This is a genomic window from Stenotrophomonas sp. YJH_SMC_48-3 (genome assembly GCF_059369375.1).
Map to the genome: position 1 here is coordinate 112112 of NZ_JCAFSQ010000010.1, position 57296 is coordinate 169407.

Annotated in this window: 46 protein-coding genes and 1 pseudogene (1 of these 47 cut by a window edge); 30 read left to right on the top strand and 17 right to left on the bottom strand. The window is 66.9% G+C overall.

Translation table 11 applies throughout. The annotated features are described in order from the left end of the window. Positions 1-16 precede the first annotated feature (16 nt). The 5 genes from AC5P65_RS16035 to AC5P65_RS16055 all read left to right on the top strand — a co-directional run bounded on the left by AC5P65_RS16035 (position 17) and on the right by AC5P65_RS16055 (position 7386). On the top strand, positions 17-1066 hold the full coding sequence (locus AC5P65_RS16035) for a LacI family DNA-binding transcriptional regulator (RefSeq protein ID WP_057499695.1): 1050 nt from the start codon (positions 17-19) through the stop codon (positions 1064-1066). 60 nt (positions 1067-1126) lie between these two features. After that, positions 1127-2440, top strand: coding sequence for an L-fucose:H+ symporter permease (gene fucP / locus AC5P65_RS16040; protein WP_019661435.1), 1314 nt, complete (start codon positions 1127-1129; stop codon positions 2438-2440). Between the two features lie 7 nt (positions 2441-2447). Continuing rightward, positions 2448-3443 (top strand): carbohydrate kinase family protein, encoded by a 996-nt coding sequence (locus AC5P65_RS16045; RefSeq protein ID WP_111102921.1) that lies wholly within the window; start codon positions 2448-2450, stop codon positions 3441-3443. Next, on the top strand, positions 3440-4666 hold the full coding sequence (locus AC5P65_RS16050; protein WP_019661437.1) for an AGE family epimerase/isomerase: 1227 nt from the start codon (positions 3440-3442) through the stop codon (positions 4664-4666). The genes AC5P65_RS16045 and AC5P65_RS16050 overlap by 4 nt, the downstream gene beginning before the upstream one ends. 101 nt (positions 4667-4767) lie before the next feature. Continuing rightward, the gene (locus AC5P65_RS16055; protein WP_495215729.1) at positions 4768-7386 is read left to right on the top strand and encodes a beta-mannosidase; all 2619 of its coding nucleotides are present in this window, start codon (positions 4768-4770) and stop codon (positions 7384-7386) included. 129 nt (positions 7387-7515) lie between these two features. On the opposite strand, the gene mtnC is transcribed toward AC5P65_RS16055, so the two are convergent. The 5 genes from mtnC to AC5P65_RS16080 form a co-directional block, all read right to left on the bottom strand. Next, on the bottom strand, positions 7516-8211 hold the full coding sequence (gene mtnC / locus AC5P65_RS16060; RefSeq protein WP_495215730.1) for an acireductone synthase: 696 nt from the start codon (positions 8209-8211) through the stop codon (positions 7516-7518). Positions 8212-8214: 3 nt separating this feature from the next. Then, complete coding sequence (locus tag AC5P65_RS16065; protein ID WP_021204389.1) at positions 8215-8772, bottom strand: 1,2-dihydroxy-3-keto-5-methylthiopentene dioxygenase; 558 nt, start codon at positions 8770-8772, stop codon at positions 8215-8217. A gap of 91 nt (positions 8773-8863) precedes the next feature. After that, positions 8864-9505 (bottom strand): methylthioribulose 1-phosphate dehydratase, encoded by a 642-nt coding sequence (locus AC5P65_RS16070; RefSeq protein WP_026347187.1) that lies wholly within the window; start codon positions 9503-9505, stop codon positions 8864-8866. 574 nt (positions 9506-10079) lie between these two features. Next, positions 10080-11507 (bottom strand): amino acid permease, encoded by a 1428-nt coding sequence (locus AC5P65_RS16075; RefSeq protein WP_021204531.1) that lies wholly within the window; start codon positions 11505-11507, stop codon positions 10080-10082. Between the two features lie 82 nt (positions 11508-11589). After that, a complete protein-coding gene (locus AC5P65_RS16080; RefSeq protein ID WP_005416354.1) occupies positions 11590-13065 on the bottom strand; it encodes an amino acid permease in 1476 nt (491 codons plus the stop codon). A gap of 132 nt (positions 13066-13197) precedes the next feature. On the opposite strand from AC5P65_RS16080, the gene AC5P65_RS16085 reads away from it, so the two are divergent. After that, positions 13198-13812 carry an NUDIX hydrolase gene (locus AC5P65_RS16085; protein WP_495215731.1) on the top strand — a complete coding sequence of 205 codons (615 nt, stop codon included), beginning with the start codon at positions 13198-13200 and terminating at the stop codon, positions 13810-13812. Next, a complete protein-coding gene (locus AC5P65_RS16090) occupies positions 13812-14207 on the top strand; it encodes a hypothetical protein (RefSeq protein WP_495215732.1) in 396 nt (131 codons plus the stop codon). Before AC5P65_RS16085 ends, AC5P65_RS16090 begins: the two co-directional genes overlap by 1 nt. Before the next feature lie 76 nt (positions 14208-14283). Here the strand turns inward: AC5P65_RS16090 and serA are convergent, their stop codons facing one another. Beyond that, the gene (gene serA / locus AC5P65_RS16095; protein ID WP_019661444.1) at positions 14284-15525 is read right to left on the bottom strand and encodes a phosphoglycerate dehydrogenase; all 1242 of its coding nucleotides are present in this window, start codon (positions 15523-15525) and stop codon (positions 14284-14286) included. 169 nt (positions 15526-15694) lie between these two features. Between serA and AC5P65_RS16100 the strand changes: the two genes are divergently transcribed. The 3 genes from AC5P65_RS16100 to AC5P65_RS16110 all read left to right on the top strand — a co-directional run bounded on the left by AC5P65_RS16100 (position 15695) and on the right by AC5P65_RS16110 (position 19351). After that, complete coding sequence (locus AC5P65_RS16100; protein WP_021204534.1) at positions 15695-17083, top strand: FAD-binding oxidoreductase; 1389 nt, start codon at positions 15695-15697, stop codon at positions 17081-17083. Positions 17084-17145: 62 nt separating this feature from the next. Next, complete coding sequence (locus AC5P65_RS16105; protein ID WP_021204535.1) at positions 17146-17445, top strand: DUF2388 domain-containing protein; 300 nt, start codon at positions 17146-17148, stop codon at positions 17443-17445. A gap of 70 nt (positions 17446-17515) precedes the next feature. Next, complete coding sequence (locus AC5P65_RS16110) at positions 17516-19351, top strand: DUF7844 domain-containing protein (protein WP_495215733.1); 1836 nt, start codon at positions 17516-17518, stop codon at positions 19349-19351. On the opposite strand, the gene AC5P65_RS16115 is transcribed toward AC5P65_RS16110, so the two are convergent. Both AC5P65_RS16115 and AC5P65_RS16120 read right to left on the bottom strand, forming a co-directional pair. Next, positions 19329-20405, bottom strand: coding sequence for an ATP-binding protein (locus tag AC5P65_RS16115; protein ID WP_021204537.1), 1077 nt, complete (start codon positions 20403-20405; stop codon positions 19329-19331). The two genes, AC5P65_RS16110 and AC5P65_RS16115, sit on opposite strands and share 23 nt — an antisense overlap. Continuing rightward, positions 20405-21121 carry a response regulator gene (locus tag AC5P65_RS16120; RefSeq protein WP_010482545.1) on the bottom strand — a complete coding sequence of 239 codons (717 nt, stop codon included), beginning with the start codon at positions 21119-21121 and terminating at the stop codon, positions 20405-20407. Before AC5P65_RS16120 ends, AC5P65_RS16115 begins: the two co-directional genes overlap by 1 nt. A 129-nt stretch (positions 21122-21250) precedes the next feature. On the opposite strand from AC5P65_RS16120, the gene AC5P65_RS16125 reads away from it, so the two are divergent. The 4 genes from AC5P65_RS16125 to AC5P65_RS16140 all read left to right on the top strand — a co-directional run bounded on the left by AC5P65_RS16125 (position 21251) and on the right by AC5P65_RS16140 (position 26731). Next, positions 21251-22396: an efflux RND transporter periplasmic adaptor subunit gene (locus tag AC5P65_RS16125; RefSeq protein WP_111098926.1), complete on the top strand. Its 1146-nt coding sequence runs from the start codon at positions 21251-21253 to the stop codon at positions 22394-22396. A 36-nt stretch (positions 22397-22432) separates the two neighbouring features. Beyond that, positions 22433-25582 (top strand): multidrug efflux RND transporter permease subunit, encoded by a 3150-nt coding sequence (locus tag AC5P65_RS16130; protein ID WP_495215734.1) that lies wholly within the window; start codon positions 22433-22435, stop codon positions 25580-25582. Next, positions 25563-25955 carry a nuclear transport factor 2 family protein gene (locus AC5P65_RS16135; RefSeq protein ID WP_019661450.1) on the top strand — a complete coding sequence of 131 codons (393 nt, stop codon included), beginning with the start codon at positions 25563-25565 and terminating at the stop codon, positions 25953-25955. The genes AC5P65_RS16130 and AC5P65_RS16135 overlap by 20 nt, the downstream gene beginning before the upstream one ends. A gap of 83 nt (positions 25956-26038) precedes the next feature. After that, complete coding sequence (locus AC5P65_RS16140; protein ID WP_164145166.1) at positions 26039-26731, top strand: COG3650 family protein; 693 nt, start codon at positions 26039-26041, stop codon at positions 26729-26731. An 80-nt stretch (positions 26732-26811) separates the two neighbouring features. Here AC5P65_RS16140 and yeiP read toward each other — a convergent pair whose 3' ends face one another. The 5 genes from yeiP to AC5P65_RS16165 form a co-directional block, all read right to left on the bottom strand. Beyond that, positions 26812-27378: an elongation factor P-like protein YeiP gene (yeiP, locus tag AC5P65_RS16145; protein ID WP_005409468.1), complete on the bottom strand. Its 567-nt coding sequence runs from the start codon at positions 27376-27378 to the stop codon at positions 26812-26814. 48 nt (positions 27379-27426) lie between these two features. After that, on the bottom strand, positions 27427-28197 hold the full coding sequence (locus AC5P65_RS16150; RefSeq protein WP_111104148.1) for an SDR family oxidoreductase: 771 nt from the start codon (positions 28195-28197) through the stop codon (positions 27427-27429). A gap of 101 nt (positions 28198-28298) precedes the next feature. Continuing rightward, a complete protein-coding gene (locus AC5P65_RS16155) occupies positions 28299-29195 on the bottom strand; it encodes a hydroxymethylglutaryl-CoA lyase (RefSeq protein WP_111104150.1) in 897 nt (298 codons plus the stop codon). After that, positions 29192-29593 carry a VOC family protein gene (locus tag AC5P65_RS16160; RefSeq protein ID WP_111098923.1) on the bottom strand — a complete coding sequence of 134 codons (402 nt, stop codon included), beginning with the start codon at positions 29591-29593 and terminating at the stop codon, positions 29192-29194. Before AC5P65_RS16160 ends, AC5P65_RS16155 begins: the two co-directional genes overlap by 4 nt. Positions 29594-29595: 2 nt before the next feature. After that, positions 29596-30384: an enoyl-CoA hydratase-related protein gene (locus tag AC5P65_RS16165; RefSeq protein ID WP_019661454.1), complete on the bottom strand. Its 789-nt coding sequence runs from the start codon at positions 30382-30384 to the stop codon at positions 29596-29598. A 119-nt stretch (positions 30385-30503) separates the two neighbouring features. On the opposite strand from AC5P65_RS16165, the gene AC5P65_RS16170 reads away from it, so the two are divergent. From AC5P65_RS16170 to AC5P65_RS16180, 3 genes are read left to right on the top strand one after another with little or no spacing between them, the layout of a single operon-like run. Then, positions 30504-30758, top strand: a complete 255-nt coding sequence (locus tag AC5P65_RS16170) for a FeoA family protein (RefSeq protein WP_021204543.1) — start codon at positions 30504-30506, stop codon at positions 30756-30758. Beyond that, a complete protein-coding gene (gene feoB / locus AC5P65_RS16175) occupies positions 30755-32620 on the top strand; it encodes a ferrous iron transporter B (protein WP_111098922.1) in 1866 nt (621 codons plus the stop codon). The genes AC5P65_RS16170 and feoB overlap by 4 nt, the downstream gene beginning before the upstream one ends. Further along, a complete protein-coding gene (locus AC5P65_RS16180) occupies positions 32620-32868 on the top strand; it encodes a DUF6587 family protein (protein ID WP_021204545.1) in 249 nt (82 codons plus the stop codon). The genes feoB and AC5P65_RS16180 overlap by 1 nt, the downstream gene beginning before the upstream one ends. An 87-nt stretch (positions 32869-32955) precedes the next feature. On the opposite strand, the gene AC5P65_RS16185 is transcribed toward AC5P65_RS16180, so the two are convergent. Continuing rightward, positions 32956-33417 carry a DUF4304 domain-containing protein gene (locus tag AC5P65_RS16185; protein ID WP_111098921.1) on the bottom strand — a complete coding sequence of 154 codons (462 nt, stop codon included), beginning with the start codon at positions 33415-33417 and terminating at the stop codon, positions 32956-32958. 217 nt (positions 33418-33634) lie between these two features. Here AC5P65_RS16185 and dapB point away from each other — a divergent pair, with 217 nt between their 5' ends. From dapB to AC5P65_RS16210, 5 genes are all read left to right on the top strand, one after another. Continuing rightward, the gene (gene dapB / locus AC5P65_RS16190) at positions 33635-34363 is read left to right on the top strand and encodes a 4-hydroxy-tetrahydrodipicolinate reductase (protein WP_111098920.1); all 729 of its coding nucleotides are present in this window, start codon (positions 33635-33637) and stop codon (positions 34361-34363) included. A gap of 289 nt (positions 34364-34652) precedes the next feature. Beyond that, complete coding sequence (carA, locus tag AC5P65_RS16195; RefSeq protein WP_031270821.1) at positions 34653-35780, top strand: glutamine-hydrolyzing carbamoyl-phosphate synthase small subunit; 1128 nt, start codon at positions 34653-34655, stop codon at positions 35778-35780. 148 nt (positions 35781-35928) lie between these two features. Beyond that, positions 35929-39171: a carbamoyl-phosphate synthase large subunit gene (gene carB, locus AC5P65_RS16200; RefSeq protein WP_111098919.1), complete on the top strand. Its 3243-nt coding sequence runs from the start codon at positions 35929-35931 to the stop codon at positions 39169-39171. A gap of 8 nt (positions 39172-39179) precedes the next feature. Then, the gene (gene greA, locus AC5P65_RS16205) at positions 39180-39644 is read left to right on the top strand and encodes a transcription elongation factor GreA (RefSeq protein ID WP_026347191.1); all 465 of its coding nucleotides are present in this window, start codon (positions 39180-39182) and stop codon (positions 39642-39644) included. A 4-nt stretch (positions 39645-39648) separates the two neighbouring features. Continuing rightward, positions 39649-40566 (top strand): hypothetical protein, encoded by a 918-nt coding sequence (locus AC5P65_RS16210; protein WP_019661463.1) that lies wholly within the window; start codon positions 39649-39651, stop codon positions 40564-40566. A 112-nt stretch (positions 40567-40678) separates the two neighbouring features. On the opposite strand, the gene AC5P65_RS16215 is transcribed toward AC5P65_RS16210, so the two are convergent. Further along, the gene (locus AC5P65_RS16215) at positions 40679-41719 is read right to left on the bottom strand and encodes a DUF1176 domain-containing protein (protein ID WP_111098918.1); all 1041 of its coding nucleotides are present in this window, start codon (positions 41717-41719) and stop codon (positions 40679-40681) included. A 158-nt stretch (positions 41720-41877) separates the two neighbouring features. Here AC5P65_RS16215 and recJ point away from each other — a divergent pair, with 158 nt between their 5' ends. Both recJ and AC5P65_RS16225 read left to right on the top strand, forming a co-directional pair. Further along, positions 41878-43635, top strand: coding sequence for a single-stranded-DNA-specific exonuclease RecJ (gene recJ, locus AC5P65_RS16220; RefSeq protein WP_111098917.1), 1758 nt, complete (start codon positions 41878-41880; stop codon positions 43633-43635). Between the two features lie 144 nt (positions 43636-43779). Further along, positions 43780-46689 (top strand): DUF2135 domain-containing protein, encoded by a 2910-nt coding sequence (locus AC5P65_RS16225; RefSeq protein WP_495215735.1) that lies wholly within the window; start codon positions 43780-43782, stop codon positions 46687-46689. A 110-nt stretch (positions 46690-46799) separates the two neighbouring features. On the opposite strand, the gene AC5P65_RS16230 is transcribed toward AC5P65_RS16225, so the two are convergent. Next, positions 46800-47957 carry a hypothetical protein gene (locus tag AC5P65_RS16230; RefSeq protein ID WP_495215736.1) on the bottom strand — a complete coding sequence of 386 codons (1158 nt, stop codon included), beginning with the start codon at positions 47955-47957 and terminating at the stop codon, positions 46800-46802. A gap of 324 nt (positions 47958-48281) precedes the next feature. Then, positions 48282-49481 carry an acyltransferase family protein gene (locus tag AC5P65_RS16235; protein ID WP_111098914.1) on the bottom strand — a complete coding sequence of 400 codons (1200 nt, stop codon included), beginning with the start codon at positions 49479-49481 and terminating at the stop codon, positions 48282-48284. Between the two features lie 175 nt (positions 49482-49656). Here AC5P65_RS16235 and AC5P65_RS16240 point away from each other — a divergent pair, with 175 nt between their 5' ends. The 6 genes and pseudogenes from AC5P65_RS16240 to lysS all read left to right on the top strand — a co-directional run. Next, positions 49657-50517, top strand: a complete 861-nt coding sequence (locus AC5P65_RS16240) for a LytTR family DNA-binding domain-containing protein (protein WP_111098913.1) — start codon at positions 49657-49659, stop codon at positions 50515-50517. A gap of 70 nt (positions 50518-50587) precedes the next feature. Continuing rightward, a protein-coding gene (prfB, locus tag AC5P65_RS16245) for a peptide chain release factor 2 (RefSeq protein WP_014037064.1) occupies positions 50588-51713 on the top strand; the annotation gives its coding sequence in 2 pieces (ribosomal slippage) (positions 50588-50662 and positions 50664-51713; 1125 coding nt in all). Between the two features lie 153 nt (positions 51714-51866). After that, positions 51867-52645 (top strand): annotated as a pseudogene (locus AC5P65_RS16250) (helix-turn-helix transcriptional regulator). A 704-nt stretch (positions 52646-53349) separates the two neighbouring features. Continuing rightward, the gene (locus AC5P65_RS16255; RefSeq protein WP_111097835.1) at positions 53350-54735 is read left to right on the top strand and encodes an NAD-dependent succinate-semialdehyde dehydrogenase; all 1386 of its coding nucleotides are present in this window, start codon (positions 53350-53352) and stop codon (positions 54733-54735) included. Between the two features lie 62 nt (positions 54736-54797). Beyond that, positions 54798-56438, top strand: a complete 1641-nt coding sequence (locus AC5P65_RS16260; RefSeq protein WP_021202067.1) for an acetolactate synthase large subunit — start codon at positions 54798-54800, stop codon at positions 56436-56438. Between the two features lie 175 nt (positions 56439-56613). After that, positions 56614-57296 carry the 5' end (the start) of a lysine--tRNA ligase gene (lysS, locus tag AC5P65_RS16265; RefSeq protein ID WP_111097834.1) on the top strand. The gene runs 829 nt beyond the window's last position, so the window shows 683 of its 1512 coding nt (coding positions 1-683); the start codon lies at positions 56614-56616; its stop codon lies off the right edge, out of view.

Sequence of the window (57296 nt, forward strand, 5' to 3'; positions counted from 1 at the left end):
GGAGTCCGGGAAGACGATGAACGACAACGGCAGCAGTCCCAGCAAACGCGCCGGCAAGGCGGTGACGGTGACCGACATCGCGCGTGCCATCGGCGTGTCACGGGCAACGGTGTCGCTGGTGCTGCGCGGCAGCCCACTGGTCAACGTCGATACCCGCGCCAAGGTCGAGGCCGAACTGCGCCGCCAGCGTTATGTCTACAACCGCGCGGCGGCCAACCTGCGCCGGCGCACGTCATCAAGCATCGCGCTGGTGATCAACGATCTGTCCAACCCGTTCTTCGCCGAGTTCGCATCCGGTGTGGATGAGGCGCTGGGCGGGCGTGGTTATGTGACCCTGCTGGGCAGCACCGGCGAATCGCCGGAGCGCCAGCAGGCGGTGCTGTCCACGCTGATGGAGCACACCCCGGCCGGCCTGATCCTGTCGCCGGCCGAGGGCAGTGATACCACGCTGCTGCGGCAGGCGCTGGGTGCCAATGCCAACGTGCTGCTGTTCAACCGCGAGCTTGAAGGGGCTGACTGGGATTTCCTCACCCTCGACAACCAGCACGGCGCCTATCTCGCCACGCGCCACCTGATCGAGCGCGGCCATCGCCAGATCGCTTTCTTCGGCGGCCACGCCGCATCCAGTTCGTGCCACCAGCGCCGTGCCGGTTTCCAGCAGGCGCTGGCCGAGGCCGGTCTGTCGCTGCCGCCGGGCTGGATGATCGAATCTGCACCGAACCGCCTGGAAGCCGCCGCGCGCACCGATGAGTTGTTTGCCGACGGCCATCGCCCGAGTGCGGCGGTCTGCTACAACGACACCGTCGCGTTGGGCCTGATGCTGGGCCTGAATTCGCGTGGCATCCGTCCGGGCGGCGATTTTGCCGTTACCGGTTTCGATGATATTTCCGAGGCTGCGGTGGCAGTGCCGCCACTGACCACGTTGACCGCCGACCCGCGCGAGCGTGGCCGGCAAGCTGCGGCGCTGCTTCTGCAACGACTGGATGAACCGGATGCGCCGCCGCGGCGCACGGTCGCGCCGGTGCAGCTGCGCATCCGCGAAAGCAGTGCCGCGCGACCGAACTGATTCCTTTCATACATCCCTTCCACGCAACAACGACCTTCCGCGCATCGAGGCGCGTACCGCATGCCGATCTCCGCAACGCCCCGTCCATCGGGTTCTTCGGGCAACGCACCCGCCGTCACCAACGGCAAGGCGCTGGCCGTGGTCACCACGATCTTCTTCATGTGGGGCTTCCTGACCTGCCTCAATGACATCCTGATCCCGCACCTGAAGGCGGTGTTCGAGCTGAACTACGCCAAGGCGATGCTGGTGCAGTTCACCTTCTTCGGCACCTATTTCCTGATGTCGCTGCCGGCCGGACGCCTGGTGGCGGCGCTGGGCTACAAGAAGGGCATCGTGGCCGGCCTGCTGATCGCCGGTATCGGCGCACTGGGTTTCTGGCCCGCGGCCGAGCTGCGCGTCTACGGCGCCTTCCTCGGTGCACTGTTCGTGCTGGCGACCGGCATCACGGTGCTGCAGGTCGCCGCCAACCCGTACGTCGCACTGCTGGGACCGGAGCAGACCAGCTCAAGCCGCCTGACCCTGGCGCAGGCGTTGAACTCGCTGGGCACGGCCATCGCCCCGATCTTTGGCGGCATGTTGATCCTGTCCAACACGGTGAAGAGTGCCGATGACATCGCGGCGCTGCCGGCCGCCGAGCAGCTGGCCTACCGTGCCGCCGAGGCGCAGGCCGTGCAGGGTCCATACGTGGGCCTGGCGGTGGCGTTGGTACTGCTGGCGCTGTTCGTGTTCCTGTTCCGCCTGCCGGCGTTGAGCGACGCCACCGAGCAGGCTGATCAGGGTCACCACCACAGCTACCTGGATGCACTGCGCAAGCGCCACCTGCTGCTGGGCGTGCTGGGCATCTTCTTCTACGTCGGTGCCGAAGTGTCGATCGGCAGCTTCCTGGTCAATTACCTGTCGATGCCCAACATCGGCGGCTTCAGCGAACAGGAGGCCACCCATTACGTGTCGGCTTACTGGACGATGGCGATGATTGGCCGCTTCGCCGGCTCGGCGCTGCTGGCGCGCTTCTCGCCCAGCCGCCTGCTGGCGATCTTCGCGCTGGTCAACGTGGCCCTGCTGGTTACGACCATGCTGACCTCTGGCAGCATCGCGCTGTACTCGGTGGTGGCGATCGGCCTGTTCAACTCGATCATGTTCCCGACCATCTTCGCGCTGAGCATCGAGCGCCTGGGGCCGCTGACCAACAAGGGCTCCAGCCTGCTGATCATGGCCATCGTCGGCGGTGCCGTGGTGCCGTACCTGCAGGGCGTGCTGGCCGACCACATCGGTGTGCAGGCCAGCTTCATCCTGCCGCTGCTGTGCTACGGCTACATCATTTTCTACGGACTGGTCGGCGCACGTACGCCGGCTTCCGCAACGCAGGGAGGCTGAGTCCGGAATGGGTGCCATTGTCTGCTTCGGCGAAATTTTGATCGATCTACTAGCGCAGCCGCCGGCCTCGGCCGACACCCCGCGCGCATTCCTTCAGTACGCCGGCGGTGCGCCGGCCAACGTTGCGGTGGCGGCAGCGCGACTGGGGGCGAAGACCCAGTTCGTCGGCATGCTGGGCCGAGACATGTTCGGTGACTTCCTGGCGGACAGCCTGGCCGAGCACGGCGTGGGCACGGATTACATCGTGCGTACCGATGCGGCAAAGACCGCGCTGGCCTTCGTCGCGCTGGATGCCAGCGGCGAGCGCAGCTTCAGTTTCTACCGCCCACCGGCGGCCGACCTGCTGTTCAGTGACAGCGACTTCCAAGCCGCGTGCTTCGACAGCGCGCAGTGCTTCCATGTCTGCTCCAACAGCCTGACCGAGCCGGCCATTGCCGAGGCGACCTTCGCCGGCATGGAGCGCGCCCGTGACGCCGGTGCGGTGGTCAGCCTGGACCTCAATCTGCGCCCGGCGCTGTGGCCGGCCAACGAGGACCCGACGCCGCGCCTGTGGCAGGCGCTGGAACGTGCCGACCTGGTCAAGCTGTCGCGCGAGGAGCTGGACTACCTGGCCGCGCCGCTGGGCAGTGACGGCGAGGCGACGGTGCTGCGGCGCCTGCTGGCCGCGCAGGCGCGCTGGGTCATCGTCACCGACGGTGCGGCCACGCTGCACTGGTACACCCGCGACAACCACGGCACGGTCACCAGTTTCCGCGTGGCCACGGTCGACACCACGGCTGCTGGCGATGCCTTCGTCGGTGGCGTGCTGGTTGGGCTGCTGGAGCGTGGCGGGGCCGGTGCAGGCTTTGCAGCGTTCTGCCAGGACCCGGAGGCGATCACCGCCACGCTGCGCTTCGGTGCCGCGGTCGGCGCTCTGGCTGTTACCCGCAAGGGCGCGTTCGCCGCGATGCCCTCGCTCGATGAAGTGCAGCAGCTGCTGCAGGACCAGGACATTCCCGCATGAGCACCTCGCCCGATTTCCGTTCACCCGCGTTCCTGCGTGCGCACATCGCCGACACGATGGCGTTCTACCACCCGCGCTGCATCGATCCGAACGGCGGCTTCTTCCACTACTTCCGTGATGACGGCAGCATCTACGATGCCAGCCACCGCCACCTGGTGAGCAGCACCCGTTTCGTCTTCAACTACGCGATGGCATACCGCGAGTTCGGCAACGCCGAATACCGCGACGCAGTCGAGCATGGCGTGCGCTATCTGCGCGAGGTGCATCGCAATCCGGCCACCGGTGGCTACGCCTGGACCCTGCGCGATGGCAAGGTCGAGGACGACATGAACCACTGCTATGGCGTGGCGTTCGTGCTGTTGGCCTACAGCTGCGCACTGAAGGCCGGTCTCGAACAGGCCCGCGCATGGATGGACGAGACCTGGCAGCTGCTGGAAGCGCGTTTCTGGGAGCCGCAGCACGGCCTCTACAAGGACGAAGCCGATGGGCAGTGGAATTTCACCGGCTACCGTGGCCAGAACGCCAACATGCACATGTGCGAGGCGATGCTGGCCGCCTTCGAGGCCAGCGGCGAACAGCGCTATGTGGAGCGCGCGCTGCAGCTGGCCGACAACATGACCCGCCGCCAGGCCGCCAAGGCCGGTGGCCTGGTGTGGGAGCACTACGATTCCAACTGGGAGATCGACTGGGATTACAACCTGGATGACCCCAAGCACCTGTTCCGCCCGTGGGGCTTCCAGCCGGGCCACCAGACCGAATGGGCCAAGCTGCTGTTGATCCTGGACCGCCATGTGCAGGCCGATTGGCTGGTGCCGACCGCGCAGCACCTGTTCGACGTGGCCGTGGCGCGCAGCTGGGACGAGGCGCGGGGTGGCCTGTACTACGGTTTCGCGCCGGAATCGCGCCGGCAGCCGGGCATGGATGGCGCCCCGATCGGTGGCGACAGTTTCGTCTGCGACGACGACAAGTATTTCTGGGTGCAGGCGGAGACGCTGGCGACCGCCGCACTGATGGCCAAGCGTACCGGCGATGACCGCTATTGGCAGTGGTACCAGCGTATCTGGGCGTATTCGTGGGAACACTTCGTCGATCACCGGTACGGCGCCTGGTTCCGCATCCTCGATGCCGACAATCGCAAGTACAGCGACGAGAAGAGCCCGGCCGGCAAGGTGGATTACCACACCATGGGTGCATGCTACGAAGTGTTGAACGTCGTGCGTTGAGGTCTGCCGCGCTGCGCGCTCGCCGGACGTGGTCCGGCGCTACCGTGGCGTGTTGAATTGGTAGCGCCGGGCCATGCCCGGCGGAAAAACAGGAGCATCCCGTGCATCGCCTTCCCCTCGTTGTCCGTCTGCTCCTGCTGCTGGTTGCAGCCTCCTCCTTCCCGGTAGCTGCAGCGCCGCTGCAGGCACAGTGGGAGTTCCGCATGCTGCCCGGCGACGCGCAGGGTGCAGCCCATCCGGGCCTGCAGCAATGGCGGGCGGCGACGGTGCCGGGCAGCGTGCACACCGACCTGCTGGCTCACGAATTGATCCGTGATCCGTATGTCGGTGCGCCCGAGGCCGAACTGCAGTGGATCGGCCTGGCGGCTTGGGAGTACCGCGCGCGCTTCGACATGGACGCGGCGATGCTGGTCAAGCCCAATGCCGAACTGCGCTTCGACGGGCTGGACACTTATGCCGAAGTCAGCCTCAACGGAAAGCCGCTGCTGCGCGCGGACAACGCACACCGCACGTGGCGTGCCCGGGTCGAAGGCCGCCTCCGTGCGAGCAACAATGAACTGCAGATCGTGTTCCGTTCGCCGATCCGCACCCTGCTGCCGGGCGTGCAGGCAATGCCGCACAAGATCGCTGGCAACTACCCGTCGCCGTATGGCGATGAGCCGAAGGACGCGATGGTCGGCAACTTCGCGCGCAAGCCGGCCTACCACTTCGGCTGGGACTGGGGTCCGCGCTATGTCACCGCCGGCGTCTGGCGCGGAATCGATCTGCAGGCTTGGGACGCGCACCGCCTGACCGATCTTGCGGTGCGCACGGATGCATTGAGCGCGGAGCAGGCGAAGCTGGCCGTGCTGCTGCGAGTGGAGCAGGGTGCGGCGGCGGGCTCGGCCGTGGTGAATGTGGATGTGCAGGATCCGCAGGGCCGCAACGTGGCCCAGGTGCAGCGCACGGTGCTGCTGAAGCCCGGCCAGAACAGCATCGAGGTTCCGGTTGAACTGGCCGATCCGCGGCGCTGGTGGCCAGTCGGCCACGGCGCGCAGGACCGCTACACGGTGCGGGCCCGCCTGGACCAAGGTGGCGCGCCGGAGCTGGTGCGCGAGCAGCGCATCGGCCTGCGCACGGTTGAACTGCGCCGCGAGGAAGACGGCAAGGGCGGGCAGGGCTTCGCTTTCGTCATCAACGGCGTGGAGATCTTCGCCAAGGGCGCCAACGTCATTCCGTTCGATGCCTTCCCCGCACGGGTCGACGCCGCGCGCCTGCGCCAGGTGCTGACCGCCGCACGCGACGCCAACATGAACATGCTGCGCAACTGGGGTGGCGGCTACTACGAGGACGATGCGTTCTTCGACATCGCCGACGAACTGGGCCTGCTGGTCTGGCAGGACTTCATGTTCGGTGGTGGCATGCAGCCGGGCTACGATCCGGCCTTCCGTGCCAGCGTGGTGGCCGAGGCACGCGACAATGTGCGCCGGCTGCGCCATCACCCCAGCATCGTGCTGTGGTGTGGCAACAACGAGGAAGAAACCGCCTGGAAGGACTGGGGCCACGGTCGCGACCTGAAGGCAGCCGACCCTGCGTTTGCAGCGAAGGTCTGGCAGGGCTATGTCGACCTGTTCGGCAATGATCTGCGTCAGGTAGTGGGGGAGGAGGGGCTGGGCGTGCCGTACTGGTCCAGCTCGCCCAGCAACGACCTGGACGAAAAGGCGAACGACTCGACCCGTGGCGACAAGCACTACTGGCAGGTCTGGGGCAATCCGGCGCTGCCGGTGCAGGCTTACCTGCGCGAGACGCCGCGCTTCATGTCCGAGTACGGCCTGCAGGCATGGCCGTCGGTGGCCACCGTGGACCAGATCGCCACCCGCGCCGAGCAGCGCATCGACAGCCCGGTGATCCGCGCGCACCAGAAATTCATGGCCGGCGAGGGTAACAGCCGCCTGCTGCACTACATCGAACTGGGTTACGGCACGCCGAAGGACTTCGAGGACTTTGTCTACCTCAGCCAGGTGATGCAGGCCGATGGCATCGCGCTGGCCGCGTTGCACCATCGCGCTTCGCGGCCGTACACGATGGGCTCGCTGTACTGGCAGCTCAACGATGTCTGGCCGGGTGCTTCATGGTCCAGCGTGGACTACTTCGGTCGCTGGAAGGCGCTGCACTTCGCCGCGCGGCGCTTCTTCGCGCCGGTCACGGTAGCGGCGCTGCGCGATGAGGGCAGTACGCGGGTACGCCTGATCAATGACGGTGCGGCGCTGAATGCACGTTGGCGGCTGCGGGTGATGGACGTGGAAGGGAAGGTGCTGCGCCGTCGCGAGGACGCGGTGACGCTGGCGGCGTCGGGTGTGACCTCGATCGGTGATTTCCGCGATGCCGAGCTGCTGGCCGGTGCCGACCCGAAGCGCACGGTGGCCGTGTTCGAGCTGCTGCAGAACGGGGCGGTGAGCGCGCGGCAGGTGGTCGGATTCGTCGAAGCCAAGGACCAGATGTTGCCGCGGCAGAAGCTCAAGGCCACGTTGTCCATCGAAGGCGACCACTATCGACTACGGCTGGAAAGCGCGGCTTACGTGCGCGCGGCGTGGATTGATTTCGGTGCATTGGATGTGCAGGTCGAAGACAACCTGCTGGACTTGCTGCCGGGCGAAATCCGCGATATCGCCGTACGCGGCCCGGTGGATCTGGTTACCCTGCGCGAAGCGCTGAAGGTGAAAACCCTCAACGATCGATGAGGGCAGGTGAACCATGTTCTGGTAGGTGTCAACCTTGGTTGACACATCGGCCGTATGCCAACCAAGGTTGGCAACTACCAGAAGCGGAGCCGGGTAGGTGCGGACCGTTGGTCCGCACACCCTTCTTTTTTACAGTTGGATCTGCTGGAAGTTCTCGACCCGCTCGTGGCCATTGGCGGCCTGGCCGGTGCGCGGCATCGGGTAGTCGTCGCGGCGGTCGATCAGGCGCGTCTGCAGGCCGGCTTCACGGGCGGCATCCAGCTCTTCCACCACATCGGACAGGAACAGGATCTCGCCGGCCGGTAGGCCGATGGCCTGCACGATGCGGCGGTAGCTGTCGGCCTCGCGCTTGCCGCCGATCTCGGTATCGAACCAGCCCGACACCAGCGGGCTGAGGTCACCGGCATCGCTGAAGCCGAAGAACAGCTTCTGCGCCGGCACCGAACCGGAGGAGTACACGTACAGCGGCAGGCCGGAAGCGTGCCAGCCCTTCAGCACCGGCGCCACTTCCGGGTAGAAGTGCGCGGTGTAGTCGCCACGGCGGTATCCTTCGTCCCAGATCAGCCCCTGCAGCGCCTTCAGGGCGGTGTGCTTGCGGTCCTGGTCGATCCAGCCCTGCAGCGTTTCGGCCACCAGGCTCTCCTGGCAGGCACCGCCGATCTCGGTAGCCACCGCATCCAGCCAGCGGCGGACGTCCGGCTGCTGGCCATGCTCGGCGACAAACGCCGGCAACGCCTTGCGCGCATAGGGGAACAGCACGTTCTTGACGAACGAGATGCTGCTGGTGGTGCCTTCGATGTCGGTCAGGATGACGCGGGCTTGCATGGATCAGGACGCCTGGGTGGGTACGTAACGGGGGAACTTCTGCGCGATGTCGGTGCCGGTGAAATGACCCACCCAGCCGTCCGGCTCGGTGAAGAAGCGGATCGCCACGAAACTCGGTTCCTCGCCCATGTCGAACCAGTGGGTGGTGCCATCGGGCACGGCGATCAGGTCGTCCTTCACGCACTCGATCTCATAGACCTTGTCACCCACGTGCAGGGTGAACAGGCCGGAGCCGGCGACGAAGAAGCGCACCTCGTCTTCCTTGTGGAAGTGCTCGTCGAGGAACTTCTTGCGCAGCTCGGCGCGGTTCGGGTTGTCCGGGGCGATCGAGGCCACGTCCACGCTCTTGAAGCCGCGCTCGGCGACCAGGCGGTCGATGTCCGCACGGTAGGCGGCGAACACTTCCTCCTGGCTGGCGCCCGGCGCGACTGGCGCGGTGGCCTGCCAGCGCTCGAAGGTGACGCCGATCTTCTGCAGTTCGGCAGCGATGACCGCGCCGTCCTGGGTGTCCAGCAGCGGCGATTCGGGGCGGGTGTCGTCGTAGATGCGCAGTCGGCTCATGGCGGCAGCTTGAACGTCTCGGGGGAAGACAGGGTAGCAGGGTGGGGGCGGGGCGCAGATTCCGGATCGGCATCTGCACCTGCGCGCCGGTTCAGCTGCGCAGCTTGCGCAGTTCCAGTTCGCAGTGGAACAGGAATTCGAACGCTTCCAGGTGGCGGCGTGCTTCGGCCATATCGCGGCCCCAGGCGTACAGCCCATGGCCGTCGATCAGGTAGCCCCACAGGTTCTGCCGGTCGAGCAGGTCATCGACCTGCTGCGAAAGCACGTTCATGTCCTGGGTATTGGCGAACACCGGCACGTCGATGGCCATCTCGTGGGTGCTGTTGCCGGCGAAGGCCTTCAGCAGCTCGTAACCCTCCAGGCGGATGTGGCCCTGCGGCGCATACAGGCGCGAGGCGATGGTCTGCACCGGCGAATGCGTATGCAGCACGCAGCCGACCTCCGGGAAGCGGCGGTACAGCTGGGTGTGCAGCAGGGTCTCGGCGGACGGGCGCAACGGACGGCCCACGGCCTGGCCGTCGAAGTCCACCACCATGATGTCATCCTCGATCAGGCGGCCCTTGTCCTTGCCCGAGACGGTGATCGCCGCGTGGCGGTCGTCCAGGCGGTGGGAGAAGTTGCTGCTGGTGGCCGGGGTCCAGCCGGCGTGGGCCAGTTCGCGGATGTTGTCGATCAGCAGCTGGGCCAGTTCGCTCAGGCGCGCGGTGTCGTACGGGAAGGTGGGGGCGTTCATGTCGGCGATTTTACTGGATTCGGCCAACGGCTGAGCCCCTCGTGGCTGAGAGGTGGTTGGTTGGTCACGGAAAGCGGTTCATGGAGGTGGCGGGGCGGGTGGGCCGTGCAGGGGACGCTGCAAGTACGTCCCTGTAAGCTCGATGGCGCCATCCATGGCGCCAACGCCCCTGCACGGCCCACCCGCCCCGCCTCTGACAGGTTCCGGCGTGCGGCCAGCCACGGAGTGAAGAAGGAAAAGCGAAAAGCGGGTCGCTTCGCTGCGCTTGCTCGGAGCGGAGCATGGCTCCGCTCTACAGAGGATTCATCGAACGGAGAAAATTCATTTCCCGGATGAATTCATCCACGCATGGCGTGGATCTACTGGACGTGCCAGCAGACTGTCGGAGGTGGGGCGGGTTGGGTTCGCGGGGGTGTCCGCGGCATGGATGCCGCGGCCAAGCCCCCAGGGACGGGTTAACGGCGTCCCCCGCGAACCCAACCCGCCCCGCCAAACCCTCAACCCAGCTGTTGCCGTTGCCGTTGCTCCGGCTTCAAAAGCGGGTGCAGGGCCGCAGGCCCTGCAATGCAAAACCTTACTTCCCCCGCAGGCGGCTGTGCCTGAAGCCGTAGCAGAAATAGATCACGAAACCGACGAAGGTCCAGACGCCCATCAGCATCCAGTTGTGCATCGTCATCGCCGACAGCAGCGCCAGGCAGCTCAGCACGCCCAGGCTGCAGATCAGCCAGGCCATCGGCATGCGGAAAGGGCGCGGCAGGTCCGGTTGGGTGCGGCGCAGGATCAGCACGCCGGCGCAGACCGCCGCGAACGCAATCAGCGTGCCCATCGAGGTCAGCTCGCCGAGAATGTCCAGCGGGAACAGCGCCGCCAGCAGCGCGATGCCGATGCCGGTGATCACCGTGTTGATGTGCGGGGTGCGGTACTTCGGGTGGATCCTGGTGAACACCGGCGGCAGCAGACCGTCGCGGCCCATGATCATGAAGATGCGCGGCTGGCCGATGATCATCACCAGCACTACCGATGACAGGCCGACCAGCGCGCCGACCTCGACCACCCAGCGCAGCCAGCCCAGCTGCGGGTGTGCGGCCACGGCAGTCACCACCGGCTCGTCGGTGCCCAGCAGCTGGAACGGCACCAGGCCAGTCATCACTGCGGCCATCGCGATGTACAGCACGGTGCAGATCACCAGCGACAGCATCATGCCGATCGGCATGTCACGCTGCGGGTTCTTCGATTCCTGGGCCGCCACCGATACCGCCTCGAAACCGATGTAGGCGAAGAACACCATCGCCGCGCCACGCAGCACGCCTTCCATGCCGTACTTGCCCGGGCCTTCATTGGCCGGAATGAACGGGGTCCAGTTGCTGGTGTCCACGTACTTCCAGCCGACCACGATGACCAGCACGATCAGGCCGGTCTTGAGCACGACCATTGCCATGTTCATCGCCGAGGACTTGCTGATGCCGACGTAGCACAGCCAGGTCAGCAACAGTACCAGTGCCGCGGCGGGCAGGTTGGCGATCGCGCCGGTGGGCCGCAGCTGTGCGTCCAGTGGCGCACTGACCAGCGCCGCCGGTAGATGGATGTCGAACTGGCTGAGCAGGCTGAGGAAGTAGCCGGTCCAGCTGACCGCCACCGCCGATGCAGAGACGCCGTATTCGAGCACCAGCATCCAGCCGATGAACCAGGCCGACAGTTCGCCGAAGGTGGCATAGGTATAGGTGTAGGCGCTGCCGGAGACCGGCACCATCGAGGCGAACTCGGCGTAGGCCAGCGCGCAGAAGGCGCAGCAGATGGCGGCCAGCACGAACGACAGCATGATCGCGGGGCCGGCGTGGTTGGCGGCGGCCTGGCCGGTGATGACGAAGATGCCGCCGCCGATCACCGCGCCGATGCCGAGGGCGGTCAGCCCCCAGGGGCCTAGGTGGCGGCGCAGGCTCAGGCCGTTGGCGTCTTCATGGGCGGCATGCGGGTGCTTGGTGGCCCACAGTTGCTTGAACATGTGTGGTGGTCTTGTCGAAGCGCGCCAGGAGCGGCGCGCGGGGAAAACGGACGGGCCGGCGCGAGGCCGGCCCGTAGGCGGATCAGGGCGACTTGGCCAGCTTGCTGTTGCGCATGCCGTAGCCGAGGTAAATCAGCATGCCCAGCACGGTCCAGCCGACGAACAGGTGCCAGTGCACCACGAACGCCTGCCAGAACAGGAACAGGCAGGCCGCGGCGCCAAGCGGGCAGATGATCCACACCGCCGGTACGCGGAACGGGCGATGGATCTCCGGCTTGGTATAGCGCAGCACCAGCACGCCGATGCAGACGGTGGCGAAGGCCAGCAGGGTGCCCATCGACACCAGTTCGCCGAGCACGTTCAGCGGCACCAGGCCGGCCAGCGCGGCGGCGATCACGCCGACCACGATCGTGGCCCAGTAAGGCGTGCGGAACCGGGCGTGGACCTTGCCGAAGAACTTCGGCAGCAGGCCGTCGCGGGAAATGGTGTAGGCGATGCGGGTCTGGCCCATCATCATCACCAGCACCACCGAGGACAGGCCGGCGATGGCGCCGATCTCGACCAGGGTCTTCAGCCACGACAAGGTCGGGTAGGGCTCCAGTGCGGTGGCCACCGGCTTGTCGGTGCCCAGCAGGTGGTACGGCATCATGCCGGTCAGTACCGCGCAGACGATGATGTAGACGATGGTGCACACCGCCAGCGAGCCGAGCAGGCCGATCGGCATGTTGCGCTGTGGGTCTTTGGTTTCGCCGGCGGCGGTGGAGACCGCATCGAAGCCGATATAGGCGAAGAACACGATGGTGGCCGCGCGGAAGATGCCGCTCCAGCCGAACTCACCCGGCACGCCGGTGTTTTCCGGGATGAACGGCTGCCAGTTGGCCGGGTCGATATGGGCCGCGCCGATGCCGATGAACAGGCAGATGACGGTGACCTTGATCGCCACGATGATGGCGTTGACGAAGGCCGACTGGGTCACGCCCACGTACAGCAGGCCGGACACCGCCGCCACGATCAGCACCGCAGGCAGGTTGAACAGCTTGCCGGAGGAGACGAACTCGCTGCCGGTCCAGGCGATGGGCGCGGCGCTGAGCAGGTCCGGGAACGGCATGTGCAGCGTGGTGGTGATGAAACTGATCAGGTAGGCCGACCAGCCCACCGCGACCGATGCCGAGGCGAACAGGTACTCCAGCACCAGGCACCAGCCGATGAACCAGGCCATGCCTTCGCCGAGGGTGGCATAGGAATAGGAATAGGCACTGCCGGAGACCGGCATCATCGCCGCGAACTCGGCATAGCACAGGCCCGCCAGCGCACAGGCGAAACCGGCCAGCACGAACGACAGCATGACCGCCGGGCCCGCGTGGTTGGCTGCGGCCTGGCCGGTCAGCACGAAGATACCTGCGCCGATCACCGCACCCACGCCCAGCAGGATGAGGTGTTTAGCCGTGAGGGTCCGTTTCAACGTGGCTTCGCCGTCCAGGCTGCCTTCGATGGGTTCGCCGGCATCGACGTGCCCGGCCGGCTGGACCGGCTTGACCCTCAACAGAGCTTTCAGCATGCAGTACTTCCTAGTGATCGGATGGGGTGGGCGGCCGATACGTTGCCGGCTGCCTTGAATGGTGAAGGCCGTGCGAACAGCCCGCTGTACCTTAGCCAAAGCTGAAGCCAACGCACAAGCGCAATCGCAACAATGAACGGCGATAATGAGCAGTATTTTTCCGAACCGCCCCCATTCATGCGCCAGACCGCCGAAACCCTTGCCGTGCTTGACGATCGCCTGCGCGGTCTGTTGCGGCACTATGCCCGCCGCGAGCCCGCCCACGACGCACTGGCTGCCGAATTCGGCACATTGCTGGATGATCCGGAAGATCCGTTCCGGCGTGAGCGGCTTGCAGGCCACTTCACCGCGAGCTGCTGGCTGGTCAGCGCCGACGGCCAGCGCCTGCTGCTGACCCATCATCGCAAGCTGCAGCGCTGGCTGCAGCTGGGTGGCCACGCCGACGGCGACCGCGACCTGGCCCAGGTGGCGCTGAAGGAGGCCGAGGAGGAGTCCGGCCTGAGCGGGCTGGTGCTGGAAGACCCGGCCATCTTCGATCTGGACAAGCACTGGATTCCGGAGCGCAAGGATGTGCCGGGGCACTGGCACTACGACGTGCGTTTCGTGATCCGCGCGCTCGGTGGCGAGGCATTCGTGCTCAGCGAGGAGTCGCTTGACCTGGCATGGCGGCCGGTGACCGAGGTCGCGGCCGACCCCGAATCGGATGAATCCATGCAGCGCATGGCGCGCCGCTGGCTGGCACGTTGATGCTCTCGGACGGCTGTGCCGCGTTTGTTGCGGCTCATGCCTGTGGCGAGGCGAAGCAGGATGCTGCCCTTGCGATGATCAAGGCTGCATTGCCAGTCGTCACATGCATCGACTGGGAGCGCGTGCCATCGCGCCTGGAGGTCCCCGGGGTGGGGCGGGAGCGGCTGGCGCAGGCAGGAGTTGAGCGCCATTGCAGATGCTGTTGGCTTGCAAGCGAGGCTGCGTTGACGGTTGTCCAGGTGGATGGGGCGGTACCTTCACTGGGCAGCCGCCTGCAGGACTGGCTGGCTCATGCCGAGGAGCTGGATTTCGTCAATACGCTGTTCCTGTCGATGGAAGACAGGGTTCTGATCCATTGGGACTCTTACAAGAACCTCCACGCCGTAAGGTTCTGAGGTGTTCCATCCACGCCATGCGTGGATGGCGCGATGCCGGAAGCAATCCGCCGGGGCATGCCCGGCGACGCCTTGCTCAATACAGGATGCGCGTCCGCAGCGTGCCCGGAATCGCGGCCAGTTCGTCGCGCACGGCGGCGGCCTGCGCCTCGCTGGCGGTGATGTCGATCACCACGTAACCCACCTTCGGGTCGGTGCGCAGGAACTGGCCGTCGATGTTGACGTTGTGGCGCGAGAAGATCTCGTTGACCTTGGACAGCACGCCCGGCACGTTCTGGTGGATGTGCAGCAGGCGCAGGCTGTCTTCGTGTTCGGGCAGGGTCACTTCCGGGAAGTTGACCGCCGACAGGGTGCTGCCGTTGTCGCTGTAGCGCACCAGCTTGGCCGCCACTTCCACGCCGATGTTGTCCTGCGCTTCCAGCGTGCTGCCGCCGACGTGCGGGGTGAGGATGACGTTGTCGTGGCGGGTCAGCGGCGATTCGAAGATATCGCCGTTGCCCTTCGGCTCGACCGGGAACACGTCCAGCGCGGCGCCACCGACGTGGCCGCTGGCCAGGGCCGCGTCCAGCGCATCGATGTCGACCACGGTGCCGCGCGCGGCGTTGATCAGGTGCGCGCCCTTGCGCATCTTCGCCAGCTCGGTGCTGCCGATCATCCACTGCGTGGACGGGGTCTCCGGCACGTGCAGGGTGACGATGTCGGCGCGCGCCAGCAGGTCGTCCAGGCTGGCCGCTGCACGGGCATTGCCCAGCGCCAGCTTGGTTTCCACGTCGTGGAAGATCACCTGCATGCCCAGCGATTCGGCCAGCACGCCGACCTGGGTGCCGATGTGGCCGTAACCAATGATGCCCAGCGTCTTGCCGCGCACTTCATGGCTGCCGCTGGCTGACTTCGACCAGCCGCCGCGATGGCATTCGGCGTTCTTCTGCGGAATGCCACGGGTCAGCATGATCGCCTCGGCGATCACCAGTTCGGCCACGCTGCGGGTGTTGGAGTAGGGCGCGTTGAACACCGGGATGCCGGCCAGTTCGGCCGCGTCCAGGTCGACCTGGTTGGTGCCGATGCAGAAGCAGCCCACCGCGATCAGGCGCTTGGCCTCGGCCAGCACCTCGGCGCTGAGCTGGGTGCGCGAGCGGATGCCGACGATGTGCGCCTCGGCGATGCGCGCCTTCAATTCGTCCTCGGGCAGTGCCTTGGTGTGCGCCTCGATCTGGCTGTAGCCGGCCGCGCTGAACACCTCCACGGCGGTCTGGCTGACCCCCTCCAGCAACAGCACGCGGATATCCTGCTTCGGGAACGAGGTCTTCTTCGGCGACATGGGGCAACACGGCCAGTGGGACAGGGGCCAACCACTATGCCAGATCGCAGCGCTCATGGTGCGGTGCGCAATTGGTTGCATCCGTAGCTATCTGCCTGCTCGCAGGGCTGGACGCTGGCGCGTGCCGCTGGCACGCTTGCCCGTTCTTCACGCCCCGCGCTGGACCGTCATGACCGATTCCCGCATTGCCTCGCTGCAGCAGGCCTGTCCCGGCCTGAAGCTGAAGACCGACCCGGCCGACCTGGAGCATTACGGGCGCGACTGGACCCGGCGCTGGACGCCGGCGCCGTTGGCGGTCGCACTGCCGGCCACGGTCGAGGAGGTACAGGCGGTGATGCGCTGGAGTGCGGGTGAGGGCGTGCCCGTGGTGCCGTCCGGCGGCCGTACCGGCCTTTCCGGTGGCGCGGTGGCGGCCAATGGCGAGCTGGTGCTCAGCCTGGAGCGGATGAACAAGGCGCTGGCCTACGACGCGGTCGATCGCACCCTGGTGGTGCAGGCCGGCATGCCGCTGGAGGCCGTGCACAACGCCGCGCTGGACCACGGCCTGATCTATCCGGTGGATTTCGCTGCACGCGGGTCGTGCACGATCGGCGGCAACATCGCCACCAATGCTGGCGGCATCCGTGTGATCCGCTACGGCAACACCCGCGAGTGGATCGCCGGGCTGAAGGTGGTTACCGCCAGCGGCGAACTGCTGGAGCTCAACAAGGGCCTGATCAAGAACTCCAGCGGCTATGACTTCCGCCAGCTGCTGATCGGTTCGGAAGGCACGCTGGGCGTGATCGTCGAGGCGACAGTGAAACTCACCGATCCGCCGCCAGCCAGCAACGTGATGCTGCTGGCCGTGCCCAGCTTCGAGGTGCTGATGCAGGTGTTCGCCGCGTTCCGCGCGCGCCTGCAGCTGCAGGCCTTCGAGTTCTTCACCGACCGGGCGCTGGAGCACGTGCTGGCGCATGGCGCGCAGGCACCGTTCGACGAGGTGCACCCGTATTACGTGGTCACCGAGTTCGGCGCCAACGACGAAGCGCAGGAAGCGGCGGCGATGGCCGCCTTCGAGGACTGCATGGGCAACGGCTGGGTCAGCGACGGGGTGATCAGCGCCAGCGACGCCCAGGCCGCCCAGCTGTGGCGCCTGCGCGAAGGCATCACCGAATCGCTGGCGCGCTACAAACCCTACAAGAATGATGTCTCGGTGCGGATCTCGGCGATGCCTGCGTTCCTGGCCGAGACCCAGGCACTGATCGGGCAGGCCTACCCACACTTCGACGTGGTCTGGTTCGGCCATATCGGTGACGGCAACCTGCACATCAACGTGCTCAAGCCCGACGACACCAGCGACGCCGATTTCGTGGCGCAGTGTGAACACGTGACCAAGCTGTTGGCGCAGGTGCTGGCCCGGTTCGATGGCAGCATCTCGGCTGAACACGGCATCGGCCTGGTCAAGAAGGGCTACCTGGACAGCACCCGCGGCCCGGCCGAGATCGCCCTGATGAAGGCGGTCAAACGTGCGTTCGATCCCCAAGCGCGGCTGAATCCCGGCAAGCTGTTCGACGTTTGAGCCGGGCAAATCCTTCACGCACCCGTTACGCTCCACGCATCCTCACAACCGGCTTCGAACCGATGACCCGTCCGCTTCTGCTGCTCGCCCTGCTGTCCCTGCCGCTGGCCGGCTTCGCTTCCAGCTTCGCCGGCACCTCGGCCGGTTCCGCCACCGGTGCCTCCTCCGGCTCCTCGGGTAGCAGCTCGGGTGACGACAAGGTGGTACTGGCTGCGCGCGACGACGCTGCGGCGTTCGTCGCCAGCGACGGCCAGATCCGTGGCGCCCGCCTGCAGGCCGCGCTGGCCCACCTGCGTGAGCAGAGTGCTGCCGCACAGCAGCAGAGCGACCTGGAACTGGCCCGCGCGTTGCTGGCGCGTTGATGCGGACTGCATGACCCCGGCGACATCGCGTTCCGTAGAGCCGAGCCATGCTCGGCTGAATGCCTGGCGCATGCGGATCGCAACAGCAGCCGAGCATGGCTCGGCTCTACAGAGGCTTGGCCGGTGGAACGCAGCCACGCATGGCGTGGCTCTACTGCTGGTCGCCCACATCGCGCACGCAGCTGATCGCCTGCAGCTGGACCCGGCAGGGTTGAGCCCTGCACAGCAGCAGGTGGCGACGCAGACCCTGGCCGACGTGCAGGCACTGCTGCCGGATGGCCTGCTCCGCGCATTGCCGGCACAGGTCCAGGTGCGCTGGCGCGATGACCTGCCGGCCGATGTGCACGGCCGCGCTTTCGCCGGGCGCATCGCCCTGCGTCGCGAGCTGTTGGATGATGCCGTGCCCGGCGCGCGCCGCGCACGCCGCAGCGCGCTGGTACACGAACTGACCCATGTCGCCGACCGTACGGGGGCGAACTGGTCACGCAGTGTGCGCTGGCGTGATCTGGCTGGATGGCAGCGCAAGCCCTGGCATCTCGGCCGTGGCGACAACGATTTCCGTGACCGCAGTCCCGATGCGTATGAACTGAAGGACCCGGCCGAGTACCTGGCAGTGAACGCCGAGCATTTCGTGCTCGACAGCGAGTTCGCCTGCCGGCGCCCGGCACTGGCGCAGTGGTTCCAGGTCCATTTCGGAACCCCGCCATCGCTGCCACAGTCGCACTGCGCGAACGCGTTGCCATTGCTGCAGGCCGAATCGGAAGAGGGGGCGGCATCGCTGCTGCAGCTCGACCCGGCGCGTGTCTACGCCGTGGACTACCTGTTCGCCGAGGGCAGTGCGCAGCCGATGAGCCGCTGGGGGCACAGCATGCTGCGGCTGGTGATCTGCCGGCCGGGCCGCGCACCGGGTCCGGACTGCCGCCTGGACCTAGAGTACCACCGCGTGCTGTCGTTCCGCGCGTTCGTCGGCGATGTGCAGATTTCCAACTGGCGCGGCTTGACCGGCGGCTACCCGTCGCGGCTGTTCGTGCTGCCGCTGCAGCAGGTGGTGGACGAGTACACCAAGGTGGAACTGCGGGGCCTGCAGTCGTTGCCCTTGCAGCTGCAACGCGACGAGATCGCCAGCCTGCTCGAGCGCACCGCGCAGGTGCACTGGAGCTATGACGGGCGCTATTACTTCGTCAGCAACAACTGTGCGGTGGAGACCGCCAGGCTGCTGCAGGCCGGAGTGCCCCGGCTGGGCGAGGACGGGCTGGCCCAGCTGAGTCCGCGCGGTCTCAAGCGGCGGCTGGCGCGGCTGGGCATGCTCGACGAGCGGGTACTCACGGACCGCAACGCAGCGCAGGCACAGGGCTATTACTTCGCTTCCGCGCGCGACCACTACCAGCAGTTGTTCACAGTGGCGGCGACCCAGCTGGCCTTGCCCGCGCGCGATGTGCGCGGCTGGTTGAAGCTGCCGGCAGAACAACGGGCACCGTGGCTGCTGAAGGGCAACCTGCGCGCCAGTGCCGGCCTGCTGCTGCTGGAACAGGCGGCACAGCGGCGTGCCGAACTGCGCGCACGCGATGTGCTCAAGCGGCAGCTACTGGCTGCTGCGGACAGCGCGGAAACCCGCAGCCTGCGCAGCCTGCTGGCGCAGAGCGGGCAGTGGTTGCGCCCGGGGACGCTGCTGCAGGGCGGCTACGGGTTGCCGCTGGCCGATGAGCAGGCGGTGCTGGCCGAAGCGGTTGCCACTGCCAGCGCAGAGGCGGTGCCGGCCTGGCAGGCGCTGCGCGTGCAACTGCGCCAGCAGTTGCCGGTGGGCCAGCGCAACGAGATGGATGCGATCGACGCCAACCTCGCCACACTTGGCGCGCGCCTGCGGGAACAGGCAGCCACGCCCGCTACTGGCGCGGCAGTTCGATGACGAAACGGCTGCCGCCGGCGTTGCCTGCCGTGCAGTAGACGCGGCCGCCGTGCGCGTCGGCGATGGCCTTGACCACCGCCAGGCCGAGGCCACTGCCGCCGCCCTGGCGTGAACGTGAGCCGTCGGCACGCATGAACGGGCTGAAGATGTCGGCGTGCAGCTCCGGATCGATGCCCGGGCCCTCATCCTCGATTGCCACTTGCACATGTCCCGGTGTGTCATGCACGGCAATCCGCACCTTGCCCGGGCTGGCATAGCGGCGTGCGTTCTCCAGCAGCGCCAGCAGCGCCTGGCGGAGGCGGGTCGGGTCGCAGTGCGCGTTGTGTTCCTCGCGGCTGGTTTCCAGCTCCAGCACGAAGCCGGCGGCGCGGAACTGCGGATCGACCAGGGTCATCACCGAATGCACTTCGGCCACCACATCGGTGCGCGCGCGGCGTACGTCCAGCCGCGCGTTGTCGGACAGGCTCAGCACGCGCAGATCCTCGATCAGGCGCGAGAGGCCCTCGACCTGCGCCAGCAGGCTGCGGAACTGTGACTCGTCCGGCTGGAACACGCCCTCGGCGAGCCCTTGCAGGCGACCGCGCAGGATCGTCACCGGCGTGCGCAGCTCATGGGCGATGGCCGCGTGCCACATCGCGCGCTCGCTCTCCATGTGCTGCAGGCGGCGGGCCATTGCATTGAAGTCCTCGACCAGGGTCGCCACTTCACCCGGCGAATTCTCCTCGACGCTCGCGCGCGCCCCGAGGTCGCCGCCGGCAAGCGCACGCACACTGTCCACCAGTGAATTCAGTGGCGACAGGATACGGTGCGCAAGACGGAACGAAGCGGCGATGGCCAGCGCCAGTCCGGTCAGGATCACGCCCACCATCCATGCCAGTTCCGGCCCGGTCGGCAGCCAGCTTTCCGGCTCCTCGGTGCTGCCGGGGAAGAACTCGACCAGCACCGCGTACAGCAGCCACGACGACAGGATCATCATCACGATGACGCCGATCACCATCAGCGACATCGAGATGATGATGTGGCGGCTGAGCCCGGAACGGCGCAGGCGCGCCATCAGCGGTCGGCCATCAACCGGTAGCCGACACCGCGCACGCTGGCCGGGACGTTGACCATGCCCACGTCATCGAGTTTGCGGCGCAGCTTGCTGACATGGCTGTCGACGGTGCGTTCCAGCGCTTCGCTTTCCGGCAGGCATTCGTGCATCAGCTCGCTGCGGCTGAAGATGCGGGTCGGCGCCAGCGCCATGCAGTGCAGCAGCTTGAACTCGGTGAGCGTGAGCAGCACTTCGTGGCTGTAGCCTTCGCCCTCCACATGCACGGCATGGGTAGCCGAGTCGATCAGCAGCGGGCCCGCCCGCAGCGCGGTCGGTGCGTCCATGCGCGAGGCGCGCAACGTACGCCGCAGCACGGCGCGCACGCGTGCAGCCACTTCGGCCGGATTGAACGGCTTGACCACGTAGTCGTCGGCGCCCATGCGCAGCGCGGTGAGCTTGTCCAGGTCCTGGTCCAGTGCGGTCAGCATGATCACCGGCGTTTCACCGCGCTGGCGCAGCTGGGTCAGCACGCTCCAGCCATCCAGGCGCGGCAGCTGCACATCAAGCAGGACCAGGTCGGGGCGGGCGCTGCGGTGCAGGTCCAGCGCGCTGTGGCCGTCGGCGGCGCGCAGCGTACGCAGTCCTTCGCGTTCCAGATAGGCGGTGAGAATATCGGCGATCTCGGCCTCATCCTCGACGATCAGGACGAGGGCGGCGAGGGCAGGGGCGGCATGCATGCAGGGGCGGGGCCTTAAGGTGCTTGCCTCCATCGTATCTCCACAGTTCCTCCATCGAAACCCCATCATCGCCACGCACACTTCACGCTTCAGAACCTATCAGCCGCCTGCGCGGCATTGTGCACAGCAATGAGAACCTTCAGGACTCCGGTCGCGTTGATCGCGGCCCTCGCCCTGGCCGTGACGGCCTGCTCCGCCCCCGAAGCCACGCCCGAAGCGGCACCGCGCGTCAGCGTGGTCACTGTCGGCCCGCAGGTCGTGCAGCGCGACGATGAACTGCCCGGCCGTGTCGCCGCCGTTCGCACCGCACAGATCCGTGCGCAGGTCGGCGGCATCGTGCAGCGCCGCCTGTTCGAACAGGGCGCCGAAGTGCGCGCCGGCCAGGCCCTGTTCCAGATTGATCCGGCGGCGTTCCGTGCCGATGTCGACTCGGCACTGGCAGCGCTGCAGCGCAGTGAGGCAGCCCTGGGCCGCAGCCGCGTGCAGTCGCAGCGCCTGCATGCGCTGGCGGCCGCGCAGGCGGTCAGCCAGCAGCACCGCGACGATGCCAGTGCCGAGTACGAACAGGCCCGTGCCGCGGTGAACGAGGCGCGCGCGATCCTGGCCCGCCGCCAGCTCGACCTGCGCTATGCCACGGTCAGTGCACCGATTGCCGGCCGCATCGACCAGGCGCTGGTGACCGAAGGTGCACTGGTCGGCGTGGCCGATGCCGAGCCGATGGCGGTGGTGCAGCAGATCGACCAGGTCTACGTCGATGTGCGCCAGCCAGCGGCGCAGCTCGAGTCGCTGCAACGCAGTGCCGGTGGCGGCGAGCTGCCGGTGACGATCATCGGTGCGGCCGGCAGGCCGCTGCCCGAACGTGGCCAGATGCTGTTCTCCGGCATCAATGTCGATGCGCGCACCGGTGATGTGATCCTGCGCATCCTGGTCGACAACCCGCGGCGCCAGCTGCTGCCCGGCATGTACGTGCGCGCGAAGGTGCCGCGGGGTGCGCCGGCCAGCGCACTGACCGTGCCGCAGCAGGCCGTACTGCGCAGTGCCGGTGGCCAGGCCTATGCCTGGGTGATCGGTGGCGATGGCAAGGCGGTGATCCGCACGCTGGAAGTGGACGGTAGTGTCGATCGCCAATGGCTGGTGCGCACGGGCCTGAAGGCGGGCGAAAAGGTGGTGGTCGAAGGCCAGGAACGCCTGCAGGAAGGCGTGGTGGTCGATGCGCGCGACTGGCAGATGCCGGTCGCCAGCGCTGGCGCGGTGCAGGCCGGCAGCAAGGGCTGAGCCTCCACCGGGCCGGTCCCTCCAGGAAAATCCAACATGGCACATTTCTTCATCGATCGCCCGGTGTTCGCCTGGGTGCTGGCGATCTTCATCATCCTGGCCGGTGTGCTGGCGATCCCGCGGCTGGCGGTGGAGCGCTATCCGGCAGTAGCGCCGCCCAGCGTCAGCATCTACGCCAGCTACCCGGGTGCCAGCCCGCAGACGCTGAATGACGCGGTGGTCGGCCTGATCGAGCGCGAGCTGTCCAGCGTCAAGCACCTGCTGTATTTCGAGTCGTCGGTGGACACCTCCGGCGATGCCTCCATCACTGCGACCTTCAAGCCGGGTACCAACCCGGAGCTGGCGCAGGTGGACGTGCAGAACCGGATCAAGGCGATCGAGCCGCGCCTGCCGCGCAGCGTGCGCCAGAGCGGCCTGTTCGTGGAAGCAGCCGATTCCGGCTTCCTGATGCTGGTCGGCCTGCGTTCGCCCGATGCCAGCGTCAGCGAGGCCGCACTGGGCGACTTCATGGCGCGCAACATCATCGAGGAGCTGCGCCGCATCGATGGCGTCGGCCGCGTGCAGCTGTTCGGTGCGGAGCAGGCGATGCGCGTGTGGCTGGACCCGACCCGGCTGACCGGCTATGGGCTGACCATGGGTGACGTGGCCGCTGCCATCGAGCAGCAGAACCTGGAGATCTCGCCGGGGCGCATCGGTGATTCGCCGGGTGTTCCAGGCCAGCGCATCACCGTGCCGCTCAGCGCCGACGGCCAGTTGTCCACGCCGGAACAGTTCGCGGCGATCGTACTGCGCGCCGGGGCCGACGGTTCACGGGTGGTGCTGGGTGATGTCGCCCGCGTCGAACTGGGCGCGCAGAGCTATGCCTGGGGCACCCGCGAGGACGGCCATCCGGCCACCGCTGCCGGGGTGCAGCTGCGGCCGGGCGCGAATGCGGTGCGCACGGCGTCGGCGGTCCGTGAGCGCATGGCCGAACTGGCGCCGCTGTTGCCGCGCGGCGTGGAGGCGAGCATCCCGTTCGACACCGCGCCGTTCGTGAAGATCTCGATCCAGAAGGTGGTGCAGACGCTGCTGGAGGCGATGCTGCTGGTGTTCGCAGTGATGTACCTGTTTTTGCAGAACTGGCGCTACACGTTGATCCCGGCGTTGGTCGCGCCCATCGCGCTGTTGGGCACGTTCGCGGTGATGCTGGCGCTGGGCTTCTCGATCAACGTGCTGACCATGTTCGGCATGGTGCTGGCCATCGGCATCATCGTCGATGACGCCATCGTGGTGGTCGAGGGCGTGGAGCGGATCATGGCCGAGGAGGGCCTGCCGCCGCGCGAGGCCACCATCAAGGCGATGCGCGAGCTGACCGGCGCAGTGATCGGCATCACCCTGGTGCTGACCGCGGTCTTCATCCCGATGGCGCTGGCCAGCGGCTCGGTGGGCGCCATCTACCGCCAGTTCACCGTGGCAATGGCGGTGTCGATCCTGTTTTCGGCGCTGCTGGCCCTGAGCCTGACGCCGGCGCTGTGCGCGACCCTGCTGCGCCCGAACACCCATGGCCATCATGGCCGTGGCGGGCTGTTCGGTGCCTTCAATCGTGGCTTCGAGCGGATGACCGGGCGTTACCAGCGTGGCGTGGCGTCGGTGCTGCAGCGGAGCGGGCGGGTGATGGGCGTGTTCGCCGCACTGGTAGTGGCGCTGCTGCTGGGCCTGCACTGGCTGCCGGGTGCATTCCTGCCGGAAGAGGACCAGGGCTACTTCATGACCTCGATCCAGCTGCCGGCCGAAGCCACCGCCGAACGCACGCTGGCCGTGGTCGAAGCCTACGAACGGCATGTGGCGTCACGCCCGGGCATCGGGTCCAACCAGTCGATCCTCGGCTACAGCTTCTCCGGGTCCGGCCCGAGCGCGGCGCTGACCTACACCATGCTGAAGGACTGGGGAGAGCGTGCAGGAGCCACCGCGGCCGGCGAAGTGGAGGCCGCGCAGAAGGCGATGGCGACGATTGCCGAGGGCGAGGTGATGAGCGTGATGCCGCCGGCGATCGACAGCCTGGGGCGTTCGTCCGGCTTCTCGCTCGCCCTGCAGGCGCGTACCGGGCAGAGCCAGGCAGAGCTGCGCGCGGCCTTGCAGCAGCTGCTGAAGCTGGCCGAGGCCAGCCCGCTGCTGTCGGAGGTGCATGCCGATGGCCTGCCAGCAGGTACCAGCGTGCGGCTGGACATCGACCGCGCCAAGGCCGAGGCGATGGGCGTGGGGTTCGAGCAGATCAGCAGCACGCTGTCGGTGGCGATGGGCTCGCAGTACGTCAACGACTTCCCCAACAAGGGGCGGCTGCAGCAGGTGATCCTGCAGGCCGATGCACCCCACCGGATGGAGCTGGAGGATGTGCTGAGGCTGTACGTGCGCAATAGCGAAGGTGGCATGGTGGCGTTGTCGGAACTGGTGACGCCGCACTGGACCGAGGCGCCGCTGCAGCTGCAGCGCTATCTCGGCTTCCCGGCGCTGAATCTGTCCGGCGCACCGGCCTCCGGCGTGTCGACCGGCCAGGCCATGGCGGAGATGGAGCGGTTGGCGGAGGAGCTGCCGTCCGGTTTTGCCCTGCAGTGGACCAGCCAGTCGCTGCAGGAGCGGGAGTCCGGTGCGCAGGCGCCGTGGTTGCTGCTGTTGTCGATGCTGGTGGTGTTCCTGGTGCTGGCGGCACTGTACGAGAGCTGGTCGATCCCGCTGGCGGTGATGCTGGTGGTGCCGCTGGGCCTGCTTGGTGCGGTTGCTGCGGTGCTGTTGCGGGGCATGCCCAACGACGTGTTCTTCAAGGTCGGCATGATCACCGTGATCGGGCTGTCGGCGAAGAACGCGATCCTCATCGTCGAGTTCGCGCGCCAGCTGCAGCAGCAGGGTCGCGGCCTGGTTGAAGCAGCGCTGGAGGCAGCGCGGCTGCGACTGCGGCCGATCGTGATGACCTCGCTGGCATTCGCGCTGGGCGTGGTGCCGCTGATGCTGGCGCAGGGCGCGTCGAAGGAAACCCAGCAGGCGATTGGAACCGGTGTGTTCGGCGGCATGGTCAGTGCGACCGTGCTGGCCGTGTTCTTCGTGCCGGTCTTCTATGTAGTGGTGCAGGGCGCGCGGCAGTGGATCGCGCAGCGCCTGCGCAGACGCCGGCCGATGCCGGGAGGAACCGTGGATGGAACGGAACATCGTTGAAGATCTGCATGAGCGGCAGTTGGCAGCGCTGGAACAGCGCCTGCGGCAGGCATTGCTGGATGACGACCACGATGCGCTGACCGCGCTGGTATCGCCGGCCTTGTTCATGATGGATGGCCACGGCGGCCGCATGCTCGACCTGCCGTGGCTGGGCGACTGGCTGACCGGAAACCTGCAGGTGCGCAGCCTGCAGTCGTACGCGGTGGAAACGTTGCTGTGCGGACGCCTGGCATTGTTGTCCAGCGACGTGCGCTTGTCGGTGCGCGGGCAGGGCCAGGAGCGCGAGCTGAAACTGCGCCTGCTGCGGGTGTGGACCTGCAGTTCCGGCGAAAGCGGCGCGCAGCTGCTGTCGATGGCGGTACTGGCCGCATGAGTGCGGTCAGGCCGCTTTCAGGCCCCGCTCACCGCGAGGTGGTAGGGTCGAGCATTCCTGTAGTGTCGACAAGGAGTCGAGCCATGCGTGTAGTTCCCAGTCTGTTGGCAGCCTCCCTGGGGTTGGTGCTGGTCGCGTGCCAGCCGGCCCAGGCACCCGCGGCGGGCAGCAATGACACCCCGCCTGCCACGCCGCAGCCGAGCGCCAACACGGAAGGTGGCAGCGAGACCGCCTACCAGTGTGGTGATCTGAGTGTGGGCGCGACATTCAATGGCGAGGATGCTGCCACGCTGGTGATCGGCGAGCGTAGCTTCGCCATGACCTCCGAGCGCGCGGCATCCGGCGCCAAGTACAGCGATGGTCTCGGCAACAGCTTCTGGACCAAGGGCAGCGATGATGGCCTGCTGAGCCTGAAGGGCGAACCGGATCGCGAGTGCCATGCGGTGGAAGCTACCGAAGGCGATGGCAGCGCCGGCAATGCGGCATTCCGTGCCACCGGCAATGAACCCGGCTGGCTTGCAGTCGTCGACGGCGATGCGCCGGGCCTGCAGGTGGAGGTCGATTATGGCGAGCGCCGCTTCGACGTGGCCAAACCCACCCAGGGCGCTGATGGATGGAGCGGAAAGGCGTCCGACGGCACCGACGTCAAGCTCAGCTTCCAGCGCACCACCTGCCAGGATGACATGAGCGGCGAGGCGTTCGAGGCCAAGGCGATGCTGACTGTCGGTACCCGCCAGTACCATGGCTGCGGCAACTTCGGTGCGAAACAGCCGTAACCGCTGCCACCGATGATTCGTCCGCTGCCTGCGGCGAACACGCCGCAGGCAGGAACAGGCAGCCGATCAGCGCGAGGCGCTTAGTCGGCACGGCCGGCGAATTCGCCGGTGGCGGTGTTCACCAGCACGCGTTCGCCATTGACGATGTACTCGGGCACCATGATTTCGATGCCGGTGTTGAGCTTGGCCGGCTTCGGGCGCTTGGTGGCGGTGCCACCCTTCAGTTCCGGCGGCGTCTCGATCACCTCCAGCACCACGGAGGCCGGCAGCTGGATCGCCACTGGCTGCTCGTCGATCACCTGCACGTAGATGCCGGTCAGGCCGTCGGTGATGTAACCGGCGTCGTCGCCGATCACGTCCGCATCCAGGGTGTACGGGGTGTAGTCCTCGTCATCGAGGAAGACGAAGGCATCGCCGTCCTTGTACGAATAGGTGGACTGGCGGCGCAGCAGTTCGACCTCGACCAGGTTGTCGTCGGCATCGAAGCTGGCGTCGAGCTTGTTGCCGCCCGGCACGCTGTACATGATGAAGCGGAAGCGGACGTTGCCGCCGCGACCTTGCGGCGAGCTGCGCTCGATGTCGCGGATCTGGTACACGCCGTTGTTGTACTCGACGACGTTGCCCTTCTTGATGTCGTTGGCTTTCATGGTGATCTAGGTCGTTGGGGGAGGGCGCCGTCCCGGCGCCCGGGGGAATCACTTCGGAGCGAGGCGGGTAGCGCCGTCCAGGCGGATGGTCTCGCCGTTGAGGTAGGTGTTGCCGAGAATGAAGCCGACCAGGCTGGCGAAGTCTTCCGGCTTGCCCAGGCGCGACGGGAACGGGATCGAGGCGGCCAGCGACTGCTGCACGGCCTCCGGCATGCCATCGACCATCGGCGTCCAGAATACGCCTGGGGCGATGGTGTTGACGCGGATGCCGAAGCGCGACAGTTCGCGCGCCATCGGCAGCGTCATCGACACCACGCCGCCCTTGCTGGCGGCATAGGCGGCCTGGCCGATCTGGCCTTCATAGGCAGCGATGCTGGCGGTGTTGATGATGACGCCGCGCTCGCCATCGGTGCCGGCCTCGTTGTGCTGCATGCGGTTGGCCGCGGCCTTGGCGACGTTGAAGCTGCCGACCAGGTTGACCATCACCGTGCCCTGGAAGCCGGCCAGCGGCATTGGGCCTTCCTTGCCCAGCACGCGACCGGCGCCGAGGATGCCGGCACAGTTCATCGTCACGTTCAGGCCGCCGAGGAATTCGTGGGCCTGGTCGATGGCCGTTGCAACCGCCGCTTCATCGCTGACGTTGACGTTGAAATAGCGGGCCTTGTCGGCACCCAGTCCGGCGACGGCGGCAGCGCCCTTGTCATCGTTGAGGTCGAACAGGGCCACCTTGCCGCCCTGGGCGACGAGGTGCTGGGCCACGGCCAGGCCGAGGCCGGAGACGCCGCCAGTGATCACGGCACGTACGGAAGACAGCTGCATTGAACGGTCCTGCAGGTTCGAGAACCGCCGATTCTAACGGAAGCGGCGACCGTCGCCGTTGTGCACTGCGCCGCCCCGGCAGGAGCGGCGCAGCGGGGTGCTCAGCCGGCCGCTGCGAGCGCCTGTCCGGTGCGGCTGGCGGTGGCACGGCCGAGCAGGCCGGCCAGCCAGCGGCCGGTCTCGGCCAGTGCCGGCAGGTCCACGCCGCTGTCCAGGCCCAGGCCCTGCAGCAGATAGACCACGTCCTCGCTGGCGACGTTGCCGCTGGCACCCTTCGCATACGGGCAGCCACCGGCGCCGGAGACCGCGCTGTCGACCACGCGCACGCCTTCTTCCAGGCAGGTGGCGATGTTGGCGATGGCCTGGCCGTAGGTGTCGTGGAAGTGCACGGCCAGTGCCGTCATCGGAATCTCGGCGGCAACCGCCTGCAGCATCGCCCGTGCCTTGCGTGGGGTGCCGACGCCGATGGTGTCGCCCAGCGAGATTTCGTAACAGCCCATCTGGTGCAGGGCGCGCGCCACCCGTACCACGTCGGTCAGTGGAACCTCGCCCTGGTAGGGGCAGCCGAGCACAGTGGAGACGTAGCCGCGCACGCGCACGCCATCGGCGGCGGCGCGGCGGAGGATCGGCTCGAACCGGGCCAGCGACTCGTCGATGCCGGCATTGGTGTTGGTTCGGTTGAAGGCCTCGGACGCAGCGGTGAACACCGCCACTTCCTCCACGCCCACCGCGCGGGCGCGGTCGTAGCCCTGTTCGTTCGGCACCAGTACAGGGTAGTGGATGCCGGGGCGGCGCTGGATGCCGGCGTAGACCTCGGCGGCATCGGCCAGCTGCGGAATCCACTTCGGGCTGACGAAACTGGTCGCCTCGATGCTGCGCAGGCCGGTGGCCGACAGGCGGTTGACCAGTTCGATCTTGTTGGCGGTGGACACCGACTGCTTTTCGTTCTGCAGGCCGTCACGCGGGCCGACCTCGACGATGCGGACGTAGTCGCTCATGCAGCCACCTCGCCGACGGGGCGATGGCAGACCGCTTCGATGTTGTTGCCGTCCGGGTCGAGCACGAAGGCGGCGTAGTAATCCGGGTGGTACCACGGGCGCAGGCCCGGCGCGCCGTTGTCGCGGCCACCGGCGGTGAGGGCGGCGGCGTGGAAGGCGTCCACCTGCGCGCGGCTGGCGCAGGCGAAGGCCACGTGCACGCCGTGGCTGGCGGTGCCGCCATTGCCGAGCCAGAAGAACGGCTTGCCGTCGCTGCCGAAGCCGACGTGGTCGTGGTCGCCGGTCAGTTCGGCGCTCACTTCTATCACCACGCCGATCTGCAGTGGCGCCAGTGCCTGCAGGAAGAAAGCCTTGCTGCGCGCCAGGTCGGCGCTGGTCAAACCAAGATGATCGAGCATGTTCAGGCTTCCGTGACCCAATGGGGGGCGCGCTTGTCGAGGAAGGCGCCCAGGCCCTCCTGGCCCTCGGCGGACACCCGCAGGCGCGCGATCAGGGCGGCATTATCGCGATCCAGGGTGTCGCGGTCATGGCTGTCCCGGACCTGCCGCACCAGCTGCTTGGCGGTGGACGAGGCGATCGGGCCTGCCTTGTCGAGCAGGGCCAGCTGGCGTTCCAGCGCCTCGTCCAGGCGCTCGGGTTCGACCAGCTGGTGGACCAGGCCGATCCGCAGTGCGGTCTCGGCATCGAAGTGCTCGCCGGTGGCGAACCATCGACGGGCCTGGCGTGGGCCGATGGCCTCGATCACATAGGGGGAGATCACCGCCGGCAGCAGGCCCAGGCGGCTTTCGGTCAGGCCGAAGCGGGCCGCGGTGCTGGCGATGGCGATGTCGCAGCAGGCGACCAGGCCGACACCGCCGCCGAAGGCCGCGCCGTGGACCCGTGCCAGGGTCGGCTTGGGCAGCTCGTCCAGGGTGCGCATCAGCCGGGCCAGGGCCAGCGAGTCCTCGCGGTTATCGGCTTCGCTGGCCGCAGCCATGCCGCGCATCCACTGCATGTCGGCGCCGGCCGAGAAGGAGGCGCCATGGCCGGCCACCACCACGGCCCGGATCGAATCGTCCCGTCCGGCGGCCTCCAGCGCGGCGGTCAGCCGGGCGATCAGGCTGGCGTCGAAGGCATTGTGCAGTTCCGGCCGGTTCAGCCAGAGGGTGATGACGGCGCCGCGGCGCTCGATCTGCAAAGCATCGTTCATGGGATTCCAGGGTCACTCCATACCTGTATGGATCATAGCGGGCCATTGGTCATGGGCCATGACGCGACGCGGGAATGTTAGAATCGAGAACCATTTACATCCAGCAGAGAACACGCTAGATGACGCTGTCCGAACTGCCGCTGCACACCTCGGCCGTGGTCGAGTCCGTGCAGGACCTGCACGCCAACGATGCCATCGCCCGTCGCCTGCGCGAGCTGGGTTTCGTCAATGGCGAGGAAGTGCGCCTGGTGGCCAAAGGTCCGGTGGGGGGCGAGCCGCTGCTGGTGCAGGTCGGGTTCACCCGGTTCGCGCTGCGGATCAGTGAGGCCAAGCGCGTCGTGGTAGACGCCAACCGCCAGGAGCGACGCGCATGAGCGCTTCCGCTGCCACCGCCCCGCTGCGCATTGCGCTGGTCGGCAACCCCAACAGCGGCAAGACCGCGCTGTTCAACCAGCTGACCGGCAGTCGGCAGAAGGTCGCCAACTACACCGGCGTCACCGTAGAGCGCAAGGAGGGCCGCCTGCGTGCGCCGTCCGGCCGTGAATTCGCGGTGCTTGATCTGCCGGGCGCCTACAGCCTGCATCCGGCCAGCCTGGACGAGGCGATCACCCGCGACCTGTGCCGGGGCTTCTACCCGGGCGAAGCCGCGCCGGACGTGCTGCTGTGCGTGATCGACGCCACCAACCTGCGCCTGCACCTGCGCTTCGCGCTGGAACTGCGCGAGCTGGGCAAGCCGATGGTGGTCGCGCTGAACATGGTCGACGCCGCCCAACGCCGCGGCATCCAGGTGGATGTGGCCGCGCTGGAACGCGAGCTGGGCGTGCCGGTGGTGGAGACCGTGGCGGTGCGCAAGCAGGGCGCCAAGGCCTTGGTCGAGCGCCTCGATGCGATGGTGCCGCACCTGGATGCGCCGGTGCCGGGCCCGGAAGGTGGCATCGACTACCACGCCAAGGTGCGCGAGATCCTTTCGGTCGCCGTGCGCATGCCGGCGCGAACCGCGAAGATCGACGACGCGCTGGACCGCTGGCTGCTGCACCCGGTGTTCGGGCTGATCAGCCTTGCGGTGGTGATGTTCCTGATCTTCCAGGCGGTGTATGCCTGGGCGACGCCGTTGATGGATGGCATCGAGGCTGGCTTCGCCTGGCTCGGTACTCTCGTTGGCAGCGTGTTGCCGGAGGGTCCGCTGGCCAGCCTGCTGACCGACGGCATCATCGCCGGTGTCGGTGGCGTGGTCGTGTTCCTGCCGCAGATCCTGATCCTGTTCTTCTTCATCCTGGTGCTGGAGGAATCCGGCTACCTGCCGCGCGCGGCGTTCCTGCTCGACCGCATGATGGCCGCTGCCGGCCTGTCTGGCCGCTCGTTCATCCCGCTGCTGTCCAGCTTCGCCTGCGCGGTGCCGGGCATCATGTCCACGCGCAGCATCCAGGACCCGCGTGACCGCCTGGCCACCATCCTGGTCGCACCGCTGATGACCTGTTCGGCGCGCCTGCCGGTGTACGCGCTGCTGATCGGTGCGTTCATTCCGCAGAAGACCGTGTGGGGCGTGTTCAACCAGCAGGGCCTGGTGCTGTTCGGCCTGTACACCGCCGGCATCCTCAGTGCGCTGGCGATGTCGTGGATCATGAAGAAGTGGCGCCGCGACAAGAGCGAGCATCCGCTGATGCTGGAGCTTCCGTCGTACCGGCTGCCGCATGCGCGCGACCTGGCGGTGGGGCTGTACGAGCGCGGCATGATCTTCCTCAAGCGCGTCGGCGGCATCATCCTGGCGCTGACCATCCTGCTGTGGGTGCTGCTGTCGTTCCCAGCGGCGCCGGCGGGCGCCACGATGCCGGCCATCGACTATAGCTACGCCGGCCAGATCGGCCATGCGATGGCGGTGTTCTTCGCACCGCTGGGCTTCAACTGGCAGATCTGCATCGCGCTGATCCCGGGCCTGGCCGCGCGTGAGGTGGCGGTGTCGTCGCTGGCGACGGTGTATGCGCTGTCGGCGGCGGATGACGATGCGGCCAGCCAGGCACTGACCCCGTTGATCAGCGATGGCTGGTCGCTGGCCACGGCCCTGTCGCTGCTGGTCTGGTACATCTACGCACCGATGTGCATCTCGACGCTGGCCACCATCAAGCGCGAGACCAACTCGTGGAAGCAGATGGGCTTTGCCGCGTTCTACCTGTTCGCCGCAGCTTACGTGGCGGCGCTGATCACCTACCAGGTGACCAGGGCGCTGGGAGGTGGCTGATGGATACCGGGCTGCTGATCCAGTACCTGATCATCGCGGTGGCCGTGCTGGTCAGTGCCTGGGTGGTGCTGAAGAAGCAGTTCCCCGGCACGGTGCGCAAGCTGCGCGGTGCCTTGGCGCTGGCCCTGCTGAAGCCGGGCCGCGCGGCCTGGGCGCAGGCGCTGGGGCGGAAGATCGCGCCGCCTGCCAGCGGAGGTGGCGGTGCCTGTGGCGGTTGCGACAGTTGCGGGCCGACCAACAAGAAGTAGCGTCGAGCCATGCTCGACGGCGGCTGTGCGGCGGGTGCGAACTTTCGGCCTGTGGGTGCGAACCTTGGTTCGCACGCATTCCGGGGTTCAGACCTCTTTGCGGATGATCGCGCGAAAGCGTCCCTCCTGCTGCATCCGCCGTACCGAGGCGCGATTTCCATGGGTCGCTGCGAAGCCCGCCACGTCGGCAAGGGCATTGAGCAGCAGGCGCTTCATCGCGTTGCGATCGCCAGCATCGAGCAGGTCATGAAGATCCTGCTGGGTGAAAGCCCGGCGCAGGCCTGGCGTCTCTTCGATACGCCAGTCGACATGCGGCGTGGGGATGCTGGAGCGGTACCTGAAAGCCGTTTCAAGATCGTCGGGCGTGAGGGGGTGCAAGAGCAACTCTGGAAAGTAGAGTCCAGCATTCACATAGAAACCGCGGCTTTCGCTGGCGCGTTGGTGATTCACGACAAGCAGGGCGTCATCCAGCAAGCGGTAGCGGGTGGTCGTGGTCCCGGCATAGCCGGTCTTCCTGGCGCACTTGCTGAAGACGGTCGCGGATTTCATGGGCGTTGCCTGGACCGGAAGAGGGGACCACAGCCTTGAGTGGCCGCGTTTCTGCGTCCAGTGGTAAACGCGACATCTACGGTGTCGCATGCGCTCCGCCTGGTGCGGTCAAGCGAGGCGTACCCAGGGAGGAACGAGCATCCATTGCGCGGAAGGTCACCCAGCGTCGCAGTGACGGCGCTTGCCGGAGCAGGCGTGCTGCCGCTAGCCTGCAGGCATGAACCAGACTCCCCTGCGATTGCTCATTCACGGCGCCTCCGGGCGCATGGGCCAGGCCCTGCTGCGGCTGGCCGCCGAACATCCCGAAACCCTGCAGATCGTGGCCGCCGTGACCGGCCGTGCGCCGGCGCAGCGCGTGGTCGACGGCGTGCCGTTCTTTGGTGCCAGCGAACTGTCCGGTGCGCCGGTGTTCGACGTGGCCATTGACTTCAGCCTGCCGGAGGGGTTCGACCCGATGCTGGCGCTGTGCCTGGAACGCGGCGCGGGGCTGGTGTCGGGTACCACCGGCATCTCCGGCACGCAGCGGCAGGCGCTGGATGCAGCAGCGGCGAAGATCCCGTTGGTCTGGGCGTCGAACTTCAGCCTGGGCGTGGCGGTGCTGGACGAGCTGGTGGAGCGCGCCGCGCAGGCGCTGGCCGGCTGGGACTGCGATATCGTCGAATCGCACCACACGCAGAAGAAGGACGCACCATCAGGCACCGCGCTAACCCTGGGCGCGGCCGCGCAGCGCGGCGGAGCGGAGCCGCATTACGCGAGCCTGCGTGCTGGCGACATCGTAGGTGAGCATCTGGTGCAGTTCACCGGGCTGGGCGAGCGCATCGAGCTGGTGCATAGGGCCACCAACCGCGACATCTTCGCCCGCGGTGCGCTGTTCGCCGCCCGCCAGCTGCAGGGCCGGGCCCCGGGCACCTACCGGGTGCGCGATCTGCTGGACGGGCCGCGTTAACCGGTAGCGCCGGGCCGTGCCCGGCGTCGGTGTCGGTTTCGCCGGGCATGGCCCGGCGCTACCAGCGGGCGCCGCATACGCCGCCGGATTGAAATGAATACGCAATCGCCTGTTCATGAAGCGCGATAACCGCTGGCGCGAGCGCCCCGGCAGCGTTACAATTCGCACTCGCCGAATCACGAAAGCCGGACCGGTCCCAGACCGCACGTCCGCGCTTTTTTGCAACCGGATTTCCGTGAAGCGCAGGCGTGACTTCGGCAGCCCCCTCGGTAGCCAAAGTGAGATTCCCGTGACCCAAGCCGCAATCCTCGTCCTCGAAGACGGCACCGTATTCGAGGGCGAATCCGTAGGCGCGCCCGGCCTGTCCGTCGGTGAAGTGGTGTTCAACACCGCCATGACCGGCTATCAGGAAGTATTGACCGACCCGTCCTACGCCCGGCAGATGGTCACGTTGACCTATCCGCATATCGGCAACACCGGCATGACCGACCAGGACGATGAAGCGTCCAAGGTATGGTCGGCCGGTCTGATCGTGCGCGACGTCCCGCGCCGTCCCAGCAACTGGCGCAGCCAGCTGTCGCTGCAGGACTGGCTGATCCAGCGGGGCGTGGTCGCCATCGCCGGCATCGACACCCGCAAGCTGACCCGCATCCTGCGCGAGAAGGGCGCGCAGAACGGTGCGCTGATGGCCGGCGACATCGACGTGGAAAAGGCACTGGAAGCCGCCCGCAAGTTCCCGGGCCTGAAGGGCATGGATCTGGCCAAGGTCGTCACTACCGAGAAGACCTACACCTGGACCGAGGGCCAGCTGGACCTGGATGCCAATGCTTTCGTCAGCGTGCCGGCCCGGTTCAAGGTCGTGGCCTACGACTTCGGCGTGAAGACCAACATCCTGCGCATGCTGGCCGAGCGCGGCTGCGAAGTGACCGTGGTGCCGGCGCAGACCCCGGCCGCCGAAGTGCTGGCACTGAAGCCGGACGGCGTGTTCCTGTCCAATGGCCCGGGTGACCCGGAACCGTGCGACTACGCCATCGACGCGATCAAGGCCTTCATCGACGTGAAGATCCCGACCTTCGGCATCTGCCTGGGCCACCAGCTGCTCGGCCTGGCCTCTGGCGCGAAGACCATGAAGATGGGCCATGGCCACCACGGTGCCAACCACCCGGTGCAGGACCTGGACAGTGGCCGGGTGATGATCACCTCGCAGAACCACGGTTTTGCGATCGATGAAGCAACCCTGCCGCCGACCCTGCGCGTGACCCACCGTTCGCTGTTCGACGGCACCAACCAGGGTGTCGCCCGCACCGACGTGCCGGCGTTCTCGTTCCAGGGCCATCCGGAAGCATCCCCGGGCCCGCACGATGTCGGTCCGCTGTTTGACCGCTTCGTGGCGCTGATGGAGCAGGCCAAGGCGTGATCAGTACGCCGCCGGCCTGCCGGTGGCGTCGCGATGGACCGTAAACCCCGCATCGCTGCTGCCCCTGGCGCGGCGCTGCGGATCAAGATTCCTGATCGACAGCGTGCGATCACCCCCCTTGTCACGCTGTACTGACTTAGAGAAGAAAATGCCCAAGCGCACTGACCTCAAGACCATCCTCATCATCGGTGCTGGCCCGATCGTCATCGGCCAGGCCTGCGAGTTCGACTACTCCGGCGCCCAGGCCTGCAAGGCCCTGCGTGACGAGGGTTACCGCGTGGTGCTGGTCAACAGCAACCCGGCCACGATCATGACCGACCCGGAGATGGCCGACGCCGTCTACATCGAGCCGATCAACTGGCAGACGGTCGAGAAGATCATCGCCAAGGAAAAGCCCGATGCGCTGCTGCCGACCATGGGTGGCCAGACCGCGCTGAACTGCGCGCTGGACCTGGCCGACAACGGCGTGCTGGAGAAGTACAACGTCGAACTGATCGGCGCCAAGCGCGAAGCGATCCGCATGGCCGAAGACCGCGAGCTGTTCCGCGTGGCCATGGGTGAGATCGGCCTGGAATGCCCGACCGCCGCCGTCGCCCACACCCTGGACGAAGCGCTGGAGATCCAGACCCGCGTCGGCTACCCGACCATCATCCGCCCCAGCTTCACCCTGGGCGGCAGCGGTGGCGGCATCGCCTACAACCGCGAAGAGCTGGTCGAGATCGTCAGCCGTGGCCTGGAACTGTCGCCGACCACCGAAGTGCTGGTGGAAGAGTCGGTGCTGGGCTGGAAGGAGTTCGAGATGGAAGTGGTCCGCGACACTGCGGACAACTGCATCATCGTCTGCTCGATCGAAAACCTGGACCCGATGGGCGTGCACACCGGTGACTCGATCACCGTGGCCCCGGCGCAGACCCTGACCGACAAGGAATACCAGCGCCTGCGCGATGCCTCCATCGCCGTGCTGCGCAAGATCGGCGTCGACACCGGTGGCTCGAACGTGCAGTTCGGCATCAACCCGAAGACCGGCCGCGTGGTCGTCATCGAGATGAACCCGCGTGTGTCGCGTTCCTCGGCGCTGGCCTCCAAGGCCACCGGCTTCCCGATCGCCAAGGTCGCCGCCAAGCTGGCCGTGGGTTACACCCTGGACGAACTGAAGAACGAGATCACCGGTGGCCTGACCCCGGCCTCGTTCGAGCCGTCGATCGACTACGTCGTCACCAAGATCCCGCGTTTCGCCTTCGAGAAGTTCCCGGCCGCCGACGCTCGCCTGACCACCCAGATGAAGTCGGTGGGCGAGGTGATGGCGATGGGCCGTACCTTCCAGGAGTCGGTGCAGAAGGCCCTGCGTGGCCTGGAAACCGGCAAGGTCGGCTTCGACCCGACCGGCCTGGACCTGGCCAACGAAGACGACCTGCAGACCCTGCGCCGCGAGTTGAAGGCGCCGGGCCCGGAGCGCCTGTTCTTCGTCGCCGACGCGTTCCGCGCCGGCATGAGCGTGGAAGAGATCTACGCACTGTCGTTCATCGACCACTGGTTCCTGGACCAGATCGAGGAAATCATCGCTGCAGAAGGCGAAGTCGCTGCCGGTGGCATCGACGCGCTGGACGCCGCACGCCTGCGCAAGCTGAAGCGCGCTGGCTTCTCCGATGCGCGCCTGGCGCAGCTGACCGGCACCAATGAAGCCGCCATCCGCGCGCTGCGTCGTGCGCACAAGGTGCGCCCGGTCTACAAGCGCGTGGACTCCTGCGCCGGCGAGTTCTCCACCGGTACCGCCTACCTGTACTCGACCTACGAGGACGAGTGCGAGGCCGCGCCGAGCAACCGCGACAAGATCATGATCCTGGGTGGTGGCCCGAACCGCATCGGCCAGGGCATCGAGTTCGACTACTGCTGCGTGCATGCGGCACTGGCGCTGCGCGAGGATGGCTATGAAACCATCATGGTCAACTGCAACCCGGAAACCGTGTCGACCGACTATGACACCTCCGACCGCCTGTACTTCGAACCGCTGACCCTGGAAGACGTGCTGGAAATCGTCGATCTGGAGCAGCCGAAGGGCGTGATCGTGCAGTACGGCGGCCAGACCCCGCTGAAGCTGGCGCGCGCGCTGGAAGCCAACGGCGTGCCGGTGATCGGCACCAGCCCGGACTCGATCGACCTGGCCGAAGACCGTGAGCGCTTCCAGCAGCTGGTCGACAAGCTGGGCCTGAAGCAGCCGCCGAACCGCATCGCCCGCAACGACCAGGAAGCCCTGCTGCTGGCCCGCGAGATCGGCTACCCGCTGGTGGTGCGCCCGAGCTACGTGCTGGGCGGCCGTGCGATGGAGATCGTCTACGGCGAAGCCGACCTGGCCCGCTACGTGCGCGACGCGGTGAAGGTGTCCAACGATTCGCCGGTGCTGCTGGACCGCTTCCTCGACAACGCCGTCGAGTGCGACGTCGACATCATCGCCGACAAGGATGGCAACGTCCTGATCGGTGGCGTGATGGAGCACATCGAAGAAGCCGGCGTGCACTCGGGCGATTCCTCCTGCTCGCTGCCGCCGTACTCGCTGTCCGCTGAAACCCAGGCCGAGCTGCGCCGCCAGGTGGTGGAGCTGGCCAAGGCCCTGAATGTGGTCGGCCTGATGAACACCCAGTTCGCGATCCAGACCAGCGACGAAGGTGCCGACACCATCTACCTGCTGGAAGTGAACCCGCGTGCCTCACGCACCGTGCCGTTCGTGTCCAAGGCCACCGGCATGCCGCTGGCCAAGATCGCCGCGCGCTGCATGGCCGGCAAGAGCCTGGCCGAGCAGGGCGCGACCAAGGAAATCGTGCCGGACTATTACTCGGTGAAGGAAGCGATCTTCCCGTTTGCCAAGTTCCAGGGCGTCGACCCGATCCTCGGGCCGGAGATGCGCTCCACCGGTGAGGTGATGGGCGTGGGCCGCAGCTTCAACGCCGCCTTCGCGCGTGCGCAGGAAGCCGGTGGCATCAAGGCACCGCCGGTCGGCAAGGCCTTCGTTTCGGTCCGCGATCCGGACAAGAAGCGCGTGCTGCCGGTGGCCAAGGCGCTGCTGGCGCGTGGCTACAGCCTGGTTGCTACCCGTGGCACTGCCGCGTGGCTGCAGCAGCACGGCATGGACTGCGAGATCATCAACAAGGTGGTCGAAGGCCGTCCGCACATCGTCGACTCGATCAAGAACGGCGAGATCGTCTACATCGTCAACACGACCGAAGGTCGTTCGGCGATCAACGACTCGTTCTCGATCCGTCGCGAGGCGCTGCAGCATCGCGTCACCTACTCGACCACCATTGCCGGCGCCAAGGCGCTGGTGGATTCACTGGAATTCCGCGGCACCGGCCCCGTCTGGTCGCTGCAGGAGCTGCACAAGGAGTTGAATGCATGAGAGCCCCCATCACGATGAAGGGCGCGCAGAAGCTGCGCGACGAACTGGATCACCTGAAGTCGGTCAAGCGCCCGAAGGTGATCGCCGCCATCGCCGAAGCGCGTGAGCATGGCGACCTGAAGGAGAACGCCGAGTACCACGCCGCGCGCGAGGAACAGGGCTTCATCGAAGGCCGCATCAAGCAGCTGGAAGGCGAGCTGTCGCACGCCGAGATCATCGACGTGAGCAAGCTCAACGCCGGCTCCAAGGTGGTGTTCGGCGCCAGCGTGACGCTGGCCGACGTGGAAACCGACGAAGAGAAGAAGTACCAGATCGTCGGTGACCTGGAAGCGGACATCAAGCTGGGCCTGATCGCGATTTCCTCGCCGGTGGCGCGCGCGATGATCGGCAAGCTGGAAGGCGATTCGATCGTGATCGACGCCCCGGCCGGCCAGCGCGAGTACGAGATCGTCAGCGTCAGCTACGTGGACTGACCACGTGGCGACGGCGACCCTGCTGTTGCCTGCACGCAGCCGCTTTGCCGCGGCTGCGCTGCCGGACGATGTGGCGCGTGCGCTCGGCCGTGCCACGACCGTGCAGGTCGCGCCGGGCGAACGCGCGCAGCTGACGCGCCATTTTGCGGTTGCCGCGCCGCACTGGCCGGTGGCCGCGTTGACCCGCCAGCGTGACGTCGGTGATGCCGCCGGCGCCAGCTGGCTGCGTGCCGATCCAGCCTGCATGGTGCCGGACATGCACGGGGCGCGGATGATGGCCTACGGCGAAACGCTGCGGCCGACCCTGGCCGACAGCCTGGCGTTGCTGCCGGTGCTGCAGCCGTTGTTCGCCGATGCCGGATTCGTGCTCGACGCACCCGATCCCTCGCGTTGGTACCTGCGGCTTCCGATCGACCTGGCCCTGCCGGATTTCGACAGTCCGGACGAGGTGCTGGGCGATGACCTGTTCTCGCACCTGCCGGAGGGCGAGGGCGGCCGTCGCTGGCGGGCGCTGATGACCGAGGCGCAGGTGCTGCTGCACAACCATTCCTGGAACCAGCAGCGCGCCGCGCAGGGGCAACAGCCGATCAATTCGCTGTGGTTCTGGGGCGGTGGCGTGATGCCGGTGTCGGTCAGCACGCCGCACGCACAGGTGCGCAGCCGCGATGCCCTGCTGCAGGGCCTGGCCCTGGCGGCTGGCGTAGCCGTCGATGGCGAGCAGGCGGTGGATGCACTGGTCGACCTGCGCCAGCTGCGTTCCCTGCAGCAGCTCGGCAACGATGCGATCCGTCCGCTGCTGGCCGCGCTGAAGCGCGGCGAGCTGCAGCGGCTGGTGCTGGATTTCGAGGACGGCCTGCAGTTCCAGCTGGATCGCGGACAGCGCTGGCAGTTCTGGAAGAAGCCGCGCCAGCTTCACGACTGATCGGGGCTCGGCCGAGCGGGGTCGGATCCGTTTTCCATCGGAAACGGCGCTGACCCCCAGGGTTTGCCGGGGTTGCCGGCCAGCGGGCGGCACTATCGCAGGTAGCGGCGCCTCAACGGACCTCGCTGACCACCGTCGGCAGTGTCCAGTGCCCGCCGAGCATATTGCGACACTGGCCCGTCGTGAAATCGCTGCTCTTCACGAAGCGCTCCCCGTCCCACACCCAGTCATTGGCGGAGATGCAATCGCCGACACCGCGGCCTCGGGAGCGGCCTCGCAGCGTAGCGTCATCGCGGTCAAAATCTTCGGCCAGGTTGGTGACAAAGATCGCCTGGTACGGCGATTTGTCTCGCACCACCCAGTAGGCGTTGCTCATGTTGTAGGCACCCACGAAGCAACTGGTGCTTGCCAGTACATGCTGGGCGTCCAGTCGCTGGATCTCGATCTCATCTGTCCCGCCATCGCTCAGGCGGCCGCACTCATCCGGCTTCGGCAGGCTGGCGATCAGCGCCTTGCGCAGGCCCGGTGCCTTGGCCAGTGCCGCGTCCGAGGCGCGCGATGCCACGAGCGTGCCGCGCACGATCACTGGCACCGGCAACGCCGCAGGCACGCTTGCTTCGGGCTTGTCGCCACGCCGTACCAGCGCACCGGGCGTTCCCAGCCGGCCCTGGGCCTCGTCCATCTTCAGCAGTACGGCCGCTGCACCGCTGTCGGAGATCGGCCACGCCTTGCCCTTGCCGTCGATGATCTCGATGCGTGCCTGGCGCGGCAGTGCGGCGACCAGTGCATCGGTCTGTGCCTGCTGCAATAAAACTTTTTCCCCGTCGCCCGTGTCGCGCACCGGGCCCAGGTCCTTGCCGTTCAGGCGCAGGCGCAGCGCCCCGGTCGGCGTCGGGCTTTCGCCATTCTCGCCATTGCGCAGCCGCGCGAGCACCTTCGTACCCGGGCCGCCGGCGCGCTCCAGCATCAGGCTGAGCAGGTTGCCGGGTTGTTCCGGACTGTAGCCGGCGGCGCGACAGGTGCGGGTGTTGTCACAGGCCAGCGACCAGTCGTTGTGTTCGAATTCGACCCCGGGCCTGGGCTCAGGCGTGGCGGAGTGGGCGGCCGGCGCCACGGTGAGTGCCATCAGCGCGGTCAGCAGGGTGCGGGTCATGGATGGAAGTCCGTTCCAGGGCAGGCAAGCATGGAAGATGCGGTCGTGAAATCCAAATGCTGCTGGCTGAAGAGCCAAGGTGCCTCGTCAGCAGCGGCAGCCGACTGGGAGAGTGGTGCACGTTATGATGTGCAGGTCTTTCGTAACCGGCGATGCCGATGTCCCTTGCCGCCGATGCTGTGCAGCCCGCCTCTGATACGCCGATGATCCGCCGCCGCGATGCGGTCGTACCCGGCAGTTGGCCGGAGGGCACGCTGCCGCTGCTGGCGCGTCTCTATGCCAGCCGTGGCGCAGGTACACCGGAGTTGGCGCAGCCGAAGCTGGGCAATCTGCACGCGCCTGAGCTGCTGACCGGCATCGATGATGCGGTGGGTCTGCTGATCGAGGCCATCGCCAACGACAAGCGCATCCTGGTGGTCGGCGATTTCGATTGCGATGGCGCCACCGCCTGTGCGGTCGGCGTGCGCGGTCTGCGCATGCTCGGTGCGCAACACGTCTTCCACGCGGTGCCGAACCGCATGGTGCATGGCTATGGCCTGTCACCGTCGCTGGTGGAAGAGCTGGCCGCGCTGCAGCCGGACCTGCTGGTCACGGTCGATCACGGCATCGCCTGCCATGCGGGCGTGACCGCGGCCAAGGCGCGGGGCTGGCAGGTGCTGGTCACCGACCATCACCTACCCGGGCCGCAGCTGCCGCCGGCCGATGTCATCGTCGATCCCAATCTCGACGGTGATGCCTTCCCCAGCAAGTCGCTGGCCGGCGTCGGCGTGATCTTCTACGTGCTGATGGCGCTGCGCCGGCACATGCGCGAGGCCGGCGTCTTCGCCGATGGCAAGGGGCCGGACCTCACCACGCTGCTGGACCTGGTGGCGGTCGGCACCGTCGCCGACCTGGTGGCGCTGGATCCGAACAACCGGGCACTGGTCAGCGCGGGCCTGCGCCGTCTGCGCGCGGGGCAGGGCTGTGTCGGCCTGCGAGCGCTGATCGAAGCCAGCGGCCGTGACGCGGCGCGGCTGACCGCCACCGACATCGGCTTCGCACTCGGCCCACGCCTGAACGCGGCGGGCCGGCTGGAAGACATGGCGCTGGGCATCGCGCTGTTGCTGACCGAAGACCCGCGCCAGGCGCGGGAGATCGCGCAGACGCTGGAGCAGATCAACTCGGAACGGCGCGCCGTCCAGCAGTCGATGACTGACGACGCCGAGCAGGCCTTGACCCGCGTGGTGCTGGACATGGCCGGTCAGCGACCGGTCGCGGCCTGCCTGTTCGATGCCGACTGGCATCCCGGTGTGGTCGGCCTGGTCGCTTCGAAGATGAAGGATCGCCTGCATCGCCCGGTGATCGCCTTTGCCCCGGCCGAACCGGGCGCCGACACCCTGCGTGGCTCGGCGCGCTCCATTCCCGGCCTGCACATCCGTGACGCCCTGGCGCTGGTCGATGCGCGCCATCCGGGCCTGATCGAACGCTTCGGTGGCCACGCCATGGCGGCCGGCCTCAGCCTGCGGCGTGACCACGTCGATGACTTCAAGGCCGCCTTCGTCGCGGTGGTGCTGGAAATGCTCGATCCGGCGGCACTGCAGCAGCAGGTGCTCAGTGACGGCGAGCTGGCCGCGGACGAGCTGGACCATCGCCACGCCGACGCGTTGCGCTTGGCCGGACCTTGGGGCCAGGGCTTCCCCGAACCGTTGTTCGACGGCTACTTCGAAGTGGCCAACTGGCGCGTGCTGAAGGAGCGCCACCTCAAGCTGGAGCTGCGCCTGCCGGGCGTACCCGGCACCATCAACGCCATCCATTTCGGCGGCTGGCACGGTAACGCGCCATCACGTCACGTCCACCTGGCCTACCGGCTGGCCTGCGACGACTATCGCGGCGGCAGCGCCATCCAGCTGATCGTGGAGCACTGCCTGCCCGCATAGAAAAAGGGGACGGAGGGGATTAAGCCGCTTTTGCCTTGTATGCCAATTGCGACTTAATCCCCTCCGTCCCCTTTTTGGGGGGGCGCCAACCCCATTACGGTTGCTGGTGCGTTCAAAGGTCCACGATCCCACTGGAGCCCGGTCATGGTCTTCGCCCGTTGCTGCACTGTGTTGTTGTTGGCCCTTGCGGCCTGGCCCGCTGGCGCACAGTCGCCGACGATCTCCCGGCCGCAGGCCGCCACGCCGCTGCTGATCGCGCCGGCGGCTGAGCAGCCGGTTCAATTACGACACGCCCGCATCGAGGGCGAGGTGCAGGCCGGCATCGCTCAGACCCGGATCACCCTGGAATTCCATAACCCGAACCGGCGCGTGCTGGAGGGTGAGCTGCAGTTCCCGTTGGCCGATGGCCAGCAGATCAGCGGCTTCGCGCTGGATATCAACGGCGAGATGCGTGACGCGGTGCCGGTGCCCAAGGACCGCGGCCGCCAGGTGTTCGAGGAGATCGCCCGTCGTGGCGTCGACCCGGGGCTGCTGGAACAGACCGCCGGCAACCAGTTCCGCCTGCGCATCTACCCGCTGCCGGCCGGTGGCAGTCGGCGCGTGCAGCTGGTGATGCGTGAGCCGTTGGCCTTCGACGGCCAAGGCTGGCAGTGGACGCTGCCGCTGCAGTTCGCCGCCGGTGCAGCCTCGGTTGAACTGAAGCTGCAGGCCCCGGGCGCGACGGCCGCGGGTACGGCGCCCTTCCGCATCAGCGCGGGCCAGCTGCTGTGGCAGGGCAAGGGCACGCAGCTGCCGTCGCAGCTGCAGTGGAGCCTGCCCGCAGTACGACAGGCACAGGTGCAGGTAGCGCCCTGGCAGGATGGCAACTACCTGCTGGCGCAGCTGCCGGCGCCGCTCAGTCACGGGCCGCGCACGCTGCCCAGCGACGTCGGGCTGCTGTGGGACGGTTCCGGCTCGGCGGGTCAGCGCGATCGCACACGTGAGTTCGCCCTGCTGGATCGCTATTTCGCCGCGCTGGGTGACGGCACCGTGGCGTTGACCGTGCTGCGCGATCGCGCCGAACCGGTGCGGCGATTCCGTATCCGCGCGGGCAACTGGAGCGAGCTGCGCGCAGCACTGCAGGCGGTGCGCCCGGACGGTGCCAGCGCGCTGGCCCAGTGGCAGCCGCAGTCGAGTGTGAAGGAGTACCTGCTGGTCAGCGATGGCCTGCTGACCTACGGCTCGGAGCAGCTGCCGACGCTGGCGCCGGATCAGCGCCTGTTTGCGGTCAGCAGCGCCGGCGCGCGCACCGATGCCGTGCGACTGCGGGGTTGGAGTGAGGCGCATGGCGGTCGCTTCGTCGCGCTGGGCAAGGATGTCGATGCGGCGGCGCACGCGTTGCTGGCATCGCCGCTGGATGTGCAGGTCGATGCGGGACGCGGCGTGCAGGATGTAGTGATCGATCGGCGCAGTGAAGCCGACGGCTGGCTGTGGCTGCACGCACGACTGGCAGCCGACGGTGTGCCGATGCGGGTGCGCGTTGGCGACGGTGAGTGGGAAGCGCTGCCAGCGACGCAGAAGAGCAAGGACGGTGAACTGCTGGCCGGTTTGTGGGCGCAGGCGCGCCTGCAGCAACTGGCCGTCGACCGCCGCGGCAACCGCGAGGCCATGCAGCGCCTGTCGCAGCAGTTTGGCCTGGTCGGGCCGGACACCTCGTTGATCGTGCTGGAGACGCTGGAGGACTACCTGCGTTATGCCATCCGTCCGTCCGGCAAGCTGCGCGCGGACTACGACGCGCGGTTCGCACGGCAGGTGACAGACCGCGCCGCTGCTGATCGCCAGCGCCTGGATGAAGTGGCGGCACACTGGAAGGAGCGCCAGCAGTGGTGGAACCGTAGCTGGCCGAAGGGAATGCCGCCGCAGGTGAAGGGTGGGGCACTGGAAGTGGCCTCCGCGGACTACGCGATGGAATCGGCGCCGGTGGCGATGCTCGCCGCGCCGGCCCCTGCGGCACCGCCCGCCCCGGCCCCGATGGCCGCCGCCGAGCAGCGCATGGAAGCCAGCAGCGCGCGTGCACGTCGCTCGGCGCCTGCATCGAACAAGGCCCTGGATTCAATCACGGTCACGGGTGGCCGTGTCGCTGCGCCCGCTGCCGCCAACGAGGGCGAGCTCGGCATCCAGCTGGCGGCCTGGCAGCCAGACTCGGCCATCGCCCGGCGCCTGCGCCAGGGCCCGCCGTCGCAACTGTATGACCGCTACCTGGCCGAGCGCGATGCCCACGCCGACAGCAGCGCATTCTTCCTGGACGTGGCCGACCTGCTGCTGGCGCAGGGTCAGCGCGACCTGGCGCTGCGTGTGTTGTCGAACCTGGCCGAGATGGACCTGGACAATCGCCACCTGCTGCGCGTGCTCGGCTATCGGCTGATGCAGGCCGATGCCCCCGCGCTGGCGGTGCCGGTGTTCGAGCAGGTGCTGGCGATGGGCCAGGAAGAACCGCAGAGCTTCCGCGACCTCGGCCTGGCACTGGCGGCGGCCGGCAAGCCGCAGCAGGCGCTGGCGCCGCTGTACCAGGTGGTGGTGCGGCCGTGGGACAGCCGCTTCGATGGCATCGCCCTGATCGCGCTGGATGAGCTGACCAACCTGGTGGCCGGCAGCACGCCCCGGCTGGATACCACCAGCATCGACCCGCGCCTGCTGCAGGCGATGCCGCTGGACCTGCGGGTGGTGCTGTCGTGGGATGCCGACAACAGCGACATGGACCTGTGGGTGACCGACCCGAACGGCGAGCGCGCCTACTACGGCAACCGCCTGACCTACCAGGGCGGGCAGATGTCGCAGGACTTCACCGGCGGCTATGGTCCCGAGCAGTTCTCGCTACGCAATGCCAAGCCGGGCAAGTACAAGGTGGAGGCGAACTACTTCGGCAGCCGCCAGCAGCTGGTGACCGGTGCGACAACCCTGATGCTGCGCCTTACCACCCATTGGGGCACGGCCAAGCAGAAGGACCAGATGGTGACGATGCGCCTCAAGGATCGCGCCGAAACCGTGTTGGTGGGCGAATTCGAGGTGCGTTGATCACTCGGACGCCCCTGTGGAGTCGAGCTTGCTCGACTGCCTCAATGTAGAGCCGAGCCCGCGCTCGGCTCATGGCAGAAGCAGCCGAGCGTGGGCTCGGCTCTACACTGCTATTTTCCGCGCATCCAAGCGTCTAGTTGTCTGGCCAGCGTGCGATTCTTGTGGGCAGACGCAACCGAATCCGTGCCTGGAACCAAATTGATACCCAGGCTTGTACTTATCTGCTTGACCCATTCGGGAAAGTGATCAAGCGTGGCGCCGATGATTGGCGGCAACTGGAAGTCGTTGCTGGTGGGTGTGTCCCGGTAGGCGACGTAGGAGCCATCACCCGAGGTCAGGTTGATTGACCAAGGGCTGTCAGGCCAACTGTTGAGGGTCAGGCTGATCCGAGGATGCCCGCTCTCGCTGCTGTACTCGCCGTCCTGATAGAGGGTGATTCTGGCGCTCCAGTCTCGGATGTTCTGCACGCGCCAACCCTGGCGCTGCACCAGCCGGACAGCGTCCCCCGCCATGATCCGCATGTCATGCAGTTGCGCCAGATTTTCACAAAGAGCGGCGTACTCGGTGTTCTCCGCGCAGTGTGGTCGGGCGGCTTCGGCAGTCAGGTAAAGCACGGAGAGCGCGTGGCTTCGATCTCCGTCTCCAGACCACTTCCTGACCATCAGGTCATGTGCCATCTGGATGCGCGTGTCCTCATTGAGTTGTGCAATGAGTGCCATGCCCCAATAGAGGATTGGCCCCATTTCCTTGATATCGTGTTGCAGGGATCGGCCGGCTTCGAGAATGATCGGGGCCGACGAGCGGAATGGAAGGAATTTTTCGACCTTCTCTCGCTGGGCATGGAACGATTGGTACTTCCTGCAATGCTCCACCAGACGGGTGCGCTGTTTCAGATCCGCTGCATTTGCAACCGTGCCACTTGGCAGCTCGCCATGCTCGTTGAAGCCGAAGCAGAACAGGTGCTCGAGGCTGCGGCTGGCTTGGCGCGTGTAGTAGCCCACCGGGAGCTTTGTGAGTTCCAGATAGGCTGCAACAAGGGTGGGAAAGTCTCTCTCAGGGAGTCCGGCGACCTTCCAGTCACCCACGCGCAGCCAGTGGAAGTAGAAACGTTGCAGCAGATCCCCAGACAAGTGGCGACCTGCTTTCGGTGCAAGTGCTCCGAGTTGGTAGTGATAGCTCGGGTAAATGTCGCCTTGACATTCCTCAGCAAGCGCAGCTTCTTCCGAGTTAACAAAGGCGACCAGCAGATTGAAGTCGGATTGATCCATTGCAGCGTTCCCGGCAAAAAGTGCCTTCCGTCGAAAAGGCGACTTCCTACACTGGCAGGGCGCTGTTGAGCTTCCAATGCGAATAGTTGCAAATGCCATGAACATGCTGCGTATCCGTTGCCCGTACGAGGTCCCGTGGGGAGTCCCCAGCATCGATGCTGGTCTATCAGCCAGCCAGCACGTCAGCCAAGACGCGCCGGCGCTGGTGCGTCCGTGACAGTGTCATCAGTAGTGGCCAGCCAGAAGTGGATTGCCGGCCGGTGGACGTGTAGAGCCGAGCCCATGCTCGGCTCAGGGCAGAAGCAGCCGAGCGTGGACTCGGCTCTACAACCGCGCAGCGTGTGCAACCGGCCACGCTGGCGGATTCGCACGCAGGCCGAACAGCGGCCGCAGCCAGCGCACGCGACGGATCAGCAGTTCGTGGATCAGCAGGCAGCCGCCGACGGTGCCGCCCAGCAGTAGCGACGGCTCCAGCCAAGAACCCAGTTGCAATGGCTTGAGCCAGAACAACAGCACGATGATCAGGCTCTGGTGCAGCATGTACCAGGGATAGATTGCCTCGGTGCAGTACGGCAGCCAGCCAAACGGGCGGTCGAGGAAGACCTTGCCCCAGCCGAGGATGGCCAGCAGCGCGGTCCAGACATACACCGACTGGCTGGCCCTGCCCTGCAGGTCCCAGAACGTTTCAGGCCATTGCCGCAGCGAGGAGTCAGCCGGCAGCACCTGACCGAGGATGCGCAACCCCAGATACCAGCCGACCGCCGCCAGCGCCAGCCACAGCGTGGTGCGGCGCAGGAAGACCACACGCTGCCAGAACACCGGCTCGCGACCTAGCAGGTAGCCGGCCAGGAACACTGTCGCGTACTTCGCGTGCTGGTACCAGTCGCCAAGCAGGGCATTGGTGGACGGATAGACCGGCTCCAGCCAGATCACCCAGGCCAGCAGCAGCGCAGAAGGAATTCCGATCAGCAGTATCGGCGAGGCGGCGCAGAACGCGATCGCATGGCGCACCACGGCCGTTCCCAGCAATGGCATCAGCAGGGCCAGGGCCAGCGTGTAGTTCCACAGATAGGCCAGGTACCACAGGTGGTTCCAGGTGATGCCGTATTGCCAGCCTGCGAAACTGCCTTCCGGCCACGGCCGCACCTGCCAGTAGCGCAGCAGGAAATGTCCGAAGCCGGGCGCAACATGACCGTTGGCCACGCCCTCGCAGTAGGGCTGGATCGGCACGATCACGAACATGCCGAACAGCAGGGGCAGCAGCAGCCGCCACGTGCGCAGGCCGGCAAAGCGCAGCAGCCTGCCTTCCGGCCGCATCAGCGCGATGGCGATGCCTGAAATCAGGAACAGCAGCGACATCCGCCAGCGGTTGACGAACAGCATCGGCCACTGCAGCCATTCGGCGGTATGCACGCTCTTGAGGTGGAAGCCCCAGTCGTCCACATAGGCCATGGCGGTGTGGTAGAGGATCAGCAGGGCGAAGGCGAACACGCGCAGGGCGTCGATGTCGTGGCGTCGGGTCATGGTGGTGGTGTGCCGGAGAGTCGACCCAAGGTGACGCCGCCCGGTCCGTGCAGCGACTGCCAAGGGGCTGCCGGAACCCGCGCAGTGACCAATGGCGGGGGTGGTGTGACCAATGGAGCCGCTACCCTTTGGCCATTGAGGCAGGCTGGAGCACCGCAACGACATGGATGCAGCAATGACCCAGGGCCGACCACCGCGCTGGCGCACCACCACCCGGCTGCTGGTCTGGGCAGCGATCCTGTCGGCCTCGGCGGTGACCAGCGCGCTGGTTGAGGTGATGGACGCCTCGCGGCGGGGCAGCGATCTCGGCCTGTGGGAGCCGATGATCTGGGAATTCAGCAGCCTCGCCCTGATCCTGTTGACCCTGCCGCTGCTGTGGTGGGGCTGCGAGCGCTGGCCGCTGCATGCCGATACCTGGAAGCAGCGTTTGCCGCTCTACCTGCTGGCCAGCGTGGGCTGGTCGTTACTGCACGTGGTGGGGATGATGGTACTGCGGCACCTGGCCTATGTATCGCTGGGCTACCGCTACCAGGACGATGCGGGATGGCTGGAGCGTTTTGCCTACGAATACCTGAAGGATGTGCGCACGTTCGCGATGTTCGTGGCACTGGAGCACTTCGCCAGCTGGTTCGGCCGGCGCAGGCAGGGCGAGGCGAGCCTGCTGGCCGAGCCGGACGTCGGCCCGCCGGTGGAGCCGGTCGAGCGACCCCAGCACTTCCTGGTGCGCAAGCTGGGCAAGGAGTTCCTGGTCGCCACGGCGGACGTGGAGTACGCCCAGGCCGCAGGGAACTATGTGAACCTGCGGGTACGCGGCCACGACTATCCGCTGCGGATCACCATGGCAGTGCTGGAGCAGCGGCTCGACCCGGGCGAGTTCCTGCGCCCGCACCGCAGCTGGCTGATCCATCGGGGCCAGCTGCGCTCGATCGAGCCGCTGGACGGTGGCGAGGCCCTGCTGCATATGGCCGACGGGGCGAAAGTGCCGTGCAGCCGGCGCCAGCTGCCGCTGCTGCGGCAGGCGCTGGGGGCAGGGTGAGGCCCTCATTCCGGGTACCCGCAGCCTGCGGTATCATTACCAGTCATCTTTTGAATGCATAACCGCCGACATGATCGAACTGAATCCTGTCCGCCAGCGCATCACCGATCTGACCGATCGCGTGCTGTCGCTTCGGGGGTATCTTTGACTACGACGCCAAGAAAGAGCGTCTTGAAGAAGTAACGCGGGAGCTGGAAAGCCCCGACGTCTGGAACAACGCCGAATACGCCCAGAACCTGGGCCGCGAGCGTTCCAGCCTGGAAAAGACCGTGGGCGGCATCGCCTCGGTGCTCGATGGCCTGAACGATGCCACCGAGCTGCTGGAGCTGGCCGAGTCCGAGCAGGACGAGGACACCGCCCTGGCCGTGGTCGCCGACCTGGACAAGCACCAGGCCCACGTGGAGAAGCTGGAGTTCCAGCGCATGTTCTCCGGCGAGATGGACAATGCGGCGGCGTTCGTCGACATCCAGGCCGGTGCCGGCGGCACCGAAGCCCAGGACTGGGCCGAGATCCTGCTGCGCATGTACCTGCGCTGGTGCGAGTCGCGCGGCTGGAAGACCGAACTGATGGAAGTGTCCGGTGGCGACGTCGCCGGCATCAAGTCGGCCACGCTGCGCGTGGAAGGCGACTATGCCTATGGCTGGCTGAAGACCGAGACCGGCGTGCACCGTCTGGTGCGCAAGTCGCCGTTCGACTCGGACAACCGCCGCCACACCAGCTTCACCTCGGTGTTCGTGTCGCCGGAAATCGACGACAACATCGACATCACCATCAACCCGGCCGACCTGCGTACCGACGTGTACCGTTCGTCCGGTGCCGGTGGCCAGCACGTCAACAAGACCGAGTCGGCGGTGCGCATCACCCACATCCCGACCAACATCGTCGTGGCCTGCCAGACCGGCCGCAGCCAGCACCAGAACCGCGACAACGCGATGAAGATGCTGGCCGCCAAGCTGTACGAGCTGGAGATCCAGAAGCGCAACGCCGAGAAGGACGCGGTGGAAGCCACCAAGTCCGACATCGGCTGGGGCAGCCAGATCCGCAACTACGTGCTCGACCAGAGCCGTATCAAGGACCTGCGTACCGGCATCGAGCGCTCGGATACGCAGAAGGTGCTCGACGGCGACCTGGACGAGTTCGTCGAGGCCAGCCTGAAGGCCGGCCTGGCCGTGGGCTCCAAGCGCGTCGATGCCTGATCGACGCGCGTGCGCTGAGATCGTCACCCTCGCGCGCAACGCCGAGGGTGGCTGATCGCGCTTCCGGTAGAGCCGAGCCCATGCTCGGCTGCTGTTGGCGCAGTAGCAGATGCGTCGAGCATGGCTCGACGCTACAAAGGGCAGGACGGGCCGATGATGCGCAGCGAAAGTGAACGCAAGGAACTCGGCGGCTTCCTCAAGGCCTGCCGCGCCCGTGTCGACCCCGCCACGCTCGGCCTGCCGGCCGGGCGCCGGCGTACCCCGGGCCTGAAACGCGAGGAAGTCGCGCTGGCGATCGGGGTGTCAGCTGGTACACCTGGATCGAGCAGGGCCGTGAAGTGCGCGCCTCGCCCGAGGTGCTGGAGCGGCTGGCACAGGTGCTGCGCATGAGCGACGACGAGCGCGCCTATGCGTTCGCGTTGTCCGGCTATGGCGTGCCACTGGAATCACCGGACGAAAGCGTGACCGATGGCCTGCGCCAGCTGGTGGAGGCGATGCAGCCGATCCCTGCGTATGTGCGCAATACCCGCTTCGACATCCTGGCCTGGAACCCGGCCATCGCCGATCTGTTCGTGGACTACAGCCAGTTGGCGCCGCACGAGCGCAATACGCTGCGGCTGATGTTTCTGTACCCGCCGTACCGCACGCTGATCCTCAACTGGGAAGAAATGACCCGCGGCCTGCTGGCAGGTTTCCGTGCGGCGATGGCGCAGGCGCCGGACAAGGCGCCGTTCCTGGCGCTGGTGGAGGACATTGCCGCGCACAGCGAGGAATTCCGTCAGTGGTGGCCGGAGCACGACGTGCGGCGGTTCGATGAAGGTGCGAAGAAGTTGAACCATCCCACGCGCGGGTTGCTGGACCTGCAGTACGTGGCGCTGGTGCCGGAGAGCCGGCACGATCTTTCCCTGGTGACTTACCTGCCGCGAAGGTAGGTTGGTTCGGCAGGGCTGCGCCCTGCACCCGCAGAGGCTTCAAGCCAAGGCAACAGCAACAGCAACAGCAACAGCGAGCATCCTTGGGATGGCGGGGCGGTGTGGGCTGGCAGGACACGCCGTGAACCCATCCATGGGGGCTCGATGGCGCCATCCATGGCGCCAACGGTCCTGCCAACCCACACCGCCCCGCCTCAGACAAATTTCGCGCGGCTGTTGGTAGGTGTCGACCTTGGTCGACACATCTGTCAGATATCGAAAGAAATTCCGGGGTCAGATCCCAAGAGTATTCCCGACAGATCGCGGAAATCTGTCGAAGGCGGGGTGGGTCCGGTTGCGGGGGCGTGAGCGCCATGGATGGCGCGACCGAGGCTACATGGGTGAGGGCGCTTTGCTTGCGAAGCACTGCTTCGCAAGCGCCCGAACGCCCAGCCGCCGGCGGCTGGGCCGGACCCCGGAGGGGGATTTACGCCGTCCCCCGCAACCGGACCCACACCGCCATCCCAGGGGATGCAGGCCTTTGACCTTGACGTTGCCCTGGCCTCTGCGGGTGCAGGGCGCAGCCCTGCCGGCACCTATCTCCATTCAGACAGGTAAGTGCAGGTCACAGGATAAGCAGACGCCTTGTTGCCTCCGCCAATCGGGTCCACATTCCTGTGCAGGAGATGGGCCACCGCCCGTCGTCGAGACACCAGGAGACCTGCATGTCCGCTGCCCCCAGTACAGCCATTTCCCGCGATCCGGCCACCGGCCAGCAGATCGCCAGCCACCCCTTCGCTACCGACGCCGAACTGGAGGCCATCCTCGATCGCGGCCAGGTTGGCTTCGCCGCCTGGAGCACGAGGAGCCTCGAACAGCGTGCAGACGTATTGCGTGCGATGGCCGCGGTACTGCGCCGCGACCGTGAAAAGCTGGCTGCGCTGGCTACCGCCGAAATGGGCAAGGTCCAGGCCGAATCCCTGGCAGAAATCGAGAAGTGCGCCGTGCTGTGCGACTGGTACGCCGACCACGGTGCGCAGTTCCTGCGCGACGAGCCGACCCAGGTGCCCGACGACAAGGCCTACGTGTCCTACCTGCCGCTGGGCGTGGTGCTGGGCATCATGCCGTGGAATTTCCCGTACTGGCAGGTGATGCGCGCGGCGGTACCGATCCTGATGGGCGGTAACGGCTTCCTGCTGAAGCCGGCCGAGAACATCGTCGGCACCGCGCAACTGCTCGATGCCGCCTGGCGTGATGCCGGGCTGCCGGAAGGCACCTTCATCGCCGCCAACATCAGCCGCGAGGGTACCAGCCGTGCGATCGCCGATGACCGCATTGCCGCCGTCACCCTGACCGGCAGCGTGGCCGCCGGCCGCAGCATCGCTGCCCAGGCCGGGCAGGCACTGAAGAAGGTAGTGCTGGAGCTGGGTGGCTCGGATCCGTTCATCGTGCTGGCCGACGCCGATCTGGACGCCGCCGTAGATGCCGCGGTCGCCTCGCGCTTCCAGAACACCGGGCAGGTCTGCATCGCCGGAAAGCGCATCATCGTCGAAGACGCGGTCTACGACCGTTTCGTGGCGCAGTTCTGCCAGAAGGTGCAGGCACTGAGCATCGGCGATGGCCGCGACCCGGCCAACCGCATCGGCCCGATGGCCCGCCAGGACTTGCTGGAACAGCTGGATGCGCAGGTACGCGCCTCGGTGGAGGCCGGCGCGAAGCTGCTGGTCGGCGGCCATCAGCTGGATCGCCCGGGCGCGTTCTACGCCCCCACCGTACTGGCCGACGTGGAGCCGGGCATGCAGGCCTTCGATACCGAGACCTTCGGGCCGGTGGCCTCGATCAGCCGCGCCCGTGATGCCGACCACGCGGTGGAACTGGCCAACCAGAGCGAGTTCGGCCTCAGCGGCAACCTGTGGACCGGCGACCGCGCCCGAGCCATGCAGCTGGCCCGCCGGCTGCAGACCGGCGGTGTGTTCGTCAACGGCTTCTCCGCTTCGGACCCCCGCGTGCCGATCGGCGGCGTGAAGAAGAGCGGCTTCGGCCGCGAGCTCTCGCACTTCGGCATCCGAGAATTCGTCAACGCGCAGACAGTGTGGTTCGACAAGCATTGACACGCGGCTCTCATCCTTCCTGCAACGATCCACCATCAGTCCAGCACAAAGGACGGCATCCGATGTCCAAGGGTTCAGATCTGCTCGTCGCCGCACTTGAGAACGAAGGCGTCGAGCGCATTTTCGGTATTCCCGGCGAAGAAAACCTCGACGTGGTCGAGTCGCTCCGCCATTCCAGCATCGAACTGGTCATCACCCGCCACGAACAGGCGGCGGTGTTCATGGCGGCCACGTATGGCCGCCTGACCGGCAAGCCGGGCGTATGCCTGGCAACGCTCGGTCCGGGCGCGCTCAACTTCACCACCGGCGCCGCCTACGCGCTGCTCGGTGCGTGGCCGGTCATCATGATCACAGGCCAGAAGGGCATCGTGGCCAGCAAGCAGGCACGCTTCCAGATCGTCGACATCGTCAGCACGATGAAGCCGCTGACCAAGCAGGCGCGGCAGATCGTCTCGGCGCGCACCATCCCGACCATCGTCCGCGAAGCGTTCCGTGTGGCCCAGGAGGAGCGCCCGGGCCCGGTGTTGCTGGAGCTGCCCGAGGATATCGCCGCCGATGAAGTAGAAGGGGTGTCGCTGATTCCGCCGCATGCGGTGGAGCGGCCGATTGCCAGCCCCGAGGCGCTGGACCGCGCCGCGGAGATCATCCGCAATGCCAAGCGGCCGTTGCTGATGATCGCTTCGGCGGCGTCGCGGCCGCAGTCCAGCGAGGCGCTGTCGGCGTTCGTACTACGCGCCGGCATTCCGTTCTTCACCACGCAGATGGGCAAAGGCGCGGTGGCCGGCGGCTCGGGCCTGTACATGGGTACCGCGGCGCTGACCGAACGCGACTACGTGCACATGGCCATCGACCAGGCCGACGTGATCGTGACCATCGGCCATGAGGTCACCGAAAAGCCGCCATTCGTGATGCGTCCAGGCGGGCCGACCGTGATCCATATCGGCTACTCGCAGGCGGCGGTGGAGCAGGTGTACTTCCCGCAGGTGGAAGTGATCGGTGACATCGGCCGTTCGCTGACCCAACTGGCCGACCGCATCGAAGGCGCGGTGCCCCATGCCGATGCGCTGCTGCCGCTGCGCGCGACCATCCTCGAGCACCTTGCCGATCGCGCCGAGGACGCTGGTTTCACCCCGCAACGACTGGTGCACGACGTGCGCCAGGTGATGCCGCCGGACGGCATCGTGGCGCTGGACAACGGCATGTACAAGATCTGGTTTGCGCGCAACTACCGCACCCAGGTGGCCAACACATTGCTGCTGGACAACGCGCTGGCGACCATGGGCGCGGGCCTGCCGTCGGCGATCATGGCCTCGATCCTGTACCCGCAACGACGGGTGCTGGCGGTGTGTGGCGACGGCGGCTTCATGATGAACAGCCAGGAGCTGGAGACGGCGCGCCGGCTGGGCCTGAACCTGGTGGTGCTGATCCTCAACGACGGTGCCTACGGCATGATCCGCTGGAAGCAGGCGGTGGATGGTTTCACCGACTACGGCATGACCTTCAGCAATCCCGATTTTGTGAAGTATGCCGAGGCCTATGGCTGCAAGGGGCATGAGGTGACGGCCATCGAGCAGTTCGTCCCGACCCTGGAGGCGGCCTTCAACGAGGGCGGGGTGCACCTGGTGTCGGTGCCGATCGATTACTCGGAGAACCAGCGGGTGCTGGTGGACGAGCTGCGACAGGCGTTTCCCGGGAACGGCTGACGCCGGCGCCGCGCTCCGGTGGGTGTCGACCTTGGTCGACACAGGGACCGCCAACCAAGGTTGGCGACTACCGGGGCAGGGCGGCGGCGGGGCTGGGGCTGGACGGTTTTGGTATGCTGGGCAACCGGCTGTGCCGGGCGCAAGATCCCCCTCACTACACGATTCCCGCAGATCCATGAGCGAAGCTACCGATACCCCCCCCGTCGACGAAAACAAGTTGATCGCCGAGCGCCGTGAGAAACTCAAAGCGCTGCGTGGGCAGGGCATCGCGTATCCGAACGATTTCCGTCGCGAGGACTTCGCCGGCCGCCTGCAGGAAGAGTTCGCCGATGTCGAAAAGTGGACCGCCGAGGCGCTGGAAGGCAATGGCCGCCAGGTGAAGATGGCCGGCCGCCTGATGGCCAAGCGCATCATGGGCAAGGCCAGTTTCGCGCAGATCCAGGACGAGTCCGGCCGCATCCAGCTGTTCCTGCAGGGCACGGTGCTGGGCGATGCCTATACCGCCTTCAAGGGCTGGGACGTGGGCGACATCATCGCCGTCGAAGGCGGCCTGACCCGCACCAGGACCGGCGAGCTGTCGGTCAAGGCCGAATCGATCCGCCTGCTGACCAAGTCGCTGCGCCCGCTGCCGGACAAGTGGCATGGGCTGGCCGACGTCGAGCAGCGTTACCGCCAGCGTTACGTCGACCTGATCGTCACCCCGGAGTCGCGCGCGGTCTTCATCAAGCGCTCGAAGATCATCCGCGCCATGCGTGCGTGGCTGGACAACCGCGACTTCCTGGAAGTCGAGACGCCGATGATGCATTACATCCCCGGCGGCGCGGCGGCCAAGCCGTTCACCACCCACCACAACGCGCT

What these genes read in the sequence shown, in the direction of transcription:
- AC5P65_RS16035 (WP_057499695.1), top strand. Translation starts at nt 17, where the DNA reads ATGAACGACAACGGCAGCAGTCCCAGCAAACGCGCCGGCAAGGCGGTG.
- fucP (WP_019661435.1), top strand. Translation starts at nt 1,127, where the DNA reads ATGCCGATCTCCGCAACGCCCCGTCCATCGGGTTCTTCGGGCAACGCA.
- AC5P65_RS16045 (WP_111102921.1), top strand. Translation starts at nt 2,448, where the DNA reads ATGGGTGCCATTGTCTGCTTCGGCGAAATTTTGATCGATCTACTAGCG.
- AC5P65_RS16050 (WP_019661437.1), top strand. Translation starts at nt 3,440, where the DNA reads ATGAGCACCTCGCCCGATTTCCGTTCACCCGCGTTCCTGCGTGCGCAC.
- mtnC (WP_495215730.1), bottom strand. Translation starts at nt 8,211, where the DNA reads ATGCAAGCCCGCGTCATCCTGACCGACATCGAAGGCACCACCAGCAGC.
- AC5P65_RS16065 (WP_021204389.1), bottom strand. Translation starts at nt 8,772, where the DNA reads ATGAGCCGACTGCGCATCTACGACGACACCCGCCCCGAATCGCCGCTG.
- AC5P65_RS16070 (WP_026347187.1), bottom strand. Translation starts at nt 9,505, where the DNA reads ATGAACGCCCCCACCTTCCCGTACGACACCGCGCGCCTGAGCGAACTG.
- AC5P65_RS16075 (WP_021204531.1), bottom strand. Translation starts at nt 11,507, where the DNA reads ATGTTCAAGCAACTGTGGGCCACCAAGCACCCGCATGCCGCCCATGAA.
- AC5P65_RS16080 (WP_005416354.1), bottom strand. Translation starts at nt 13,065, where the DNA reads ATGCTGAAAGCTCTGTTGAGGGTCAAGCCGGTCCAGCCGGCCGGGCAC.
- AC5P65_RS16085 (WP_495215731.1), top strand. Translation starts at nt 13,198, where the DNA reads ATGAACGGCGATAATGAGCAGTATTTTTCCGAACCGCCCCCATTCATG.
- AC5P65_RS16090 (WP_495215732.1), top strand. Translation starts at nt 13,812, where the DNA reads ATGCTCTCGGACGGCTGTGCCGCGTTTGTTGCGGCTCATGCCTGTGGC.
- serA (WP_019661444.1), bottom strand. Translation starts at nt 15,525, where the DNA reads ATGTCGCCGAAGAAGACCTCGTTCCCGAAGCAGGATATCCGCGTGCTG.
- AC5P65_RS16100 (WP_021204534.1), top strand. Translation starts at nt 15,695, where the DNA reads ATGACCGATTCCCGCATTGCCTCGCTGCAGCAGGCCTGTCCCGGCCTG.
- AC5P65_RS16105 (WP_021204535.1), top strand. Translation starts at nt 17,146, where the DNA reads ATGACCCGTCCGCTTCTGCTGCTCGCCCTGCTGTCCCTGCCGCTGGCC.
- AC5P65_RS16110 (WP_495215733.1), top strand. Translation starts at nt 17,516, where the DNA reads ATGCGGATCGCAACAGCAGCCGAGCATGGCTCGGCTCTACAGAGGCTT.
- AC5P65_RS16115 (WP_021204537.1), bottom strand. Translation starts at nt 20,405, where the DNA reads ATGGCGCGCCTGCGCCGTTCCGGGCTCAGCCGCCACATCATCATCTCG.
- AC5P65_RS16120 (WP_010482545.1), bottom strand. Translation starts at nt 21,121, where the DNA reads ATGCATGCCGCCCCTGCCCTCGCCGCCCTCGTCCTGATCGTCGAGGAT.
- AC5P65_RS16125 (WP_111098926.1), top strand. Translation starts at nt 21,251, where the DNA reads ATGAGAACCTTCAGGACTCCGGTCGCGTTGATCGCGGCCCTCGCCCTG.
- AC5P65_RS16130 (WP_495215734.1), top strand. Translation starts at nt 22,433, where the DNA reads ATGGCACATTTCTTCATCGATCGCCCGGTGTTCGCCTGGGTGCTGGCG.
- AC5P65_RS16135 (WP_019661450.1), top strand. Translation starts at nt 25,563, where the DNA reads ATGGAACGGAACATCGTTGAAGATCTGCATGAGCGGCAGTTGGCAGCG.
- AC5P65_RS16140 (WP_164145166.1), top strand. Translation starts at nt 26,039, where the DNA reads ATGCGTGTAGTTCCCAGTCTGTTGGCAGCCTCCCTGGGGTTGGTGCTG.
- yeiP (WP_005409468.1), bottom strand. Translation starts at nt 27,378, where the DNA reads ATGAAAGCCAACGACATCAAGAAGGGCAACGTCGTCGAGTACAACAAC.
- AC5P65_RS16150 (WP_111104148.1), bottom strand. Translation starts at nt 28,197, where the DNA reads ATGCAGCTGTCTTCCGTACGTGCCGTGATCACTGGCGGCGTCTCCGGC.
- AC5P65_RS16155 (WP_111104150.1), bottom strand. Translation starts at nt 29,195, where the DNA reads ATGAGCGACTACGTCCGCATCGTCGAGGTCGGCCCGCGTGACGGCCTG.
- AC5P65_RS16160 (WP_111098923.1), bottom strand. Translation starts at nt 29,593, where the DNA reads ATGCTCGATCATCTTGGTTTGACCAGCGCCGACCTGGCGCGCAGCAAG.
- AC5P65_RS16165 (WP_019661454.1), bottom strand. Translation starts at nt 30,384, where the DNA reads ATGAACGATGCTTTGCAGATCGAGCGCCGCGGCGCCGTCATCACCCTC.
- AC5P65_RS16170 (WP_021204543.1), top strand. Translation starts at nt 30,504, where the DNA reads ATGACGCTGTCCGAACTGCCGCTGCACACCTCGGCCGTGGTCGAGTCC.
- feoB (WP_111098922.1), top strand. Translation starts at nt 30,755, where the DNA reads ATGAGCGCTTCCGCTGCCACCGCCCCGCTGCGCATTGCGCTGGTCGGC.
- AC5P65_RS16180 (WP_021204545.1), top strand. Translation starts at nt 32,620, where the DNA reads ATGGATACCGGGCTGCTGATCCAGTACCTGATCATCGCGGTGGCCGTG.
- AC5P65_RS16185 (WP_111098921.1), bottom strand. Translation starts at nt 33,417, where the DNA reads ATGAAATCCGCGACCGTCTTCAGCAAGTGCGCCAGGAAGACCGGCTAT.
- dapB (WP_111098920.1), top strand. Translation starts at nt 33,635, where the DNA reads ATGAACCAGACTCCCCTGCGATTGCTCATTCACGGCGCCTCCGGGCGC.
- carB (WP_111098919.1), top strand. Translation starts at nt 35,929, where the DNA reads ATGCCCAAGCGCACTGACCTCAAGACCATCCTCATCATCGGTGCTGGC.
- AC5P65_RS16215 (WP_111098918.1), bottom strand. Translation starts at nt 41,719, where the DNA reads ATGACCCGCACCCTGCTGACCGCGCTGATGGCACTCACCGTGGCGCCG.
- recJ (WP_111098917.1), top strand. Translation starts at nt 41,878, where the DNA reads ATGTCCCTTGCCGCCGATGCTGTGCAGCCCGCCTCTGATACGCCGATG.
- AC5P65_RS16225 (WP_495215735.1), top strand. Translation starts at nt 43,780, where the DNA reads ATGGTCTTCGCCCGTTGCTGCACTGTGTTGTTGTTGGCCCTTGCGGCC.
- AC5P65_RS16230 (WP_495215736.1), bottom strand. Translation starts at nt 47,957, where the DNA reads ATGGATCAATCCGACTTCAATCTGCTGGTCGCCTTTGTTAACTCGGAA.
- AC5P65_RS16235 (WP_111098914.1), bottom strand. Translation starts at nt 49,481, where the DNA reads ATGACCCGACGCCACGACATCGACGCCCTGCGCGTGTTCGCCTTCGCC.
- AC5P65_RS16240 (WP_111098913.1), top strand. Translation starts at nt 49,657, where the DNA reads ATGACCCAGGGCCGACCACCGCGCTGGCGCACCACCACCCGGCTGCTG.
- AC5P65_RS16255 (WP_111097835.1), top strand. Translation starts at nt 53,350, where the DNA reads ATGTCCGCTGCCCCCAGTACAGCCATTTCCCGCGATCCGGCCACCGGC.
- AC5P65_RS16260 (WP_021202067.1), top strand. Translation starts at nt 54,798, where the DNA reads ATGTCCAAGGGTTCAGATCTGCTCGTCGCCGCACTTGAGAACGAAGGC.